Consider the following 54,453-nt stretch of genomic DNA (forward strand, 5'->3'; position numbering starts at 1 on the left):
GGCGAGCCTGAGCGCGCCCGCCGAGCGCTCGCGATGCGCCGGCTGGGCCGCGTCTTCCAGCTTCTCCGCCCGCTGGTTGAGCTGCTTGGTCTTGACGGTTAGCAGGTCGCTGCCCGAATTGATGCCGATGTTGTTGAGCTTGGCCGCCTGGCGGCGGAGTTGCTGGGCGACCTTCATGTCGCGCTCGAACTTGCGCGCCGTCGAGGCATCGACCTCATCGAGCGCCTCGCGCGCCCGCGAATAGGGCAGCGGGAACACCCGCGACTGCTCCGGGCGCAGGAACAGCGTGCGGTTGGTGGTGGCATCGAGGAAGGCGCGGTCGTGGCTGGCAATCACCACCGGCACCTCGCGCGGCAGTCCGATGAGCCAGTTTTCCAGCTGGCCGATTTTCGCCAGGTCGAGATGGTTGGTCGGCTCGTCGAGCAGAAGCACGTCCGGATCGGTGACCCAGACGCGGGCGATCAGCGCCAGCCTTTGCCAGCCGCCGCTGAGCGCGCGCATCGGCCGGCCGCGCATCTCTTCCGGCACGTCGAGGGAATCAAGAACGATGTCTACCCGCCACAACTCGCTATCGGCCTGCTCGGGCGACAAGGCATCGGCCACCACCTGATGGAAGCTGCGGTCGAGAAGCGTGTCGGGGACGGATTGCTCGACATGGCCGACACGCAGGCCGCGCGTGCGGGTGATGTCGCCGGAGGTGGCCTCCATTTCGCCGGTCAGGCATTTGAGCAAAGTGGATTTGCCGCGGCCGTTGGCGGCGACGATGCCGAGCCGGTCGCCCGCGCCGATGCTGAGGTCGAGGTTGGAGAAGAGCGGCGCACTCATGGTGACGCCGAGCGATTTGAGGCTGATCAGGGCCATGTCGATTTCTCTGGTCTTGCCGGTGTCCGGCTGATGCACTTTGACGGTGCGCGGACCGGCCATCAGGCCAAGCTCAGCGGCACCACGAAGGGCAGACCAAAAATCGAAGCGGGAAGTTCCCGGACCGTCCTGGTCAGCCCTGCAAGCAAGCTCGCAGGGCAGAAATCGGGCCACGCTGACGATGGTGATCGATAAACACGCAGCCCTCCTTTCGAGACGTTTGAGTGACGTGGAGCGATTACACCAAGGTGGGGATGGTAGCAAGGGAGTGCCTTTTGCACGATATCCTTGCCTTGGCGCACAACCGCAATGAAAGGAGAACTGTGATGGACTTGATCCGCACCAATGGGTCAGACGCGTTGCGCTAGCAACCTCCAGGGATATCGCTTCTTGGATATTTTCCCTTTTGACACTATTGCTTCCTCACTCCAAGCTGGGTGCGATCTACGGAGGGCATACAGGTGGGCATGGTGCGAATCCTTTTTCTTGCGACAACTTTGCTGACTTCGCAATTCGCCAACGCTGCGGAGCAGTTGCCTTTTCCAGATTTGGACACGGAAGGCTTGCACGGCCTTAGTGTCGAAAATGCTCGACAAGACGGAGCAGCAGGTGGAGAAGGACAAGTGCCTCGTGTTTGAAAAAACAATGAGAGCCACAATTCAACCCTATTGGCACCTCGTTGAACGACGCGAAAGCGATCTATTGAAGAAGTATATAACAGTGGTGCAATTTCAAACATATGGTACAGTTAGCTCTTTTGTGGCCTCCGCCTTGGGGAAGGCCTGCCTCGACGGTCGCGTATTTTGCAGCCCCGGCGAGCCAACTGTGGATGCCGCCTTTTCAGCCCTCAAAAGTGACTATTACTGCTATTTGAAAAATCGAGATGTGAAATCGGAGAACCTTCGCAATTGTCTTAAAGAGGAAAAAATACGAAAGTCGCAATTGGCGAAGTACTGGGCAAACTTACCGAAGGGGAAAACAGATTGGTGTATTGGCAACGCTTTCGGTCGGAATTTCCCTCCCTTCCAAGTGTTGTCTAGCTGCGTTGCCGACGACATCGGGATCCAATGCTTCAAGCACGCGCGTCAATGTCGGGCTGGTTAGCGTGAAGTCGACAACATAAATCGATGCGGCCTCTCCCCGTTTGCGAGGAGAGCCGCCGCCAGACGGGTTAGGGGCGGCGCTGATGCCATGCCACTCGGCCTACCGTCCCGGCCGCCCAGTCTTGCTCGGTCTCCGATTCTGGCGGCGCTCGTCGCCCGGATCTTCGTAGGAGCCGATGCCGGCGCGCTGGCGAACGATTGGTTTAGGGGAATCGTCGCGTTCCTTCGCGCCCCCCTCTGTCCTGCCGGACATCTCCTCCACATGGGGGGAGATTGGCTTTGGTTTCGCCGGCACTTTTCCTTCGACGGGCTTTTCGGTCCGCCGCACTGTCATCTCGTCGAGCGAGTTCTTCTTGAACAGAGGTTTGGTGGGCTCGCCGGGGATGCCGAAATCGGAGCCATGCGCTTCCTGCGCCGACTGCTTCTTGAACAGCGAGCGAGACACCGCGCCGGCCGGTGTCGGCATGTCGGTGCCGGGACCCATGTCGTCGATCGACGGCTTGGCGAAGAGCGGCTTCTTCACCGGTACGGCGCCGTCGGCGCCCATCTCGTCGAGATGCGGCTTGCGGAACATGTTGGGGCGGGCAGCCTTGGCCGCCTCTTCGGCGGCACGTGTTTCGTCGAGCCTGCGGAAACGTTCCTGTTCCTCCGCGGTACGATGTTTCGCCACGCCCTTGTTGTGCTTGCCCTTTTCGCGGCCCGAGGCCGGGCTCTGGCTTTCCACCTCGCGCGCCAGAGGATCGTCGGAGATGGCAAGCTCCATCTCGCGCAGCCGCTTGATCTCGTCGCGGACGCGAGCGGCCTTCTCGAAATCGAGATTGGCGGCGGCGTCGCGCATCTGCTTGTCGAGCGCCTCGAGATGGGTTTTCAGGTTGTTGCCCATCATCGCACCGGCATCGTCGGTGAACTGCGAGATGTCAGCGCGGACGTGGTCCTTCTCGTAGACGGAGTCGAGGATGTCGGCGATGCGCGACTTGACCGATTCCGGCGTGATGCCGTTGGCCGCGTTCCACTCCATCTGCTTCTCGCGGCGACGGTTGGTCTCGGCCATCGCCCGCTCCATCGAGCCGGTGATCTGGTCGGCGTAGAGGATGACCTTGCCGTCGACGTTGCGGGCGGCGCGGCCGATGGTCTGGATCAGCGAGGTTTCCGAACGGAGGAACCCTTCCTTGTCGGCATCGAGGATGGCGACGAAGCCGCATTCGGGAATGTCGAGACCCTCGCGCAGAAGGTTGATGCCAACCAGCACGTCGAAGGCCCCGAGGCGCAGGTCGCGCAGGATCTCGATGCGCTCCAGCGTGTCGATGTCGGAATGCATGTAGCGGACGCGAATGCCGTTCTCGTGCAGATATTCGGTCAAGTCCTCTGCCATGCGCTTGGTGAGCACGGTGACCAGCGTGCGGTAGCCGGCCTTGGTCGTCTCGCGGATCTCGCCGACGACGTCGTCGACCTGACTCTTGGCCGGGCGCACCTCGACCGGCGGGTCGATCAGGCCGGTCGGTCGGATGACCTGCTCGGCGAAGACGCCGCCGGATTGCTCGAGCTCCCAGCCGCCGGGCGTTGCCGAAACGGCGACGGAAAGGGGACGCATGGCGTCCCATTCCTCGAAGCGCAGCGGTCGGTTATCCATGCAGGACGGCAGGCGGAAGCCGTACTCCGCCAGCGTCGCCTTGCGGCGGAAGTCGCCGCGATACATGCCGCCGATCTGCGGCACGGTGACGTGGCTTTCGTCGATGAAGATCAGCGCATTGTCGGGCACATATTCGAACAGCGTCGGCGGTGGATCGCCCGGCTGGCGGCCGGTCAGATAGCGCGAATAGTTCTCTATGCCGGCGCAGGAGCCGGTCGCCTCCAGCATCTCCAGGTCGAAGCGGGTGCGCTGTTCCAGGCGCTGCGCCTCCAGCAGACGGCCAGCCTTTTCAAGCTCTTGCAGGCGATGCTTGAGCTCTTCCTTGATCGACTTGATGGCCTGATTCAAGGTCGGGCGCGGCGTCACATAGTGCGAGTTGGCGTAGATCTTGACGCTTTTCAGCTCGCCGGTCTTCTGGCCGGTGAGCGGGTCGAATTCGGTGATCTGCTCGATCTCGTCGCCGAACATGGAGATGCGCCAGGCGCGATCTTCCAAGTGAGCCGGGAAGATCTCGATGGTGTCACCGCGCACGCGAAAAGAGCCGCGGACGAAGTTGATGTCCTGGCGCTTGTACTGCTGGGCGACGAGATCGGCGAGCAAGGCGCGCTGGTCGAGCCGGTCGCCGATCTGCATCTGGAAGGTCATCGCCGTGTAGGTCTCGACCGAGCCGATACCGTAGATACAGGAGACCGAAGCGACGATGATGACGTCGTCGCGTTCCAAGAGCGAGCGCGTCGCCGAGTGGCGCATGCGGTCGATCTGCTCGTTGATCGAGGATTCCTTCTCGATATAGGTGTCGGTCCGGGGCACATAGGCCTCGGGCTGGTAGTAGTCGTAGTAGGAGACGAAATACTCGACGGCGTTTTCGGGGAAGAACTTCTTGAACTCGGCGTAGAGCTGGGCGGCCAACGTCTTGTTGGGCGCCAGGATCAGGGCAGGGCGCTGCGTCTCCTCGATCACCTTGGCCATGGTGAAGGTCTTGCCCGAACCGGTAACGCCGAGCAGCACCTGGGTGCGGTCGTTCTGGTCGACGCCTTCGACGAGGTCCTTGATGGCCGTCGGCTGGTCGCCGGCCGGCTCGAAATCCGACACCATCTTGATGGCGATGCCGCCTTCCGACTTTTCCGGCCGGGTAGGGCGGTGCGGCGTCCACAGCACGCCGTCCTTGTGCAGCGGATTGCCGGACTCGATCAGCGCCGATAGCGCGGCCACCGTGGCGGTGACGCCGCCGGACGAAATCGACTCGGCATCCTCCAGGCTGATGTCTAGGCCGGCGACCGGGTTGAGCCCCGCGGCCGTACGCTCCTTGGCCGACGCCGCGCCGCCCATCGAGGTGCCGCGCGCCGTGCGCCCGGGCGCGGACGAGCGTTCAGGGATCTTCTTGGGTGCTTTCGCCTTCGGCTGCTTTTCCGCCTCGCGCTCGATCTGCCCGGCCCAATCGGAAATCGAGCCGGTCAGCGGCGTGCCAGTAAAGTCGGCCTGCGGCGCTTCGGCAAAGCCGCCGGGCTCGAGCGACTCGGCGGCGTCGAGGAATTCGGTCAGCGGGCGCCGCTTCGGCGCGCCACGGTCGTCCAGCGCCGGTGGCGGCGTCTTCTTGTCGGGGTGTTTGGCCATGGCCCGAATATGGGAGGACTCGCCCGAAATGGAAAGAGCGGAGTGACTGGGCACGCACCCGCCACCGATGCTGCTGACAGAAGGCTGTCAGGAGCGATGGCGGGCCGCCCTCAATTGAACCATAGCGCGAAGGTCAGGAATCCGGCGCCGCCGAACTCGCGCTGGATCTGGTCGAAGTCGTCGCTGGTCAGGATTCTGCCGCTCTCGAAATAGGGCGCAATCGCCGGGCCGGTGATCGACAGCACCAGATCGAACGTCTTCGGCTCGTCGAAGAAGCGCTTCATGTTGATGCCCTTGCCGGTGATGCGGAAATGCGGCAGCAGCACGCGGCCCTCGAGCAGGTCCTCGGCCATATCGAGCGTGGCGAGCCAGGCCGTGACCTGTTCCTCGCCGACTTCGAGGCCGGTGAGCGGGTTCGGGCCCATCTGCTTTGGACCGGGCAGCCATTCGCGGTCGTTGTCGGTCTCGGCGCGGATCGCCTTCCAGTCCTCGCGCGACAGCCGGATCATCTCCAGCAGATGGCGGCGCGCGGCCTGTCGGCGTTCCGGCTCGACCACCGGCCAGTTGACCAGATGCACCAGCGAGATGAAGTCGGCGAAGCGCCATTCGGAAGCGAAGATCGAGCCGCTCATGCCGCCGTCCGGCGGCACGAGCACGTCCTGCAGCGGCAGTTTGGCGCGCGGGAACAGCATGTGGAACGAGCCGTCGAACATGGTCTTGAAATCATGCGCCAGCCAGAAGTCGGCCTGCGCCATCAGGAACTCGGCATAGCCTTGCAGCCAGTAACCGTCGGCGTGGTCGAAGCGGAAGGTCAGCGCCGGCGCCGGCCCGTCCGGCGCGCCGCCGCGCGACAGCGCGGCCATGATCGCGGCGGCGCTCTCGTCCGGGGCGATGTTGCCGTCCTCGTTGAGATCGATGCCGAGACGGGTGAGGTCGATGGCCATGCCGATATCGGCTTCGGCCGGCACGGAACCCAGCATGGCGGCGGATTTCTGCAGCCGGTCGCGGAAGGCGACCAGTATGGCCCTGAACTCCTCGTAGGTGAGCGGCTCGGGATTGGGATTGTCCGGCACCGGCAGCCGCATCAAGGGCAGCATGAAGGATTGCGGGCTTTCGAAACCGTGGCGATGCAGGCCGCCGCCCAGGATCTCCAGGGCGGTGAAGAATTCGCCGGCGCCGGCCGCGTAGGCCGATGCTGGATCGCCGGGCGCGGCTGTCTCCAGCGCGGCCAGCGCGCTGTCGCGGTCGGCGACGGTTCTGGCCTCGAACAGGGCTGCGGGATCCGGGGCAGCGGCGCCAGGAGAGACAAGCGGCAGGAGCAAAAACAGGGCTGATGCGGCAAGGCCCGACAATCGCTTCATGGTGGATCCTCCCGTCCGGTCCGGCGACAATACACGGATTTGCGGCGCTGCGCCTGCTGCTTCCTCCTGCCGGGCAGACGGTTTACACAGGGCAAACGAATGGGCATTGCGTGTCGAACTATCCGCTCACCTACAAATTGTCCTGGCTGCCCCGTTTCCTGCGGCCATCGCTTGGCGGCGATGCGCGGGGTTTTGCGCCACAGGCCGCGACCCTGATCGAGCCGCCGGCGCGGAAGGTGAGGCTGGCCTTCATCGGCGACATCTCGGCTGTCGCCAATCGCAGGGCACCGGAGTGCGATCCGGCCATCGCTGCACTGCTCGCTTCCGCCGACATGGTGGTCGGCAATTGCGAAAGCCCCGTCGTCGAGCGGCCGCGCGCGGTCGTGGGCACAAGGCTCGGCACGCATCATGCGATGACGGAGCGTTTTCTTGCCGACGCCCTGGCGGCGGTCGGCATTGCGCGCGAAAAACTCGTCCTGTCGTTGGCCAACAACCATATGCTCGACCAGGGCGTTACGGGTTTCGAGGAGACCGTTCGGGCGATGGAGCGGCTTGGCATCCGCACGATCGGCACGGCCGCGAAGGGGCCGGTCGAGCGGTTCGCGGCGGGACCGTTGACCATAGGCCTGTTCGCCTTCACGCAGTGGCGCAATGCCGATGCGGGGGTGTTCGCGAGCCGCGTGTCGATGCAAAGCGATCTTGGGCCGCGCGATGCGGCCAGGGGCGTCGATCTCATCTGCGCAGTGCCGCATTGGGGTTGGGAGTTCCGGCACTTTCCAAGACCGGAGACGCGGTTGCTGGCCAGACAACTGGCCGGGCAGGGCGTCGGGCTGATCGCCGGGCATCATGCCCATGTCGTGCAGCCGGTGGAGCGGATCGGCAAGACGCTTGTCGCCTACGGGCTCGGCGATTTTCTCGGCACGGCCTTTTCCCGCCAGCCATGGCCGGGCCGCATCGGCTCCATCCTCGTCGTCGACGTCGGCGTCGACCTCGGCATGCGCGGCGCCGTGGCGGCCTACCGGCAGCATCCCTTCATGCGGCAGCGCGTCGGCGACCATGAGCGGCTGGTCCCCGTGGAGGCGCTCGGGAGCGGGATTCGCGGCAAGGTCGAGAGCCGGCTGAAGGCGATTTTCGGCACCCCGGCCGAGGTCTGACGACTTTTGCGCAAAAGCCGCTATCATGGCCGCACGATGCACAGTCTCTGCGGCGGGGGTGGCGATGGAAGCGGCGGATTTCATGCCGAGCGAGGCGGTGATCGCCGGCATCAGGAAAGACATCGAGGCCTATGAGGCGAAACGGGCTTCAACCTACCGGCAGGTCCGCTGGCGGGTGCCGCTGTTCGTCGGCCTGGTGCTGTTGTTCGTGGCGCTTGTCGCCTGGCTGTTCAACGCGGCCGCCGACCCCAACGAGCAATGGTTCTCGACGCCGCACGTCTTCCTCTATGTCGGCGGCTTCGGGGCGGCGGTGCTGCTTTATTTCCAGGCGGTGAGACCGGCGACCAGGCTGCAGCAATCGTTCCGCGATACGGTTCTGCCGATGATCTTCGGCTTCGTCCGCGATGTGCGCTACCAGCATGGCGTGCGGCCGAATTCCTTCGACCGGCTGCCGCGGGAGACGATCGGGGCGTTCAACCGGCAGAGCTTCGACGACATCATATCTGGCCGCTACGAGGATTTTCCCTTCGAACTCTACGAGGCGAAGCTGACGGAGGGCTCCGGCAAGAGCCAGCAGACGGTCTTCAAGGGCGTCATCGTCGCCTTCGAGACCATCGAGCCGTTCCCCGGCATGTTGGTTGCGGCGCGCAAGGCCGGCAAGGTGGTCGGCTTCTTCCGCGGCATTTTCTCCAGCAAGCTGCAGGAACTGGCCTGCGGCGTGCCGGAACTCGACGCCAGCTACGAGTTCCGCACCGACAATGTCGAGGCGGCGAGGCCGCTGGTCACCGGACGCCTGGCAAGCGCGCTGACCTGGCTCGGCGAGACATGGCCATATGACCAGGCCCGCATCGCGCTCAACGGCAGTGACGGCTTCCTGCTCATGCCGCGCAGCAAGAATTTTTTCGAGCTGCCGGACATCTCCGTGCTGATCGACTACCAGACCCATATCGCGCCGATGATCGCAGATCTCGGCGCCATGCTGGCGACGGCGGCGCTGGTGCGCAAGATCGGTGCCGCGGACGACGCGGCGGGTTAGCTCTCAGCAGTCGAAGCCGTAATTGCTGCGCAAATCATCCGCATCCTGCTCGGACATCTTCTTCAGCATCACGCAGACGGTGTAGCTGCCGACCTGATGGCCGTCTCTGATGTAACCCCAGTCGGAAATGTCGTCGCGGGAGAATTCGATATACTGGCCGTAGACGACATTTTGGACGATCTCGGGCTCGTTGGCCAAAATGCCGGCAAAGCCCGAGGCGGTGCGCTTGAAGGGGATGACCCAGAAATGCTCCGTCGCATCGCCATCGACGATCATCACCTTCAGTTTGAATTTGTCGGTCCCCGGCGGCGGCGCCTCGGACAAGGCCAGGAAGTCATCCAGGCTGGCTCGCGCCTGTTCTATCGCCGTCGTCATCTCCGGATCGTCCGACCGCACCATGACGGTCTTGTCGTCGCCTTGGGCGTGAACATGCACGGGCGCAAGCGCCAGCATCAGGGACAGCACCGCGCGGGCTAAGAACTTCATGCAACGACCCCTCCACCCGGAAGGCGGGATCATCGTGCATCAGGTGCTGATTTTCAACCGAAGCGCAGCTTCATGCCGAGGATGGCGATCACGAACAGGAAGGTGACGCCATTGGCGAGGATGACCGGCCAGGAGCCGATCAGCAGGCCGTAAAGCGTCCACAGGAAGACGCCGGTGGCGATGGAGCCGGTGGCGAACAGCGAGATGTCGCCGGCGCGGCGCTCGCGCGCCACCTTGGCGACCTGCGGAATCCAGCCAAGCGTGGTGATGAGCGCGGCAAACGCGCCGATGATTTCAATTGCGGGATGCAAGGGCGGGGACTTTCGAACAGGCGCCTGATGTGCGGTGCGTCCTATGCCAGATCGATCGGGCCCTGGGAAGCGGGCAGCGCGGCTGGACCAATCAAACAAAAGCGGGTCGCCCCGCTTTGTTGCTTAAAGTCCGCTCGGCACGATCCCGGCCAGCCAGTCCGCCGACCGTTTCGCCATGCCGACCGTCGCGGACGCGGCGCGGCTGAGATCGGTCTTGACCACGGCGTAGCCGGCCTTGGTGCGGTAGAGCACCGCGCTGCCGCCATTGACCGCCGCTTCATAGGCGACCGGCTTCGCGGCTTCGGTTTCCGCCACCGTGGCCGGCGAGCCGACGGGGACGCTGGGCCGGTGGCTGAGCTCGGGCGGCAGCGGATCGACCGTGGCCTGCCTGGGCGTCAGGTCAGGCTTCGAGGCTATCGCGGCGAGCTCGGAGGAAGACGCCGAACCCTTGGCGCGGCAGATGCCTGAAACCAGCGGATAGTTGAAGTTGCGCTCGTGCAGCATCTGGCTTTTCATCGCCGCTTCGCAATCGGCGATCGTCGCCCACTTGGCCGGCGTTTCGCCGATATACTCGCAAAGCTTGGCGTCGCAGTCGCAGCCGACGATGGTCATGGCGACAAGGGCGGTCTTGATCACGGTCTTGTCCTCGGATTCGTTCCCAAATGACCAGTCGCCGGGGAACAAGGCGGGATTTGGCCACGATTATGATTTGTGCGTGACGGAATGTTTCCGAGGCTCCGGCTGTGACTGAAAAGCCTCAACCGTCGTAGACGTGCTTGAGCCTGGCGCCGGCCTTGATCAGCGCCGGCAGCGCCGTATGCAGCTTGCGCACGGCGACGGTCAGGCCGGTCCGGCGTGTGTCCGGGTCGGCCGGGAGCGGATAGCGTTAGCCGATTCCGGCGCCCGTTGCAGCCATGCGTGTGGGGTGAAAGCCACGTGGGCAAGTCCATGGCCGACGAAAGACGCCCACGGTTGGACGGCAAGGCGACCGGAGACGGGAGGCCGCGAAGAAGAGAGAGCCCAAAAACAGTCGGCGCTGGGATTTCTCCCAGCGCCTCCCTGTCAGATCAGGACACGGTCGCGGCAGCAACTCCCGAAAGATGTCGCGCCAAGCCGGCCTTGATTTTGACGGTCCTGCCAGTCGCCACCCGAGGGCAGCGCCCGTTCCAGACCACGCCGGTCACCACCCTTGCGGGCTTCGCCCAGCGTGCCATCGAAGGTTTTCACCGGCCTTCATGGCAGCATCGGTCCGCCGTCGGCGTTCGCACGCTTTCCGCGGCCCCGCCGGCATCCGTCCCTCCAACAGGCAAGCCTGCTCTCGTTCCGGACCGTGCGGGCCTCAGGAAATCCGCCTTTCCGCTTTGCCTTTCGGCTGGGCGATCGGTAGCCGCCTGAGATGGGTTTAACGTACGCCGGGTAAGGGCTTTGGGGAACCGCCACCAGCCTGTGGATAGCGGGATTATCGGGGACCAAGCCAGGCGGCGCAGGATTTTTTCGGGCAGCCGACGAAAGAGGCGCGAAACGCGGCGGCGATCTGCGATGATCCGGTATTGGCGGACATTCGGCGCTTGCCCCGCAAGGCGGCGCGGGCTTCAATACCGGCAAAGGATTCCAGGCGCAAGCGCTCCTGACATTCCTAGATCCGGATGACGTTTCGTTGAATCGCCGTCCTGATCCAATTCTTTGTTGGAGCATGATCTTTCCGAAAACCGGTTCCCACTTTTTGCTACGCTGACCTATCGGTTCGGGATCATGCTCTTGGGGAGGTTGCTTGAAGGTCGGGGTGGTTCTCAATCCGATTGCCGGTGGCGGCCGGCTGAAGCGGCACTGGCCGGAGGTCAGCGCTTCGCTGAAGGAGCATTTTGGTGGCTATGAGCTGCGCGAGACGCAGGCCGAAGGCGATGCCGAAAGGCTGGCGCTCGACCTCGCCGCCAGCGGCTTCGACCTGGTCATCGCAGCGGGCGGCGATGGAACGGCCAGCGAAACGGCGGACGGGCTGCTGCAGGCATTCGACGAAACCGGCCGGGTATGCGAGCTCGGCCTCTTGCCCTGCGGCACCGGCATCGACTTTGCCCGCGGGCTCGGCCTGCCGCGCGACATCGATGCCACGCTGAAGCACATCGCCGAAGCCAAGCCGCGCAAGATCGATGCCGGGCGCATCTGTTACATCGACGATCATGGCGCGCTGGCCAGCCGCCATTTTATCAACATTGCCAGCCTTGGGCTTTCAGGGGCGACCGACCGCGCGGTCAATGCCGACAAGCGCAAGGGCAAGGTCTCTGCCAAGGCGCTGTTCTTCTGGCGCACCGTGGTGGAGTTCATGCGCTACCGCTTCCAGGACGTCAGGATCACTGTCGATGACGGCCGGCCGGTCGAAGCGCGGATGGCGCTGGTGGCGGTGGCCAACGGAAAGTTCTTCGGCGGCGGCATGATGATCGCGCCCGACGCGGAACTCGGCGACGGCGCCTTCGACATCGTAATCCTGCGTGCGGCGAGCAAGCTGAGGCTGATCTGGGACATCCGGCTGCTCTATGGCGGACGGCACCGCAACCATCCGGCGATCACCATCCTGCGCGGCAAGAAAGTGGTTGTCGAACCGCTCGGCGATGTGGAAAAGAACGGCGCGCTGGTCGACATAGATGGTGAGTCGCCGGGCCGGATACCGGCGACGTTCGAGATCCTGCCCGAAGCGCTGACGCTCAGATACTGAATCAAGACGTTGAGAAACTGATTCAGGCGGTTGCCGGCCTTGTTCTGGCGAGCCGCCCAAATCGCTGAAATCGCTTGTAAAGTTTAGCCGCCTCAGATTTCAAGCTTGGACGGGAATCCGGGCGCGCGCAGATCGGTGCCGACTGCCTCCTCGAGCAGCTTGACGATCTGCGTCGACCAGGCGCCACCGCCATAGGCTTCCTTGCCTTGCTCGAAGATCGCGTTGACGCGGGCGGCGAGATCAAGCGGCACGCCGAAATCCTTGCCCATACGAAGCGCGAAGCCGAGGTCCTTCAGCGCCAGGTCCATGGTGAAGCCAATATCGTAGGATCCGTTGAGCACCAGCTGGCTTTCGGTCTCGTGGACGAAGCTGTTGCCGGAGGAGGCGACGATGGCGTGGTAGGCCTGGGCGAGGTCCAGCCCGCCCTGCTTGGCCAGCATCAGCGCCTCGCCGGCGGCGACAAGATGGATGAAAGCCAGCATGTTGGTGATGACCTTGATCACTGCCGCCGAGCCGATCGGACCCATCAGGAAGGATTTTGCGCACATCGCCTCGATGGCCGGCCGGTGCCGCTCGTAAAGCACGGCATCACCACCGACCAAGGCCGTGATCCTGCCTGCCGCCGCCAGATGCACGCCGCCGGTGACCGGACATTCGAGCGTCTCGATGCCCCTGGCTGAGGCCAGTGCCGCGAGCCGCACAATCTCGTCGCGGCCGTTGGTCGACATCTCGATCCAGGTGCCGTCCTTCGGCAGACCTTCGAGCAATCCGCCGGGACCGGCGAGCACTGTCTCGCTGACCTTGGGCGAGGGCAGGCAGGTGACGGCATTGCCGGCGCGGGCGGCGGCCTCGGCCGGGCTGCTCGCGGCATTGGCGCCGAGCCCAACCAGACGCTCGACGGTTGCCGGGTCGCGGTCGAAGACGGTGACGGCAAAGCCGTCGCGGACCAGGCTGGCGGCGAGGTGGCCGCCAAGATGGCCAAGGCCGATGAAGGCGTAAGCGGGCCGCGCGGTCACGGCATCAACGGCGTCTGCATCATCTGCAGATGCAGTTCCTTGCCGCTGTAGGGATGCGCGTCGCAGACCGCCTCATTGAGCTCGACGCCGAGGCCGGGCTCCTTCGACGGGATGACGTTGCCATCCTGCCACTCGATCTTCTTCTTCAGCAACGTGGCGTGAAAACCGTCCCATTGCTTCAGCGATTCCAGGATCAGGAAGTTCGACAGCGTCACGGCCAACTGGATGTTGGCGGCGCCGACGATCGGCCCGCAATAACAGTGCGGCGCGACCTGGATGTGGTAGGCCTCGGCCATGGCGGCGATCTTCTTGGTTTCCAGTATGCCGCCGGAGCGGCCAAGGTCCGGCTGCAAGATGGTCGCGGCGCGGTTCTCGATGACGCGAGCGAACTCGAACTTGGTCGTCAGCCGCTCGCCGGTGGCAATCGGGATCGACGTACCGCGCGCCACCTGCGCCATCACCTCGGGCATGTCGGGCGGCACCGGCTCCTCGAACCATAGCGGGTCATAGGGCTCGATGGCGCGGGCAAGCCGCAGCGCGCCCGAAGCGGTGAATTGGCCATGTGTGCCGAACAGGATGTCCGCCCTGTTTCCGACGGCCTCGCGGATCGCCTTCACCATACGGGCAGAGAGGTCGATGTCGATTAGGCGCGGCTGGTGGCCGTCGAAGGCGGTGTAGGGGCCGGCCGGGTCGAGCTTGACGGCGTTGAAGCCCTGCTCGACATATTCGAGCGCGCAGGCGGCGGCCATCTCCGGGTCGTTGTAGACATTCTTGCCGCGCGCGTCCTCGGAATGGACGCTGCCAGTGTGCGGGTAGAGGTAGGTGTAGGAGCGCAGCGTCTCGTGCACCTGGCCGCCGAGCAATTTGTAGACCGGCTTGTCGGCTTCCTTGCCGATGATATCCCAGCAGGCCATTTCGAGCGCCGAGAAGCAGCCCATGCCGGAAACGTCCGGGCGCTGGGTGAAGCCGGAGGAATAGATGCGGCGGAAGAGATTCTCGATGTCGTGCGGGTCGCGGCCGATGAGGTAACGCTCGGCCATGTCTTCGATCATCCTTGCGGTGACGTGGCCGGAGAAGGTGGCATTGTAGGCCTCGCCATAGCCGACCACGTCGCCATCGGTGGTGAGCTTGACGAAGATGAAATACTTGCCGCCGATGCCGGGCGGCGGGTTGCCGACAACCCAGGTCTTGACGTCGGTGATCTTCATTTCTGATCCTCCAAAACCAGTTCGGCGCCTTTCCATCCGGTGAGGATCGAGGCGGCGTTGGTGTTGCCGGTGATGTTGTCGGGAAAGATCGAAGCATCGATGACGCGCAGGCCGGCAATCCCGTGCACCATGAGGCGCGGATCGACGACGGCGCGCGAGGCGTCAGGTCCCATGCGGCAGGTTGAGACCGGATGGTAGACGGTGCCCGAGCGCTTCCTGAAATCCTCAATCAAGTCGGCGTCCGACGTGATCGACGGGCCGGGCAAAACCTCCTCCTCGATGATCTCGGCCATCGCCGGCATCGCGGCGATCTTACGCACGAACTTCACCGCCGCCAGCATCTCGTCGACATCGGCGTTGGTCGAATAGGCATGCGGCGTGATCCGGGGATAGTCGCGCGGGTTCTTGGAGCGGATCATGATCTCGCCGCGGCTCGACGGGCGGCAGTTGGAAAGGCCGATCGAGAAGCCGGGCCACGGGTCGGGGGTCAGGATCGGGCGCTCACCGCTCTTCGGAATGACGGTGGAGAAGGCCTGGAAATAGAGCTGCATGTTCGGCCGCGCCAGGGTCGGGTCGGTGCGGAAGAAACCGCCGGCATTGTTCATCGACAGCGACAGCGGCCCGGACCGGAACAGGATGTACTGCATGCCGACCATGAGCTTGCCCCACCAGGGGCGCAGGATCTGGTTCAGCGTCGGCAGCCTGCCCTTGAACGTGTAGTTGATGCCGACATGGTCCTGCAGGTTCGCGCCGACATTCTCGTTGGCGTGGATGAGCGGAATGCCGAGGTCTCCGAGCAGCGCCGACGGGCCGACACCGGAGAGCTGCAGCAGCTGCGGCGAGTTGATGGAGCCGCCGGACAGGATGACCTCACGGCCAGCGTGCGCGGTCCTGGTCTCGCCGTTCTGCTGATATTCGACACCGACGGCGCGCTTGCCCTCGAACACGATTTTCGTCGCCAGCGCGTTTGTCTCGACGCGGATATTTTTTCTCCGCATCGCCGGGCGCAGGAAGGCGCGGGCGGTCGACATGCGGCGGCCGTCCTTGGTGGTGATCTGATAGATGCCGACGCCTTCCTGGGAGGCGCCGTTGAAGTCCGGATTGAACGGCAGGCCGGCCTGTTGGGCGGCCGCCAGGTAGCGCTTCGTCAGCGGATGCACCGCGTCCGAGCAATCGGTGATGCGCAACGGGCCGCCGACACCGCGCCACTGGTTGGCGCCGGCTTCATTGTCCTCCAGCGCCTTGAAGGCGGGGAGCAGGTCGTCGTAGCTCCAACCTGGATTGCCGGCGGCTGCCCAGGCGTCGAAATCCTCGCGCGCCCCCCTGATATACACCATGGCGTTGATCGAGCTCGACCCGCCGAGCAGCTTGCCGCGCGGCCAGTGGTCGGCGTTTCCGCCAAGGCCAGGATCGGGCTCCGCTTTATAGTTCCAGTTGACGGCCGGGTCGAAGAAGGTCTTGCCGTAGCCGAGCGGCATCTGGACGTAGAAGCGGCGGTCGGTGCCGCCGGCCTCCAGCACCAGGACCGAGAAACGGCCCGATGCCGACAGTCTTTCGGCAAGCACCGAACCGGCCGAGCCGGAGCCGACGATGATGAAATCATAGGTCTGCATGACTGGTCGGTGCGGCTCCGGAAATCTGGCCGCAGCCTAGACGCGCCGGGTTCGCCGCGTCGCCGCGCCTTCCGGCATCGGTTGTGAAAAATACGACCGCCGCAATACGATGGAGTTGCGGGATAACCCGACAATCCCGCTTGATATGCACGGGGTCGAGAGCTTATGCGAAGGCATCGAGCAATCCGCGGGAGGCAGGAGATCCATATGCGTACCCTCTCCGATGCCTTCATCCCGGAACTGCCCGGTTACTACAAGGGCAAGGTCCGCGAAAACTACGACCTGCCGGACGGCAGGCGCATCATCATCGCCACCGATCGCCTCAGCGCCTTCGACATCATCCTGGCCTCGATCCCGTTCAAGGGCGAGATCCTCACCCAGACCGCCCGCTACTGGTTCGAGGAAACGGCCGACATCTGCCCGAACCATGTTCTCGAATACCCCGACCCGAACGTCGTCGTCGGCACAAGGCTCGATATCCTGCCGGTCGAGATCGTCGTGCGCGGCTATCTGGCGGGAACCACCAGCACCTCGATCCTGACCAGGTACCGGAAGGGCGAGCGGACCATGTATGGAATGAACCTGCCGGACGGCTTGCGCGACAATGAGAGATTGGCCGAGCCGGTGATCACCCCGACGAGCAAGGCCGCGGATGGCGGCCATGACGAGCCGCTGTCGAAGGCCGAGATCCTCGAACAGGGACTTCTTACGCCAGCACAGTGGGATACGGTGTCGGACTACGCCTTGCGGCTGTTCGCCCGCGGCCAGGCGCGAGCCGCCGAACGCGGCCTGATCCTGGCCGATACGAAATATGAATTCGGCACCGACAAGAGCGGGGCCATAATCCTGGCCGACGAAATCCATACGCCGGACAGCAGCCGGTACTGGATTGCGGCGAGCTACGAAGATGCCTTCGCGAGCGGTGGGCGGCCGGAGAGTTTCGACAAGGATTTCATCCGGTCATGGGTCGCGGCGCGCTGCGATCCTTACAGGGATCCGATCCCGACGATACCGGACGAGATCGTCGCACAGGCTTCGCAGGTCTATGCGCAGGCCTATGAGGCGATCACCGGCAAGGAATTCGTCCCCGACGTTTCCGGGGCTACCGTGCTCGATCGCATCCGCGCGAACCTCGAGCGCTACTTTTAGGGTCAAGCCAGCCGCTCCTTGCGACAGCATCGGCGGCGCGTTGACCTGCCGGCGCCGTGACGCTACGGGATCATGTCATCGATCTCAGGGGATTTGCGGTATGGTGCACTACGCGGACGGACGGCCGATCGGCGACCTGACACTGCGGACGCTGGCCATGCCGTCCGACGCCAACGCGGCTGGCGATATCTTCGGCGGCTGGGTGATGGCGCAGATGGACCTTGCCTGCGGCATCCGCGCCGCCGAGCGCGCCAAGGGCCGCGTGGTGACGGCGGCGGTCAAGGAGATGTCCTTCGCCAAGCCGATGAAGATCGGCGACACGCTCTGCATCTACACCCATGTCGAGCGCGTCGGCCGCACCTCGATGGCGCTCAAGGTCGAGGCCTGGGCGCAGCGCTATCTGTCCGACCTGATGGAGAAGGTCACCCATGCCGATTTCGTCATGGTGGCGCTGGACGGCGAGGGCAAGCCGAAGGCGGTTCCGGCCGAAGGCTAACCCGGCTCCGGCAGGCGAGGGCCCTGCCGGCGGGCTGCGTGAGCTCCTTCACAGTCATGCGCAAATTTCCGTGACCAAGTCCGCCGGGGCTTGGGGGAAGACAATGCGTCAACGAACGCTGAACGGTGTTCTTGCGGGAGCCGTCCTGGGCCTGTTCGGCCTGCTCGCCGCAACCGCCTATACCGAGATCAAGCAAGCCGATGCCAGGCTCTCTTGCGCTTCGCAAAATTGCGTCATCGGCAAGCCGCCGGGCGCAAGCGAAAAATGCCTGGCGATCAGTTGCGACGCCGGCCAGAAACCGCGGACGATTGCCGCGAGCAGACGGCCCGCCGGGCTGACTGCGAGACGATCCACCGGAAGCTGAAAACGGGACGGACACGCCACAGCGGCCGGCCAGAAAACGGGTCGGCACGAAGGTTCATCCTTCGCGGGCTTGCGCCAAAAATCCTTGCGGCAACAGGCTTTCAGCCGTGCAGACCGTCGAATTTCTCGCGCGCGGCCCTGACCCTGGCGGTGTTCCTGCGCGCCCATGCGCCGAGCGCGCTGACGGGGACCAACAGCTCGTGGCCAAGCTCTGTCAGCTCGTAGTCGACGCGCGGCGGGATGGTCGGGAAGACGGTGCGGATGACGAAGCCATCGCGCTCCAGACCGCGCAATGTGGTGGTCAGCATCTTCTGCGAAATGCCGCCGACGGCGGCGCGCAGTTCATTGAAGCGCAGCGGTCCGTCGCCGAGCTTGCCGACCACCAGAACGGTCCATTTGTCGCCGACGCGCTGCAGGATTTCCGACACGGCGCGACAGTCTTCGGTGATATGCGGGTGCCTCAGTAACAAAAACGTGCCTCCTTGCACTTCGCTTTTGCGGTATCTCATATAGCGCCGGTATCCAAACGATACCACAATTTCCCGCAAGGAGAGCCTCCCAAAATGTCCAAGCCCAAAATCGCCATTATCGTCGGTTCGACGCGCGCCGCACGCTTCGCCGACGTGCCGACCGAGTGGATCGCCAAGATCGCCAAGGCGCATGCAGACATCGACGTCGAAGTCGTCGACCTGCGCGACTTCCCGCTGCCGTTCTTCGACGAGGTCGCTTCCTCCGCCTGGGCGCCGTCGCAGAACGAGGTGGCGCAGCGCTGGCAGAAGAAGGTCGCCTCTTTCGACGGCTTCATCTTCACCGCCGCCGAGTACAATCACGGCCCGACGGGTGTGCTGAAGAACGCCATCGACTACGCCGCCAACGAGTGGAACAAGAAGCCGGCCGGTTTCGTCGGCTATGGCAGCGTCGGCGGCTCGCGCGCCGTCGAACAGCTCCGCCTCTACGCCGTCGAGCTGCAGATGGCGCCGGTCAAGTCGGCGGTCCATATCGCCTGGGGCGATTTCCTGGCGGTTCGCCAGGGCGAGAAGAAGCTCGAGGATCTCGAGCATCTGAACCAGGCCGCCGCGGCGCTCGTCAACGACGTCGCCTGGTGGGCCAAGGTGCTCAAGGCGGCCCGCGCGGCCGACGCGATCGCCGAGGAAGCCAAGGCGGCCTGAGCCGTCAATCCGAGACAATCCTCCCAAGGGATATGGGGCGGCGCTTGCGCCGCCCTTTTCAATTTGCCGCCTGCGCGGACTGCCTCGGCCTCATGACGCAGTCCGCCACCCGGTCGTGCTCGTCGAGCTCGTCGGCATGGTGCTGCCCCCATTCGCACAGCGCCAGAAGGATGGGCTCGGGGCTGAGCCCAAGGGGCGTCGCGAAGTATTCGACGCGCGACGGGATCTAGGCGAAGACCCTCGCGGCGAACAAGGCCGTGCTCCTCCATTTCGCGCAACTGCTGGATCAGCACCTTCTGGGTGATCGAAGGCACCAGTGCCTTCAGCGACGAGAGTCTCCGGGGACCATCGAACAGGTGGTAGAGGATGACCGTCTTCCAGCGGCTCGAGATTACTTTCAAGGCACGCTCCGCCGGCAGCATCGGCAGTTCTCTTGATCGGGCCGGCCATGGTCACTTCCTGGTGAGCAGCGGACAAATGAGTGTGTAGTCGAGACAGCGCAGATAGTGGCAATGCACGGCCGATGCCATAGCGATCGGAGTTTGCCGTGGCTTGCGCCAGCTTTTCGATTTGGCTGCCGGCGGCCTGTTGGGTGTCACGTCCGGTGGCCGCTTCCCACTCGACCAGGCCGGTGCGGCTCACCGCCTTATCAAGGAGCGCCGCTCGACAGGTAAGATCGTGCTGGTGGCGTGATTGTCGTGGTCGATTCTGGAACCCGCCTGGTCATCGCTGCTGGTCACAGCCAGCCACCCGAAAATCCGGCTCGTCGCAGGCCCGTGGCGATGGCCGGTACGCGGCGCATGAGCCGCCACAGGAAGTCCGACCGGTAGTTCTCGATCATCAGCGCGATCGGCCCCTGGTTGATGCCGACATGGTCCGGCGATACCCAGCCGCAGGCGCGGCCGTCGGCAGCGGCGATTGTCGGATTGAAGCTGGCGGTGAAGCCGTAAGGGTTGCCCTCGTGCAGGTCGATCTCGCGGAAATGGCGGAGCACCGGCAGCACGATCTCGGGCGCAAACGGCAATGAGGTAATCGCCGCCCAGGGCGACAAGGTGCCGTCATCCGGACCGAAAGGCGCGCCGCGCGCCAGATAGCCGAAGAAGCGTCGGCCGCCGATCGTCAGAGGGAGCTTTTTCAGGCCCGGGCCATCACTGGCGGTGACGCCCCAGCAATTCTCGTCATAGCCGACGAAGCCCTTCGGATTGCGGATGGCGTAGTCGCGCTGCAGGTAGGTCGCCTGGCGGCTGTTCTCGAAATAGTCGGTGCCGTGCCTGTGCATGAAGGCATCGCGGATGCCGCGGAAATCGATCCAGACATGTGAGAACTGGTGGACGAAGAGCGGCCCGGCATAGACCAGTTCCCGGCCATAGATCTTCTTCCACTTGTAAGTGGAAAGCCAGGCCGCATAGGACTCGGGCGGCAGCGGATGGGTCGGCGAGGCGAGGCCCAGCACATAGAGGATCACCGCCTCGTCATAGCCTTGCCAGCGGTAGCGCAGGAAGCCCTTCTCGGGCCGCCAGCCATGGCTGACGGTAGCGCCGCCATCCTGCGCCCAGCGCCAGTCGGCGCGGCGATAGAGCGCATCGGCAAGCCGGCGGATTTCCAGTTCGGATTCGTCGTCGGCGTCAAAATAGGCGCCGGCTGCCAGCACGCCGGCAAGCAGAAGTGCCGTGTCGACCGTGGACAGCTCGCACTTCCAGACGCGGCGGCCTGTCTTCATGTCAAGGAAATGATAGTAGAAGCCCTTGTAGCCGGTGGCGTCGGGTTCTGGCCCGTGCGGCGCGTTCCAGAAGAAGCGAAGCGTGGCGATCGTCCGTTCAACGGCAGCGTCGCGGGTCATGAACCCACGCTCGACGCCGACGGGATAGGCCGACAAGGCGAGCCCGACGGCGGCGATGCTGGCGGGCGACGCCGGCGTGTTGCGGTCGGCGATCAGGCCATTTGCCGGGTTGGCCTCCTTGAGAAAGTAATCGAAGGACAGGCGCTGGATGCTGGAGAGAAGTTCCTCGTTCAGCTTGTGGTCGCTCGATGCATCCATGGCTACCGATATAGAGGCCTTCGCGGCGCTTCCCAACTTTTTGGCCGATCAATCATAGTGAGGCAGGCGAGGGCCGATAGCGAGAGGCGCATCAACCGCGCCGATTGGACCGCCATATCGACGGCGCTGCCATCTGGTCCCGCCGATTGCCCTGAGATATCCGCAGCCAGATGAGTGAAGCCGTGAAGACATCCAGCCTGACAGGCGTCGTTTCCCCGATGATTCCGGTGCTCGTATGCGCGCTCGCCATCTTCCTGCTTTCCGGGATGGATGCGGCGATGAAGACGCTGGTTATCGCCGTGGGCGTCTACAATACGGTGCTGTGGCGCGGCTTGCTCGCGACTGCAGTCGCGGGCGCAGCTTGGTCAGCGGGATCGTGCTCGCTGCCAACCATTGCGGTGCTGAGGCTACATGCCCTGCGGGCCATGGTTGTCGGCATCGTCCTGATATCATTCTTCTGGGGGCTTGGCAGGCTGCCACTCGCGGAGGCCGTCGGGCTCAGCTTCGTTGCGCCGTTGATCGCTCTCTTCCTCGCCGCGTTGTTGCTGGGCGAGCGAGTCCGGCGGGAGGCAATCTGGGCATCGATCGCCGGCATCGTTGGCGTGGCGATCATCGTGTCGCGCCAGTTCGGGCAGGCAAGCTATTCGCAAGACGCCCTGCTGGGCACGGCGGCGGTGCTCGTATCGACGGTGTTCTACGGCTACAACCTGATCCTCGCCCGGCAACAGGCGCTGGTGGCCAAACCAGTCGAGATCATGTTCTTCCAGAGCTTGGCCGTTGCAATCATCCTCGGCCTCGCCGCGCCGTGGCTCGCCGTCGCCCTGCCAGCCAATCTTTGGCTTCCCTTGGCCGGAGTGACAGCGCTGTCGCTTGCCGGCCAATTCCTGATGAGCTGGTCCTACGCCCGCGCCGAAGCGCAATATCTCATTCCAACGGAATATTCGGCCTTCATCTGGGCGATCGCGTTTGGCTGGTTCTTCTTCGACGAGGCGGTCACCTGGACGACGCTCGCGGGAGCATGCCTGATCGTCGCCGGCTGCCTGATCGCCGCGCGGGCAAACCCGAAACTTGCCGAGCCGATCGAGGCAGCCGTTTGACCGTCGCGGTCAGCGCTTTTCGGAATCGCGAAAGACCCCGGTCTCCACCTCGTGCATGAAGTGAGCGATGTGCGCCGCGCATTGGCGATGGTGCGTCTCAAGCAGCATGTGGCCGCTTTCAAAGACATGGATTTCGATGGCGTGGAGGTCGCGATTGTAGGCCATGACCTCATCCACCGCGAAGAAGGCATCATGGCGGCCCCACAGCACAAGGCAAGCTGGCCGGTGGTTGCGCAAGTAGGCCTGGATGGCGGGGAAGCGCGCGATGTGTGAGCCATAATCTGTGAAGAGTTCGAACTGAATGTCAGTGTTTCCGGGCCTCTCCAGGCGCTCGGTGTCGAGATGCCAACTCTCGGGCGGAAACAAGACCTTCAGACGTTCTGGAAGACCGCCGATATACTGGTTGCGGGTGCCCTCGAAATTCATCCAGTCCGGCAGCTTGGCGCGGTTGTCGTCCGTCGGTTCGGCGAAGAACACCTTGGGTGCGTCCCAAGCCGGTCCCAGCCCCTCCTCATGGGCATTGCCGTCCTGGACGATCAGGCCGAGGATACGATCCGGCCGTCGTGTCGCGAGATGGTAACCGACGGGCGCGCCGAAGTCGGTGATATAGAGAAAGAACCGCTCGAGACCAAGGGCCTCAATGAATGCCTCGATCGTGTTGGCGAGGTTCTCGAACGTGTAGTCATAGGCGTCGGTGGAAGGGGCGGACGAGAAGCCGAAACCGGGCATATCCGGTGCCACCACATAGGCTGTCTCGGCCAGTGGCTCGATGATGTTGCGATAGACATGTGAGGAAGTCGGATATCCGTGCAGCAGCAGGATTGCCGGACGGTCCGGGTCGCCGGCATGACGATAGAAAATGTCGAGGCCGTCGGCACGGATGGTTTCGTGCCGTGTCTTGTAAGGATCGGTTCGCATCGTCTGTCTCCCATGGCCCCGTGCTGCTGGCGACGCTCTGGCTTTGAAACCACATATCTGTATGATTACGGTTACATCGTAACTGCATAATGCGGTTAATAGGGTTATGTTCCATGGCGCAGACACACACCGAATGGGTGCCGGAGCACTTCATAGGCGGGCATTCCGCCCTGGACCTGTCGAACGCCGTGTTCGACCGGCGCGTGCCGGCGCCCGACAATGAACTGTTCAAGTCGACCCAGGATGTTGCCAACTGGTTCATGGCTTCAGGGCTTGCCGACCATCACCAGGCGCAGGCCGTTTCCGAGATCGAAGATGGGCGCTTCGTGGAACGGGTTCGCGAAGTCCGTGAAGCGTCTTTTCAGATTTTTGAGCCGATCGCCGCGGGCAAACCGTCCGCGACCGAGGCGCTCAGCGTCCTGTTCTCATGCGCGGCGAGCCCGCTAGCCACCGGGTCGGTCGACTTGCACGACACCAGACCGCAGCCAAGCCAGTGGCGGGACCCGGATGCCGTCACCGCGTTCCTTGCTTTGCTGTCGGTCGAAGCCTTCTTCAGCTTGCCGCGGGACAGGCTGCATTCCTGTCCTCGCTGCGGCTGGCTTTTCCTCGATACGTCGCGCGGCGGCAAACGCCGCTGGTGCAGCATGCGCACCTGCGGCAACCGCGAGAAGGTCTCGCGCCATAGGGGGCTTAGCGCCGCCTAATGTCAGCGCGCGATCTGCCGGTGACTGTCCGGCAGGCGCGTTGCGATCAGCTTGTCGATGCGGCGGCCGTCGAGGTCTACGACCTCGAAGCGCCAGCCCTGCGCATCGACGCATTCGCCGGTCGCCGGCAGGTGATGCAGATGCGACAGCACGTAGCCGGCGACGGTCTCGTAGTCGCGGTTTTCGGGCAGGTCGATGCCGAGCACCTCGGCCATCTCGTCGGCCTGCATGTAGCCGGCGAGCAGCCACGAGCCGTCTTCGCGCTTGACGGCGTTTTCCTCCTCGCCGGCATCGAGGTCCGAGCGGAAGACGCCGGTTATCGCTTCCAGAATGTCGGCCGGCGTGACGATGCCTTCGAAATGGCCGTATTCGTCATGGACCAGCGCCATCGGCACGTCCGATTCCTTCAGCTTCTGCAGCACGTCCAGCGCATCGGCCTGGTCGTGCACGATGGGCGCGGCGCGCACATGCTGGCGTGGCTCCAGCACCTTGCCGCCGAGGATCGCGGCCAGCACGTCGCGTGTCTGGACGACGCCGACCATGGCGTCGACATTGCCGTCCCCCGCGGGCAGGCGCGAATGCTGGGTCTCGATCAGCAGCCTCTTGATGGCCGCCTCGTCTGACTGCAGGTTGATCCAGTCGACCTCGGTGCGCGGCGTCATCACAGCGCGCACGGCGCGGTCGCCGAGCCGCATGACGCCGGCGATCATGCGGCGCTCGTCTGATTCGATGGTGCCGTGATGCTCGGCTTCGGCGACCAGCATCTTGATCTCCTCGTCGGTGACCTTCTCTTCGCTCTCGCCGCGCTGGCCGAGCAGCCAGAGGACGGCGCGACCGGAAATGTCGAGCAGGAAGACGAGCGGCGCCGAGACGGTGGCGAGGACGGTCATCGCGGGCGCCGCCCGGACGGCAACCCGCTCGGGATCGCGCAGCGCGATCTGCTTCGGCACGAGCTCGCCGACGATCAGCGAAGCGTAGGTGATGATCGCGACGACGATGCCGACGCCAAGCGGATCGGCAATGGTTTCGCGCACGCCGTTCGATGCCAGCAATGCCGCCAGCCGCTCGCCCAGCGTGGCGCCGGAAAAGGCACCGGAGAGAACGCCGACCAGGGTGATGCCGATCTGCACCGATGACAGGAACTTGCCGGGGTTGGAGCCGAGCGCCAGCGCGCGGCCAGCGCCCTTAACGTTGCGGTCGATCATTGCCTTGAGGCGGGCAGGGCGTGACGAAACGATGGCAAGTTCGGACATTGCCAGAAGACCGTTCACGCATATGAGGACGGTCACGATGGCGATTTCAAGATAAAGCATGAAGGGTCAATAGCATTGCCGCAGTGCATTCGAAAATAGCGGGGCCGCTATTTTTCGAGGTCACTGCTCCAGGGGTGGTCCCAGGGCGGCGATGAGAAGTGCTCGACCAGCGCATCGACGACGACACGCACCTTGGGCGCGAGATTGCGCGTCACCGGCCAGATCGCATGGACGACGATGTTTTCTATGAGACAATCCGACAGGACAGTTTCGAGCTCGCCGCTGCTGAGGCTGTCGGCGGTCAGCCATGTCGGCAGGAAAGTGATGCCGCAGCCGGCGAGGGCGGCATCCAGCATCGGTTCGCCGTGGCCGAGGATCAGCCGCGCCTGCGGCCGGAATTTGCCGATATGGCCATCGGCATGCCTCACCATCCAAGGATGGACGATGCCGTTGCGGCCATAGGCGATGATGCTGTGGCCGGCGAGGTCCTCGATCGACTGCGGCCGGCCATGCTGCTCGAGATAGGCCGGAGCCGCGCAGATAGCCGAGCGCTGCGTGTAGATGCGCCTTGCCGCCAGCGACAGGCTGTCGTCGAGATCGCCCATGCGGATGGCGAGGTCAATGCCCTCCTCGATCAGGTCGACACGCCGATCGCTGAACGAGATTTCCATCGTCAGATCCGGGTGGCGACTGGCGATGCCGAACAGGACGGGCGCGACGCATCTGCGCCCAAAGGCGAGCGGCACGTCGACGCGCAGCTTGCCTGACGGCACCTGCCGGCGCGAAGCGAGCAACGATTGCGCGGCGTCGATCTCGGCAAGCGCCCTGACGCAGGCCTCGTAGTAGCTAAGGCCTTCGCTGGTCGGGCTGAGGCTTCGGGTCGTGCGATTGAGCAAGCGGACCGCCAGCCGCCGCTCCAGTTGCGCGATCGACTTGCCGACTGCCGATTTCGTAACGTTCAGGCGCTCGCCGGCGCCGGTAAAGCTGCCAGCCTCGACCGCATGCACGAAAGCGAGGATGCCTTGCAGGCTGGCCGCCTCCACGGCGCTCTCCTATTGTAGAATTTTATCTTCAATCAGTATCCAAATATACCGCATAGAGGCACTATTTTCCATAGTTTGATCGCTTAATTATTCCGCATCCCGATCAAAACGCGGAGGCGGACCGAGATGAGCATCAACATCAACAGATCCTGGCAGATGAGCGGGTTCGGCCTGTCAAAGCTGCAACTGGTGGACGGCAGGATACCCGAACCCGGCCCGCGCGATCTTTTGGTGCGCACCAAGGCGGTGTCGCTGAACTACAAGGACCGGATGATCGTGGACGGCGTGCTGATCCCCGACCTGGGCTTTCCCTTCGTGCCGACGTCCGACGCCGTTGGCGAAGTGGTGGCCGTGGGCAGCGATGTCCTCCGCTTTCAGGTCGGACAGCGCGTGCTCGGCCAGGTGCTCGCCGACTGGCCGGATGGCGATGCGCCGCCGGTGCTGCACAAGCACACGCTGGGTTCCTCGCTGCCGGGCACGCTGTCCGAATACGTGATCCTCGGCGAGGATGCCGCGGTGCTGGCGCCGCCGTCGCTGAGCGACGCCGAGGCTGCGACGCTGCCGATCGCGGCGCTGACGGCATGGTTCGCGCTGGCCGAGGCGACAAAGCCGGTGGCGGGCGAAACCGTGCTCATCCAGGGCACTGGCGGGGTGTCGCTGTTTGCACTGCAGTTCGCCGCTGCCTTCGGCCTGCGCGCCATCGTTACGTCAAGCAGCGACGACAAGCTCGCCAGGGCGAGCAAACTCGGAGCCTGGCAGGTGATCAACCATCGCAGCCAGCCGGCATGGGACGAGGTTGCGCGCGAGCAGACCAATGGCGCCGGTGTCAAGCACGTGCTGGAAATGATCGGCGGCGACAACGCGCGGCGTTCGATCAATGCGCTTGCCGCCGACGGCCGCTTGACGGTGATCGGCCTGCTCGGCAGCATGGAGCTGAACTTTCCAATCCTGCCCTTCTTGCGCAATCGCCTCACCGTGCAAGGCATTTCTATCGGCCATCGCCGCAGCTTCGAGCGCATGAACCAGGCGGTCGAGGCGCTCGGCATCAAGCCCGTCATCGACAAAGTCTTCGGCTTCAACGAGGTGCCGCAGGCCTTCGATTGTCTGGAAAAAGGCCCGTTCGGCAAGGTCGTCATCACCACGACCTGACCTCCACCGGTTCCGTCACGGCAGCGGTTTCAATACCCCGATCACTGCCTTGCCGTCGGTGAAATACGGATCGCCGCCGCCGTTGCGGCCCGTTTTCGTCGCACCGATTCCGGCGATTTCGCTGGTCGAGGCCAGCATGCCGGCATTGGTGAGATCGCCGATCAGGAAGTCGCGCTCGGCATCGATGTCGGGGCCGATGTGATGGGTTATCGCCCCGGTGTCGTGGCTGAGGCCGACGCCGCGGTCGAAGCTCGCCGCACCCAGCCAGAGCGGGCGTCCGTCATCGCCAACCGTGTTGGTCTGCCAGAAGCGGACATGGTGGCGCTGGTCGGCACTGTCGCCGACCGGCCTTTCGAAGGCGAGATCCTGGGCGCGGCCTTCGAACAGCAGCCTGCTCATCGGCGCATCGGGATAGGGCCGGGAAAACAGCACGCTTTCGCCGATGTCGATGGCGGTTCTCAGCGTGATGGCGTCGGCCGTGTCCCAGCCGGCGACCGCAAAGGCGTGGACGACCTCCTTTTCGGTGCCGACAAGGCCGACATTGATCGGGTCGCCCGGAATGCCTTGCGGCGTATGCGTCACCATCTCGAAATGCTGCGTGCGGTAGCCGCGCTCGCGCCAGGTCCAGAATTCCGGCGCGGCGACGTAGGCCAACCCGAGATATCCGGCGCAAAGTGCCGCCAGCCAGATCGCCGCGCGCCGCCGAAGGCTTCGCTTACTCACGAGAGGCCACTCCCAAACGCATGCATCATTTTATGCGCCGTTGCATCGGTTGGGCAAAGGGAACCGCAGGTGGTCAGCGGCAGGCGCGATAGCCGCTCCTGCGGTTCTTTATGTCGAAATGGAAATGGTTGCGGTGGTCGTAATTATAGCCAGGGCCGAGCACCGTGGTGAAATACTGGCAGCCGTCGGCGCGGACATTGTTGAGGAAGCCGCGGGTGCGGAAGGCGAACAGGCCGGGCTTGCGCACGTCGATGTCATCGCCGTTGTTGAGCTCAATGCTCATCACGTCGAGCGCGTTGCCCTTGCCATGTTCCGACAAGACACCTTCGCCCGCGATGTTGCGGCAGGAATAGCTGGATCCCTGGTGGATGGTCTTCACGCCCGAAAAATACCGCCAGCGGGCGGCCGGCACGAGCTCGTTCCTGGTCCAGGTGGCGAAGGTGGCGGCCATGTTGCAGGTCAGCGTGGCGGAGGGCTTCATCCCGACGCTGCCGATGGCCGAGACCCTGACCGGATAGTCGATGCCGCACTGGCCCTCATGGATCGGCTGCACGTCGGTGTATACGACGCCGAGGCGCCGCAATTCGTTGCGGCAATCGACTTCGCTCTGCGGCATCTGCTCGGCCGGCGACATCGGCTCGTCCATGCGCGGATAGGCGGCGGTCATATAGGGGTTGGAGGGGACGAGGCGCTGCATGCCGGTATATTGGGGCGCGGAATACTGGGGCGCGGAATATTGGGGCGCGGAATATTGGGGCGTCTCGGGCACGGCGGCGGTCTGGCTGCCGACGTCGACGGCCGGCTGCAGCGCAAACACATCGCCGGTGTTGCAGGCCGATACGGCCGCGATGGCAAGCAGCATCACCTGCCTGGCGGCAACGGAGCGCGCACGATTGTTCTGTCGCGCCATGGCAGGCATGGCGCCAAGTCTTCCGGCCATCGAAAGGTATCCTGTCCCCGGATGGCACAAGTCTAGTCGGCAAGAGTAAAGGAAAGATCAGCGCCCGCATTCACGCCTGGGGCCGAATTGCGGCGCCTGTTCTTCGCATCCACTCACTGGCAGAACGTTCCGCCATGGCGGCGCTGCTCGAGGTCGAAGTGGAAATGCAGTGCATGGTCGGCATCGGCGCCGGGACCGAGCACGGTCTTGAACGGCCCGCAGGCGGCCTTGCGCACACTGTTCAGGAATTTTGCATCCTTTTCGGGCGGCACTGGGCCGATCTCGACCTTTCGTCCGTCGGACAGCGTGAAGGAGGCGATGTCGAGCGCATTGCCGAAGGCATGCTCCGACAGCTTTCTCGTTCCGTTACGCGGGCGGCAGACAAACGCCGAGGCCTGGGTAATCGATTTGAGATCTACGCCGAATTCGGCTTTCGCCGCCGGCTGGATCACATCGACGGTGAAGCGGGCGGCAGCCTCGGCCATCTGGCAATTGAGTTCGGTGCCGGAGCCGATGCCGACAGATTTGCCGAGCGTTTTCAAAATGATAGGGTAGGGGATCGAACAACCGATTTCCGGATTGCTTTCCGCCTTATGCTCCTCGAATTCGACGCCGAGCGCCTTCAGCCGCTCGCGGCAGGCCACTTCGTCCTGAGGCATCTTGTCGGCAGGACGATCGGCCGATCGCGGATCGGGCAGCATTTTGTTGTTGTCGGCATCAGCCGGTTTTTCAGGTGGCTTCGGTGCGACAGCGGGCGGTTCGGCCACCGGCTCCGCGGTGTCGGGTCTTTGTGTCGGAATCGGCACCACGGTCGGCGGCTCAGGCTCGCTTTCGATATCGGGTGACGGCTCCGGCCCCGAAGGCTCGGGACGTGCCTGCTTTCCCTGACGAGACTTTTCTTGATTGAGCCGGTCGGCTGCGCCAGCGGGCTTTGGACCTGCAGCCTTCTGCTCTTCCGTCGTTGTCGCGTCGGCCTTTGGCGCTTCCGCTGGACGCGGCTCTGGCACCGGAACATCGGCGGGCGAGGTCGGCTGGTCCTGCCTTTGCCATTGCGTCTGCTTTGGTGCGATATGCCGCTTGCCCCGCGATCTCTGGCGGTGCTTGGCCCTCGGCCGTAGTGGCTGATCGGCCCGCTGCGTCAACGGCTGCTCCATACGCGGTGTCAGCGGCTGCCTGTGACGATGCCTGGCGTCGGCCGGCGTCGCTAGCAAGGTTGCCGCCAGCAAGGGCAGCGTCAGTCTGCAAAATCCGGAAAAGCTCAGCGTTGCCATCGGCCGGAAACGGCGCCGGCACGGCAAAGTTGCCCTGGAGGGGCGGCGTCGCGATCACAATCGGTTACCAACGCGTTACGCGCCGATCGCTTCCAGCCCTTCCTCCAGCCAGTCGGCGAGCAGCGGCATGCCGAGCAGGTATTTGGCCGTGCGCTTGTTGGCGCGCTCGCGCGCGGCGGCCAGCGCGTCCGCCCACTCCGAGGCGTCGTAGTCGCCGCGGCCGACCCAGGCCAGCGCGATGAGTTCGGCCGCCTCGTCGACATTGAGGTCGTCGATCAGTTCGCGCAGTTCTTCCTCGGTGAGGTTTTCCGAGCTTTCCTCGACGAGACCGTCATGATGGTGGCTGTCATGCGTGTCGCCGTCGAACTCGATCTCGTGCTCGGCGCCGTCGGCATAATCCTCATTGACGGCCGCGCTCAGCGCCTTCGCCTTGAGAATGAACAGGCGCACGGTGTCGGGACCGATCGAAAGCTCCCATTCCCGTTCGAGGCGCTGCTGCACTGGCCTTCTCCGCATCCTCCGTTGGCCGTTTGCCAGGATGATAGCCGATTTGTAGCGCGCGTCACGTGGGGTTCGGTCGTTTCCGGGCAAAATGCTGGAGGTCGGGGCTGAGGCGCAGGTTTTCAACGCCCCTCGTTTTTCCGGGATGAAACCGCTGACGGTCGGCGTTAGTATCGCATTGTCACGCTCCAGGAGGCTTCCATGCGCAGACGTTTGCTGATTCAAGTCATGGCCATCGCGGCTCTGCCGCTCTTTGTAGCGCCTGCCTTCACGGCCGGCGAAGGCGGTGGTGGCGGCGACCAGACTCCGAAGTGCAAGAAGGGCGAGGTCTGGGACAAGAAGAAGCAGAAATGCGTGACGCCTAAGTACGGCATGCTGGACGACGACAATATCTACGAAGCGGGCCACGACCTGGCGATGGCCGGACGCTATGACGAGGCGATCGCCGTGCTCAGCCTTGCGGCCAACAAGCAGGATCCGCGCATCCTCAACTATCTCGGCTATTCGCATCGCCATTCCGGCCGCATCACCGTCGGCCTCGGTTATTACGAGGAAGCCTTGCGCATCAATCCAGACTATACGCTGGTACGCGAATATCTCGGCGAAGCGCATCTCCAGATCGGCGACCTTGCCGGCGCCCGCGAACAGCTCAGCGAAATCGAGAAGCGCACCGGCAAGGGCTCGCGCGAATACGGCATGCTGGCCGAGCAGATCGACCATTTCCTGAGAAGCTGATTCGACCTCGACACCTTTCCGGCCGGCCGCGAGCGATCACGGCCGGCCTTTTGTTGCCGCGCCGGCAAATGATTGCTTTCGCGGCGATCGCCCTTGCGAAAGCAGCGGATGATTTTTCAAGACCGGATTTTTTGGCGTGAAAAACGCGCAAACATTGCTATATTCAGGCAAATTGCGGTGAAACGGTTCCGTTAGCCCAAGGCTGCCGGACCGTTTTCTTTTTGTACCCATCGACAAGGGCCATCCCCGAAAAGCGGGGGTGGCGGCAGGAAAGGTCAGGCATATGAACAAGGTCCCGATGACAGGCGAGGGGTTCGCGTCATTGAAGGAAGAACTGCGCTGGCGCCAGCAGGAAGAGCGGCCGCGCATCATCGAGGCGATCTCCGAGGCGCGTTCGCATGGCGACCTTTCCGAAAACGCCGAATACCACGCGGCCAAAGAGGCGCAGAGCCACAATGAAGGCCGCGTCAACGAGCTCGAGGACCTGATCGCGCGGGCCGAGGTGATCGACGTCACCAAGCTCAGCGGCGACAAGGTCAAGTTCGGCGCCACCGTGGTGCTGGTCGACGAGGACACCGAGGAGAAGAAGACCTACCAGATCGTCGGCGACCAGGAAGCGGACGTGAAGTCAGGCCGCATCTCGATCTCCTCGCCGATCGCGCGCGCCCTCATCGGCAAGGAAGTCGGCGACGCCATCGAGGTCAACGCGCCCGGCGGCGCGCGGGGGTATGAGATCGTCCAGGTGCAATTCATCTGAGGGGCTTTTGATAATTCCACTCTGGTGGCCGACTAGCGCGGTTTTCTGTGCTTCCGGTGCCCACGTACTTTAAGTACGCTCCGCGCCGGTTCTCGAAAACCACGCTATTCGACTCACCAGAGCGAATTCTGAAAAGCCCTAAACCGCCTCTGATCTGAGCCTAAGCAACCGCTCGGCTTCCCCGATCACCTCGGCCGGACTTATCGGGTTTCCGGGTTTCGCCAGCAAGGTCGATGAAAACGGCCCGCGCGGGCCGGTGAGGCCGGGTTCGGTGGCCAGGAAGACGGCGACTGTCGGCAGGCCGAAGGCGCTGGCGAGATGGGTGAGGCCGGTGTCGGCGCCGACGACCAGCGCCGAACGGCCGATGGCCGCGGCGATTACCGCCAGCGGCGATTTGGGCACCAGCGCCGCCTGCGGCACTGCCTTGGTGATCGCCTCGGCCACGGCCTTTTCAGGCCCGTTCGACCAGGTGACGACAGGCGTCATTCCCTTCTCAAGCAATAACCCGGCGATCTCGATCCAGTCCTTGACCGGCCATTTCTTGTCCTCGCGGCTGGTGCCGTGCAGCAGGAAAGCGGTCTTGCCGCTGGTGCCGGCCAGACCATCCGCCGGCGGCACGATGCCGGACTGGAGCCCGGAGAGATCCGGCTGGTAGCCGAGCGCCAGACCGAACAGCCGCCGCGTCCGCTCGATGGCGTGCAGGTCGCGCGGCACTGCGTAGCGGTGGTCGTAGAACAGCGTCGCCGACGGTTCGCGCGCGCTTGCCCGGTCGAAGCCGGCGACCGGCGCTGCCGCCTGCTTCGCCACCACAGCGGACTTCAGCAGCCCTTGCGCATCGATGACGAGGTCGTAGCTCGCGGCGCGCAGGGCACAGCGCAGTTTTGCCGCCTCATGCCAAGTGTCGCTGTTGAAAAGCCGCTTGCGCCAGCGCCGGATTGCCACCGTGTGGATGATGCCGATCGCCGGGTGCAGGGCGACGATGCCGGCAAAGGCTTCCTCCACGCACCAGTCGAAGGAGACGTCCGGGCGGTGGCGGCGCGCATCCTCGACAGCCGGGAAGGTATGGATGACATCACCCATCGAGGATGTCTTGACGATCAGGACCTTCATGCGGCGGCCGGCATTGCCAGCAGCCGGTCCACTGCCGCCGCGACCCGCGCGACGTCGAGCGTCTTCAGGCAGTTGAGATGGCCGAGCGGACAGGTCTTCTGGTGGCAGGGCGAGCAGGACAGGCCGAGCCACACCAGCTCGGCGTGCTCGGAGAGCGGCGGCGTGTTCTCAGGGGAGGTCGAGCCGTAGACGGCGACGATCGGCGTGCGGACGGCGGCGGCGACATGCATCAGCCCGCTGTCGTTCGACACCGCCAGCCGTGCCGCGGCGATGAGGTCGATGGCGTCCTCCAGCCGCGTCTTGCCGGCTAGGTCGACGGCGCCTGGCGCGAGCGCGGCGATCTCGGCCGTCACCTCGGCGTCGTTCCTGGATCCGAGCAGCGCGACCTTGAGGCCTCTTGCCATCATCGCGCGCGCCAGGTCGGCGTAGCTTTCGCTCGGCCAGCGTTTCGCTGGGCCGAATTCGGCGCCGGGCATCAGCGCCACAAAGTTCTTCGCGCTTAGGCCCGAGCGGTCGAGCAGGGCAGCCTGGCTGACGGCATCGATGGTGAGCTTCGGGGCCTGGAAGGTGCCGCCGCGGGCAAGGCCGAAATAGGCGCGCGCCGTGCGCCGCTTCACCGCGTCGGGCAGCGGCACGATGTCGGTGAGCAGGCCGTAGCGCATTTCCCTGAGGTTGCCGACGCGGCGCGGAATGCGGGCAAAGAACGGGATCAGCGCCGACTTCCAGCTTCCCGGCAGAATATAGGCCATGTCGTAACGGCCGCGCAGCAGGCGGCCGAACCGCCTGCGGATGCGGAATTCGAGCGCGCCGGGCTTCATCGGGAAATCGATCTGCTGGCGTATCTCCGGCATGCGCTTGACGAGCGGTGCCGCCCAGGCCGGCGCCAGCACGTCGATCGCGGCGTTCGGATACTGCTCCTTCAGCGCCGAGAACAGGCACTGCGCCATGACCATGTCGCCCACCCAACGTGGGCCGATCACGAGGATCGCTGGGCTTTCAGCCATTCGACATAGTCTCTGACACCGGTTTCGACAGTCCGGAATTGGCCATTGTAACCGGCCGCGCGCAAGCGGGACATATCAGCTTGGGTAAAACTCTGGTAGCTGCCCTTGAGGTGGTCGGGGAAGTCGATGAATTCGAGCCTGCCCCTGCCGAGCGTATCGATGACGGTCTCGGCGACGGCGCGGAATGGCTGGGCGCGGCCGGTGCCGCAGTTGAAGATGCCGCTCGAGCCGCGCTTCCACAGCCAGAGATTGACGTCGGCGACGTCGCCGACATGAATGAAGTCGCGGCTTTGCTCGCCGGGTCCGAACCCGTCATAGGCGCCGAACAGCTTCGGGTTTTCGCCGCGCTCGACCTGGTTGAACAGATGGAAGGCGACCGAGGCCATGGCGCCCTTGTGCGCCTCGCGCGGTCCGTAGACGTTGAAATAGCGAAGCCCGGCCACCTGCGAATGATCGGTGTCGAAGACGGTGCGGCGGACATAGTCGTCGAACAGTTTCTTGGAATAGGCATAGACGTTGAGCGGCCGCTCGAACTGCTGTTCCTCGCGGAACTCGCTGCCGCCGCCATAGACCGATGCCGAGGAGGCGTAGAGGAAGGGCACGCGCAAGGCCAGGCAGGCATGCAGCAGCCGCTTCGAATAGGCGTAGTTGACGTCCATCATGTACTTGCCGTTCCACTCGGTGGTGGTCGAGCAGGCGCCCTGGTGGAAGACGGCCTCGACGCGGCCGAGCCCGCCATTCTCCAGGCGTGCGAGGAAATCGTCCTTGTCGAGATAGTCGGCGATTTGGAGGTCGGCGAGATTGGCGATCTTGTGGCCGTCGGTGAGGTCGTCGACGACGAGGTTGTCGCTGTGCCCTCGGCGTTGAGCGCGGCGACGATGTTGGAGCCGATCATACCGGCGCCGCCCGTGACGATGATCATGAAGGCCTCTGGTTGCTTCCGATTCCGGTCCTTATAAGGGAGGCAGTATGGGCTGTCGATAAAGCCGGCAGCGGTTGGTCTAATCGCAGCAGGACTGGTGAATGGCAGGAGATCCTTCAGCTATGCCAACCGATAGACATGGCGTGGCGGTGTTTGTCGGTTCCTACGTTCGGATGGTGTCCCTGCCGGACGAGAATCGTGGAAAACCGATCGAAAAGGTGCGCAGGTCATCGATCGGACGCATTTGCCGAATTGTTGAGCCGTACGAAGGGACATCGACGAATGGCATCCAAATCAGCAGTGGCGAATTTCGGCTCCACTACGCTCCCCTTTCTCTCGATGGTATCCAAGGAATCTCGTTTTACGCAGCTCCGACGGACATAGAGCTCGTCGCGGCTACAGAGGAAATGCTGCTGCTCTATAGCGAAGACATCTGGCAACTTGTCCGGCCTTTCGGTGAAAAGCAGGACACCCCGACTTTCGAGCGGCTGGTGGCAGCGTTCGGTTTCTCAGAAGTTTGAACATCATCATTCACAGGAGCAAGGCAATGCCGTCGAGCGAACTGCTCATCGCGTTTTTCGCCACCACGGCGATCTTCGCCTACATTCCCGGTCCTGCCATGCTCTACGCGGCGGCGCAGACGATGGCGCGCGGGCGCTGGTCAGGTTTGACGGCGGCGCTCGGCATCCATCTCGGCGGCTATGTGCATGTCCTTGCGGCGGCAGCGGGTCTTTCGGTGCTGTTCCATGCCGTTCCGCCGCTCTACATGGCGGTCAAGCTCATCGGCGCGCTCTATCTGATTTGGCTCGGCGTCTCGCTTTTCCGCGCCAGGACGCAAGGCGGCGACTCGGCGCTGCCCGCCATCGAGCGGAAATCGGCCCGCCGCGCCTTTTTCGAGAGCATCACCGTCGAAGTGCTCAATCCCAAGACGGCGATCTTCTTCATGGCGTTCCTGCCGCAATTCATCGATGCCTCGGCGGCATTTCCGGTCTGGCTGCAGTTCGTCATCCTTGGCACCCTCGTCAACCTGATGTTCTCCTCCGCCGACATAGCGTGCGTCTTCCTGGCCGGGGCGATGATCGCCGGGCTGCGGCGTTCGAGCCGCGCGCAGCGGCTGATGCAGCGCGCGGGCTGCGCGGTGCTGGTTGGTCTCGGCGTCCATGTCGCCCTGCAGAAGAGCTGAACGGCCGGCCGGGGTTCTGCGGCGACCCGTCCCCCGGCCGCCGTTGCGCTGGCTCGAATTGCGGTATATCGGCTTCGCCATGAACGACCGTCCAGCCATTTGAACCCCGAACCATCCTCAGAAACGGCTTTTTCCGCGCGTTGCCAGTGACATGATCAATCATCATCTGCCTTCCCCGGAACCTTTGCACCGCGCCATCGCGCGCTTTGGCGGCGTCACCGTGCTGGTGGTCGGCGACTTCATCCTCGACCGTTTCGTCAGCGGCGTGATCGAGCGGATCTCGCCGGAGGCGCCCATTCCGGTGCTGCACGGACGTGGCGAGATGCTGGCGATGGGCGGTGCCGGCAACGTCGTCTCCAACATCGTCTCGCTGGGCGCCGCCGCAATTCCTGTTTCGGTGATCGGCGCCGACAAGGCGGGCGACGATCTGATGCGGATGCTTGGCGAGCTTGGCGCCGAGACATTCGGCCTGTCGCAGCAGCGCGACCGCATGACCTCGTCGAAGAGCCGCTTCAGCGCGCTCAATCAGCAGGTGTTGCGTTTCGACGAGGAGGAGGTGAAGTCGCTCAACGCCGCCGAGCGATCGACGCTGGTCGAGCATTTCCGCACGGCCCTTGCGCGCGCCGACATCGTCATCCTGTCCGATTACGGCAAGGGCATGCTGCTCGACGGCGTCGCCGGCGAGCTGATCTCGATCTGCCGCGAGGCGGGAAAGCCGGTGCTGGTCGATCCCAAGGGCCGCGACTATGCCCGCTATGCAGGCGCGACGGCGGTCACGCCCAACCGCAAGGAACTCGGCGAGGCCGTGGGGCGCGCGGTGTTTGCCGATGACGAGATCGTGGCGGCGACGCGGGAACTGATCTCGGCGCATGGCTTCGACTTCGTCGTCGCGACGCGCAGCGAAAAGGGCATGAGCGTCGTCGAGCCCGACGATGCGCGCCACATCGCCACGCAGGCGCGGGAGGTGTTCGACGTCTCCGGCGCCGGCGATACTGTCATCGCCACCTTCGCGCTCGCACTCGCGGCGGGCGCCGACCGTGTGCAGGCCGCTACAATCGCCAATGCCGCCGGCGGCGTCGTGGTGGGCAAGCGCGGCACGGCGCGGCTGACGGTCGAGGAACTGACGGGGGCGCTGTTCCGCTCGCATGGGCCGGTCGCGCACAAGGATGCCATCCTCGACGCCGCCGCGGCAGCCAGGATGGTGGCCGCGTGGAAAGAGGAAGGGCTGACAGTCGGCTTCACCAATGGCTGCTTCGACATCCTGCATGCCGGCCATGTCAGCCTGCTGCACGCGGCGCGCAGCCAGTGCGACCGGCTGGTGCTCGGCCTCAACAGCGATGCTTCGGTGCGCCGGCTGAAGGGCCCGGGACGTCCGGTCAACGACCAGCACGACCGCGCCTGCGTGCTGGCGGCCCTAGCCTCGGTCGACGCCGTCGTCGTCTTCGAGGAAGACACGCCGCTGGCGCTGATCGAAGCCTTGTTGCCCGACATTCTGGTCAAGGGCGCCGACTATACGATCGACAAGGTGGTCGGCGCCGACGTGGTGCAGAAGGCCGGCGGGCGCGTGGTGCTGGTCGACCTCGTCGCCGGCAAGAGCACGACCGGCACCATCGGCAGGATGCGCGCTACCAATTGAGGGTTTCATGTCCGCACTGAACGACTATCTGGTTCGCTCGGCGGCCGCGCTTACGGCGACGGTCGAACGCGACCTTACCGCCGAGATGGAACGCGCCGTGAGCACGGTCGTCACCGCGCTGTCGCAAGGCAAGGCGCTGCTGATCTGCGGCAATGGCGGCTCGGCTAGCGATGCCATCCATATCGCCGGCGAGCTGGTCGGCCGCTTCCTCAAGGAGCGCAAGGCCTACAATGTCATCGCGCTGCCGGCCAATGCGGCGGTGCTGACCGCCTGGGGTAACGACTACGGTTTCGACACGGTTTTCTCGCGCCAGGTCGAGGCCCATGGCTCGCAAGGCGCCGTGCTGCTCGCCATCTCGACCAGCGGCAATTCGCCGAGCATCCTGGCTGCCGCCGAACAGGCTCGCATGATGAGCATGACGGTGATCAGCCTGACCGGCGACACCGGCGGCAAGCTCAAGCCGCTGACCGACATCCTGCTCAACGTGCCGTCGATCTCGACGCCGATCATCCAGCAGGGGCATCTGTGCCTCTACCATTATCTGTGCGAGGCGGTCGAAGCGCGTCTCAGCAATGGCTGATAGCAAGCCGCCGTATCCGCTCGATGAGCCCGGTCTTTGGGTTGAGCGGACTCGCGACAGGACCTTTGCGACTGGCCTGCCAGCGATCTTTCTCGACCGCGACGGTACCATCAATGTCGACACCGGCTATCCGAGCGATCCCGCTGATATCGTGCTGCGGCCGGAAATGCTACCGGTTATCCGAACGGCCAATCTTGTCGGTCTTCCCGCAATTATCATCTCGAACCAATCAGGTATTGCGCGCGGTTATTTCGGCTGGGCTGAATTCGCCGCCGTGAATGCCAAGCTGCTGGCACTTCTCGAAGTCGAGCAATGCCGGATCGATATGGTGTTCGCCTGTGCGTACCATTCGAGTGGCACGGGTGAGCTGGCGATGGGCGATCATCCGATGCGCAAGCCCAATCCCGGCATGCTTTTGCGTGCTCGTGATTTGTTGGGTGTGGACATTGGTCGATCGATCATCGTTGGCGACAAGGCCGACGACATGGAAGCCGGTCGAAGGGCCGGGCTGGCGGAAGGCTGGCTGGTCGGCGGCAGGTTCAACAAAAAGGCCGCGGACGGCAGTTTTGCGATACGCAAGCTAATGACGGGCAATGATTATCGCAGATTGTGCGACCTAATTGCCGGGTGGGCGCGGTTTAGAACGCCACCAGGCCCTCATCCTTGACGCGACGGATGGTGAGCGCGGTGCGCACGGTATCGACATTCGGCGCCGAGGCCAGTTCCTCGATGACGAAGGTCTGGAAGGTGCCGAGGTCGCTCGCCACGCAGTGCAGCAGGAAGTCGGATTCACCGGATACCATCCAGGCGTCGCGCACGATCGGCCAGCCGCGCGTGCGCTCGGCGAAGGTCTTCAGCTCGGCGTCGGCCTGATGATGCAGGCCGATGAGGCAGAAGGCGACGACATCCATGCCGAGCGCCGGCGCGTTGAGCAGGGCGCGGTAGCCGCGGATGATGCCGGCCTCCTCCAGCCGCCGGACGCGGCGCAGGCAAGGCGGCGCCGAAATGCCGACGCGGTTGGACAACTCGACATTGGTCATGCGCCCGTCATCCTGCAGCTCGCGCAGGATCTTCCAGTCGATGGCGTCGAGATCAGCTTTGAGCGGCATGGTCGGCTTTCGTGCGCGCAAGAATCTTTCGTGATTTTGTAATTAGACTTTCCGATGCATGCCATCCCTCCGTCCGACGATTTTTGACCGGAGGGTGAGAGATATTGCCGGCTATGCCGGCGCAGCTTTCCGGGGACGAATCCCAACCCGCCTTGCTGGCGCCGCGGGCAGCACTTACATTACGCGCGACAATCGGGCGGGATTTCCTTTAATCAAAATCCTTGGCTGCCCTCAGCAGAGAGCTTTCATGACCACCAAGCACGCGCCAGTCCTCATCATCGGCTCCGGCCCAGCCGGCTATACGGCGGCGATCTATGCCGCCCGCGCCATGCTGAAACCCATGCTGGTCGCCGGCCTGCAGCAGGGCGGCCAGTTGATGATCACCACCGACGTCGAAAACTATCCGGGCTTTGCCGATCCTATCCAGGGTCCATGGCTGATGGAGCAGATGCTGAAGCAGGCCGAGCATGTCGGCACCGACATCGTCAACGACATCATCACCGAGGTCGACCTCAACGTGCGGCCGTTCCGGGCCAAGGGCGATTCCGGCACCACCTACACCGCCGACGCGCTGATCATCGCCACCGGCGCGCAGGCGAAATGGCTGGGCATTCCCTCCGAGCAGACCTTCATGGGCTTCGGCGTCTCGGCCTGCGCAACCTGCGACGGCTTCTTCTATCGCGGCAAGGATGTCGCGGTGGTCGGCGGCGGCAATTCGGCGGTGGAGGAGGCGCTCTATCTCTCGAACCTCGCCAAGAGCGTCACCGTCATTCACCGGCGCGGCGACTTCCGCGCCGAGCGCATCCTGCGCGAGCGGCTGTTCAAGAAGGAGAATGTGCGCGTCATCTGGGACACGGTCGTCGACGAAATCACCGGGCAGCCCGGCAAGGCGCCGCTGCCGCCTTCGGTGGAAGGGCTGACGCTGCGCAATGTCGTGACCGGCGAGGTGACGCGGCTCAAGGTCGATGGCGTGTTCGTGGCGATCGGCCATGCGCCGGCGGTCGAGCTGTTCGTCGGCAAGCTGAAGCAGAAGCCGAACGGCTATCTGTGGACAGCGCCGGACTCGACCCGCACCGACGTGCCCGGTGTGTTCGCCGCCGGCGACGTCACCGACGACATCTACCGGCAGGCGGTGACGGCGGCCGGACTCGGCTGCATGGCCGCGCTCGAGGCTGAAAAATATCTCGCCGGGATCGAGGTGCACCGCGAGGCGGCGGAATAACAAAACGGCTGAGAAAAGCCGTTTAAAAGCCTGATTTTTCATTCAGACGCCAGAAAACGATACGAGGGGAAACCATGGCGCTGGACTGGGACAAGCTTCGCGTGTTTCACGCTGCGGCGGAGGCTGGGTCGTTCACCCATGCCGCCGAGACGTTGCACCTGTCGCAGTCGGCGATCTCGCGTCAGGTCAGTGCGCTGGAGCATGATGTCGGCGTGGCGCTGTTCCACCGCCACGCGCGCGGCCTGGTGCTGACCGAGCAGGGCGAAATGCTGTTCCGCACGGCGCACGACGTGCTGATGAAGCTGGAGACGATCAAATCGCGGCTGACCGAGGCCAAGGATCGGCCGTCCGGCGTGCTGAGGGTGACGACCACGGTCGGTCTTGGTGCCGGCTGGCTGACCGAACGCGTGCAGGAATTCATCGAACTCTATCCCGAGATCAGCCTGCAGCTGATTCTCGCCAACGAAGAGCTCGACCTCACCATGCGCCAGGCCGACTGCGCCATCCGGCTGCGTCAGCCGCAGCAGCCGGATCTCATCCAGCGCCGCCTGTTCACCGTGCATTTCCATCTCTACGCGGCGCCCTCCTACATCAGCAGATACGGCAAACCGGCCTCGATCGCCGAGCTTCGGAACCATCGCATCGTCACCTTCGGCGTGCCGGTGCCGTCGCACCTGTCGGAGCTAAACTGGCTGGAGACGGTCGGCGATTTCGAAAATGGGCAAAGAGTGCCGACGCTGCAGATCAACGACATCCTGTCGATCAAGCGCGCGGTGCAGGGTGGCGCCGGCATCGCCATGCTGCCCGACTACGTGATCAACAAGGATTCGGGCCTGATCCAGCTCCTGCCGGAGACGGAGGTGCCGTCCTTCGATACCTATTTCGCCTATCCGGACGCGATGAAGAACCAGGCCAAGCTGCATGTCTTTCGCGATTTCATCATCGCCAAGGCGCGCAGCTGGTCCTTCTAGGGTGCGTCGAAATCCAGGCGAGACCGGCCTGACCTGAACCTCCGGTTTGTCGGATCACCCGCGCCATGGCGTCAGCCGCGGCAGCCAGCCGGGGACGGCGCGACGGTAGGCCTCGTACTCGGCGCCGTAGCGACGGGCGAGCGTCGGCTCTTCGTAGAGCCTGACGAACGAGACCATGGCGGCGCCGACCACGGCGCCGTAGGCGACGAGCGTCCAGCTCGAGAACAACAGCGCCTGGCCGAGGATGATCGACAGCACGGCGACGTACATCGGATTGCGCACGTAACGGTAGATGCCGCTGACAACCAGCCGTTCGGTCGGCGCCACCGGGGCCGGCGTGCCAAGGCCCTCGAGCGCGAAGCGGGTGAAGGCGTGCAGCAGCATGGCTGTCGCTCCCACAACCAGCACCCAGCCGACAGGAACGAAGGCCGGCACCGTCGACAGCGGCAGCTGGTAGCGGTTCGTCAAAAGAAAAGGCGCCAGCCCGGCAACGACGCCGGGGGCCACGACAAGGAACAGCGCGCTGCCGGCGATTGCTGAAAATGTACGCATCAGGCGCCCTTGCCGCAAAAATGGACTGGGGCTGCTCGAATCCACATCATTTGGCGGCGTTCGCATTTTCCGATTGGAAACGACCCTGATGAAGGTTTCGGCAGCGACTTTGACCCTGAGTCGCGCTTGATTCCACCGATTTTCCTGGTCCTATTGAGCCCGGTAGTGGGTTGGACCACAGCCTGCGCCTTTTTGCATGCGTGTGTTGCAAAATAGATGCTTGTTTCTTGGGCATGATGAGCACATATATAGATCATCTCCTGGGCGCGTTCTCCTCCCATTAGCGCCCTCGAGTGTTCCCCTCTGGAGGTTAGCCTCAACAGGCACTTCCAATCAAACTCAGCCGGATCTTTATTGATCCGGCTTTTTTGTTGCCCGCAGTCCACGGATGCGGCGGAAAATCGATCGGCACTGCCACGTAACAGTGACATGTAACCTCTGGTAACATGGCGAAGACGCACTCTATCGAATAAGCAGATCATAGGACGCGGTTTGGTCGGTCCGGGAGATGGGGGCATCACTCGGACGGACCGGGCTCAGGCGGCTACCGCGTCCGAACCATTTCCCGCTGCGGCGGACCTGCCGTTTGCCTCCCAGGAAGACGGTCCGCAATAAGAACGGCGTCCGGATAGTCCGGGCGCCGTTTGCGTGTCTGCCACAACAAGTCCCGTTCAGGCAGCCTTGCCGCTGGCGTTCATCGCTTCGTCGGCCAGCCGGCCGGTAAGCTCGGCCATGTGGTCAAAGGCTGCCCGATAGCTGGCGACGCCGGCGGTTGCCGAGCGCAACTCGATGATCAGATCGCCGATCTCGGCCTGCGGCATGGTCGCCTCGACGACATCCCATCCCGGCCAATCAGGCCGCGCGTCATAACCGAGGATCTGGCCGCGCCGCTGCGGGATCAACGCGATGATCTTCGATGTCGCGTCGGACGGTGTGACGATCTCGACCTTCATCACCGGCTCGAGCAGCACCGGCGAGCAGGCAGCCATGCCCTCCTTCATCGCCAGCTTGGCCGCCATCTGGAAGGCCATGTCGGAGGAGTCGACGGCATGGTACGAGCCGTCCGAGAGATTGACTGCGACATCGACCACGGGGAAGCCGAGCGGTCCCGATTTCAGATAGTCGCGTATGCCTGTCTCCACCGACTGAATGTAGGTCTTCGGCACCACGCCGCCGGTGATGGTGTCGGTGAACTGGAAGCCAGTGCCGCGCGGCAGAGGCTTGATCTCGATCACCACGTCGCCGAACTGGCCGTGGCCGCCGGACTGCTTCTTGTGGCGGCCGCGCTGCTGCGCCGGTTTGCGGATCGTCTCGCGATAGGGCACGGCCGGAGCGTGGCCCTCGACCGGGATCTGGTTCTTGCCCTCGAGCCGCTCGCGCACGACCCGCAGGTGCATTTCGCCATGTCCCGACAGCACAGTCTCGGCGGAGTCCTGGTTGTGGCGCAGGCTGAGCGAGGGATCCTCCTCGGCCAGGCGCTGGATGGCGGCCGACATCTTGACCTCGTCCTTGCGCTCCTTCGGCCGCAGCGCGAAGGCGAACACCGGCTGCGGTGGCTCCAGCGTGACCAGCGGCTTGCTGCCGCCCTTGACCGAACTCAGCGTCTGGCCGGTCTTGACGTTGTCGAGCTTGCCCAGCGCGACGGTGTCGCCGGTCTTGGCGGAGGCGAGCTTCAGCTGATCCTTGCCAAGCATCTTGTAGATGCCGGAGACCTTGGCGCTTTCGCCGTTCGAGAGGTAAAGCTCGGCCGCGTCGGCGAGCTGCCCGGACAGCACCCGCGAGACCGACAGCTTGCCGCCATGGGCGGTGTGGATGGTCTTCATCACCTGGACAACGGTCTGGTTGCCGTCGGGCGCGCCAAGGCGCTTGCGGGTCGCCTCGATGTCGGGCGCGTCATGGCGGATCGCCTTCAGGAGACGCAGCACGCCATTGCCCTTCTCGGCGGTGCCAATCAGCACCGGCGTCACCGCGCCGGCGCGAAGATCGGCGGCGAGATCGTCGAAGATGGCATCCTTCGGCGGTTCGATCTCCTCGAGCAGCTGCTCCATCAACTGGTCGTCATGGTCGGCGAGCGTCTCCAGCATGGAGAAGCGGGCTTCCAGCTCACGAGCCTTGTCGTCGCTTGGGATGTCAGCGACCTGGCTTTCGGCATATTCGCGGTAGATGTAGGCCCGCTCCAGCGCGAGATCGATCGAACCGATGACGACACCGTCCTTGCGCAGCGGAATCTGGCGCAGCAGCAGCGGCACCGAACTTGCCGGCTGCAGCATCTTCAGCGTGTCGCGCACTCCGGCGATCGCCTTGTCGACCTTGTTCAGGAACAGGATGCGCGGCACGCCAAGATCGTCGAGCTTGCGCATGATGAGCTGCAGCGCGGGGATCTTCTTCTCGTCGGCTTCGGCCACGACAACGGCGGCATCGCAGGCGGCAAGCACCGGTTCGGCCTCGAAGGCGAACTCGATCGAGCCGGGACAATCGACGAAGGTGAGCTGCTCGCCCATGAATTCCGTGGTGGCGAAGGTCGCCTCGACGCTCATGGCGTGGGCGCGGGCCTCGGCCGAATGATCGGAAACTGTGCTGCCTGATGAAACGGGATTCTGGCGGGGAATGGCGCCCGTCCGGGCGAGGATTGCTTCGAGAAGTGTCGTCTTACCGCTTGCGAAGGGACCGACTATGGCTATGCATTTCGGTCCCGTGCGTCGTCCTCCGGCGCGAGTACCCATGGCTGACCTCCACTCAGGCGTTTCCCTGTGAGCGGCGGCCGGCCTGTTCGGCCGTCGCGGGCGGGGCTTCTTTTCAATCGCCACCTGCCCAACGCCATCGTCCCACGGGTTCGCGGGGAGGGCAAGGAAAATAGGAAATTTTGCCGGCTTTGTGCCCTCAGGCGATCAGGGCCAGCGCTGCGGCATCGGCGGCGGGGAGAGCGCCGGCCTTTTGGCGCGGTGCCGGCCTGCCGAAGAAATAGCCCTGGAAGCGGTTGCAGCCGGCTGCCCTGGCGAGGGTGAACTCCTCTTCCGTCTCGACGCCTTCGGCGACGATGGTGACATGCTGGATGCGTGCGATCTGCGCCAGCGCCGAGACGAAGATCTGGGCCACCTGATCGTGGGCGAGGCTGCTGATATAGGAGCGGTCGATCTTGATACTGTCGATGGGCAAGGTCTTGAGATAGTTGATGCCGCAATGGCCGGTGCCGAAATCGTCGAGCGCGATGTGGAAGCCGAGCCCGCGCAGGGCTTCCAGGCGCTTCAGGATTTCGGGCGTGGCCGCGGTCGCCACCGTCTCGGTGATCTCGATTATGAACTCAGCCGCCAACCTGCCGGTTTCGCGGAGCACGCGGTCGCACATGGTGACGATCTCGTCGCGCTTCAGCTGCTCGCCGGAAACGTTGATGCTGATGCGGAGCCCGGGAAAATGTGCGATGTCGGCGCAAGCGCGCCTGAATACCCATTCGCCGAGCATGTCGATCAAGGTCGAACGCTCGGCGATCGGTATGAAGTCGGCCGGTGATATCAGGCCACGCACCGGATGGCGCCAGCGGACGAGCCCTTCAAGCGCAAAGGTCGATCGGTCGGTATCGACGATCGGTTGATAGTGGAGGTCAAGCTCGCCGAGGTAGATGGCCGCTCGAAGCTCGCGCTCGACCAGGCGACGGTAGCGCTTGTCCGACAGCATCTCCTCGTCGAACACGGTGACGCGGCCACGGCCGCCGGCCTTGCTCTCATAGAGGGCGAGGTCGGCAAGCAACATCAGCTCCGTCGTGTTCGAGGCGTGCGCGGGAGCTAGTGCCACGCCGATCGAGATTGATAGCGGGACGATCTTGCCTTCATGCGATTTGCCTGCCCGCATCACATCGAGCAGCCGGCGCGCATCCTTGTTGATCACTGCCAGATTGCCGTGCGGAACGATGACGGCGAATTCGTCGCCACCCAGCCGCCCGACTACGCCGTCGGCGAAGATACGCTCTGCGGCCTTGACCAGATGCGCCAGGGCGAGGTCGCCGAATTGATGGCCGAACGTGTCGTTGAGCTGTTTGAAGTGATCGAGATCAATCAACAGCAGGCTCGCCTCGCGCCGGCTGCGCAAGGTGCCCAGCCGCTCGTCGAGCGCTTCGAGGACATAGCGGCGGGTCATGGCGCCGGTCATCGCGTCGACGGCCAGAAAATGATGCTTCTCCGCTTCGGCGGCCGCCGCCGAGCGCAGGCGCTGGACCACGCTGCTGCGCATGTACATCAGCACCAGCAGCGCCAGGCCAGTCGCCACCATCGAAACGATGAGGGCGCTCGTGAAGGAGGAGTCCCTGACCAGGCCGGCCGCGCCGAGCGCGGTCGCGGCGATGCTCAGTACAAGCAGGAACTGGATACCGCGGTAGATTCTGCCGCTGTGATCCTTGATCGTGGCCAGTATGCTCATGTCACCGTCCCCGCAACACAAGCCACGGCTAGCGCCCAGCTGTTAAGAAGACATTGAGCCTGCCGACGATCGGCCGCTCATGGTTAAGAAGAAAATCGTCGGCGTTACGTGACGTCAACCGGTCCGGCGCAGGGCCGGCAGGGCAGTATCCGCATCATGCGTCGCGACAGCCTCAGCAAAGCGCGACAGCATCGGATTGAACAGGTCCGGACGCTCCCAGAAAGGGGCATGTCCGGCGCCAGGGACGACGTGGCATTGCTCCCACAGCGTGCCGCAATCCAGCGTGTCGAAGTAGTTGAGCCGGATGAACGGGTCGTCCTCGCCGTTGATGATCGCGACGGGGAAGGCGGCCTGCTCGACAACCTGTTTCTGGTCGGCGCCCTTGCCGGCCATCATGGAACGGGTCACCATGACGCGCAGCCGGCCATCCGTGCGCAGGATGGCGTCGCGGAATGACGGATCCGCGCTGTCGCCGAAGCACAGCGTTTCGAAGCGTTCGGCATCGCGTTCGGAATAGACCTTCTTGGAAGCGAGCAGCATGTCCCAGTTGGCGTGGAAGCCGCGCAGCATGCCGAAGAAGCCCTTCGATACGGGCGGCGCACCGGTCAGCATCAATCCGTGGACGGCCGGATGGAAGCTTGCGAGCTCTATGGCGACATGGCCGCCGAGCGACCAGCCGTAGACGACGGCGTGGCCGATGCCCAGACCGTCGAGGAGCTCGGCCGCCGATCGCGCCAGGCCGGTGAGCGTATAGTCCGTCGCCGGGTCGGCGGCATCCGAGGACTCGCCATGGCCGGGCAGGTCGAAAGCGATCAGCCGGTGGGCATCGGCAAGCGGGCTGTCGAACTGGCGGGCGAACACGGCGCGCGAGGCGCCGGACCCGTGGATCATCACGATGGGCATGCCGGGGCCCGCCGATTCGCTGACGCGCAAATCGGCCTGCGGGGTGCGGATCGTACGCTCAACGACGGCCATGATGCATTGAACCTTAGGATTGCGTAGCGGCCAATATCGCATTCCCGGGTCTACGCGGGCTTTAGGTTTCTGGTTAAGAAAGGACTAATCTGCGCCGACCGTCTATAGTGGCTCCCGAATCTTCGATGGCGGGCATGGAATGTTGACGATGGAACGTGGGCTCGACCTTCTTGTCTCGATCATCGGCATCGCCACGGTCGGCCAGTATCTGTGGTCGATGCGCGCTCATTTCCAATCGTCGGGCATGTCCTCGGGCGCGAAGATAATCTCGGTCGTCGTGGCCGCGACGGCGCTGTTTTTCCTGGCGATCATCTGGATCCTGCCGCAGCCGCTACTGGCCAAGATCGTCGGGCTGGTGATCCAGCTGGCGAGTTCCGCGCTGTTCTGGTGGGCGATTGCGAGGTCGCGCAAGGCGCGGCTGCGCTTTGTCTTCGACGCCGACAATCCGCATGGCCTGGTGACCGACGGACCCTTCTCCTACATCCGCCACCCGTTCTACACGTCCTACATCATCTTCTGGGCCGGTTGGGGTATCGCCACATGGTCGATCTGGGCGGTGGTGCCTGTCGCCGGGATTTTCGTGCTCTATCTGATCGCGGCGCTGGACGAAGAGAAGAAATTCTCGCGCACGGATCTGGCCGGCGCCTATGAGGCCCATCGAAAGCAAGCCGGCTTGTTCTGGCCGCGGCTGCGATGGTGACGCCGCCGACGATGCGCGGCTGACGCGTGTCCGGCGTGCCATCCGGCTGTCCGGGAAGCGGTTGCGTCCGGACAGGCATCGGAGGAAAGTGTCGCCGCAAGGGCGGACCGTAGCGGTGCGGTCGCCACCGCCGATGTGACCCCAGTTCGAGGATTGAAACGATGAAGATCATTGCTTGCGGCAGCGTGCCGACCATCATGGCGCCGGAAAAGTATTTCACCGGCCGGGTGCTGCAGACACCGATCATCGAGAAGGAGGCGCCGGCGCGGCTGAGGGCCACCCTGGTCAGCTTCGAGCCTGGCGCGCGGACCAACTGGCATACGCATCCGCTTGGCCAGACGCTCTATGTCACCTCGGGCGCGGGCCGTGCCCAGACGTGGGGCGGGTCGATCCAGGAGATCAAGGCCGGCGACGTCATCTCGTTCGCGCCCGACGAGAAGCACTGGCACGGCGCCGGCGCGAGCACGGCGATGACGCACATCGCCATGCAGGAAGCGATTGACGGCGTCCACGCCGACTGGCTGGAGAAGGTCAGCGACGAGCAGTATGGCGGCTAACCACCCGAAAAAAACCGGCCTGGAGCCGGGCTTTTTTCGTCATCAGGTCAGTGAAGCGGTGAAGCGCTGGATGCGCGTGCAAGCCTCTTCCAGCAGCGTCTCCGACGTGGCGTAGGAGATGCGGAAGTTCGGGCCAAGGCCGAAGGCCGAGCCGAACACCACCGCCACACCCTCGGCCTCGAGCAACTCCGCGCAGAAGGTCTCGTCACTATCGATCACCTTGCCGGTCTTCGTCTCCCTGCCGATCAGCCCGGCGCAGGACGGGTAGACGTAGAAAGCGCCCTCCGGCGAGGGGCAGGAGATGCCGCGCGCCTGGTTGAGCATCGACACGACAAGGTCGCGGCGCCCCTGGAAGATCGCCTTGTTCTTGGCGATGAAGTCCTGCGGGCCGTTCAGCGCCTCGACCGAGGCCCATTGCGCGATGGTGCAGGCGCCGGAGGTCTGCTGGCCCTGGATCATGTCCATGGCCTTGATCAGCGGCACCGGGCCGGCGGCGTAGCCGATGCGCCAACCGGTCATGGCATAGGCCTTCGACACGCCGTTCATGGTCAGGGTGCGCTCGTAGAGTTTCGGCTCGACTTCTGCGATCGTCCTGAAGACGAAATCGCCGTAGGTGAGGTGCTCATACATGTCGTCGGTCAGTGTCCAGACATGCGGGTGCTTGAGCAGCACGTCGGCCAAAGATCGAAGCTCGGCTTCCGTGTAGGCGGCGCCCGACGGGTTGGACGGCGAGTTCATCAATAGCCATTTGGTGCGCGGCGTGATCGCCTTTTCAAGCACTTCCGCCGTCAGCTTGAAGCCGTTGTCGATCGATGTGTCTGTAAACACCGATGTGCCGCCGCAGATCGCCACCATCTCGGGATAGCTCACCCAGTAGGGGCGCGGGATGATCACCTCGTCGCCGGGGTTCAGCGTCGCCATGAAGGCGTTGAACAGGATCTGCTTGCCGCCGGTGCCGACGATGGTCTGCTCCGGCCGGTAGTCGAGATTGTTCTCGCGCTTGAATTTTTTCGCGATCGCCTCACGCAGCTGCGTGATGCCTGACACTGGCGGATACTTGGTCTCGCCACGACGGATCGCGTCGATCGCCGCGTTCTTGATGTTGTCGGGCGTATCAAAGTCCGGCTCGCCGGCGCCAAGGCCGATGATGTCACGGCCGGCGTTTTTCAGCTCGCGCGCCTTCTGCGTCACCGCGATGGTCGCGGAAGGCTTCACGCGGGAAAGGGCGTCGGCAAGAAAGGCCATGACCTGATATCTCCAAGGGTCGGCGGGCCAGGAGCGGCCGCGGGCCTCTCATGTCGCATCATCCGGCCAAGCGCAAGCATTGTCGAATGAGCCAGGGGTCAAGCAGCCGTGACCGGCATCGCTCGGCAACAATAAATTCATCAACGGCCGCTAAAACCCCTGTTGGCAGGATCGCAAGCCATTTCCGCCAAGTCTTGCCGAGCGAGGATCCCTTGTCGCGTAGTATCGGGCTCGCCCACATCATCCGTCGTGATGACGGCACCTCCAGTGGTGTCTGGGGCGTCTATACGCTGCAGAGCGCATTCCAGCCGATCTTCGCCTTCAGGGAAGGCAAGCTGTCGATCGTCGCATTCGAGGGGCTGATCCGGCCGTTTCGTGACGGCGAGCCGCAGTCGCCGATGAGTTTCTTCAACACCTGCCCGGCGGGCGACCGCCTGCACATCGAGGCGCTGACGCGGACGCTACACCTGCTCAACGCCGGCGCCTGCCTGCCGGAAGAGGCGTCGATCTTCGTCAACTTCGACCCGTCTGTGTTCACCGACCGCGCCATCGCAGACAACGCGCTGCGCGACATGCGGCTGGTGCTGCACGAGGCCGGCATCGACCCGCGCAGGATGGTTTGCGAGGTGACCGAACAGAAATCGGCCTCGCAGGAAACGCTCTACAGCTTCGTCGAGGCGCTGAGAGCCAACGGCTTCCGCATCGCTGTCGACGACTACGGCGCCGACGAATCCGACATCAACCGGATCAAGGAGCTCAAGCCCGACATCGTCAAGTTCGATGCGCACTGGATCACGCAACTGATGGAGTCCGGCGCCGGCTTTGCCCTGTTGACCACCATGGTGAAGAGCTTCGAGCAGCAAGGCATTCGCACCGTGTTCGAGGGCCTCGAGGAAGGCTGGCAGCTCGAGCTTGCCGAGAAATCGGGAACCTCGATGGTGCAAGGCTTCGTGCTGGCGCGGCCGGAACTGGCGCCGACCAGCTTTCGCGTCTTCGGCAAGGGCGTTGAGGCGTCCGCGGCAGCGACGGGCATCGGCGATGCGCCGGTCAGTTCGGGCGCGGCGCCGACGACGCGCCCGGCGCGGGTGTTCGGGCGCAGGAACGCCTCGTGAGCGTTTGGCCGGACAGGCGGCGCAATGCCGCCGAGGCGATCTTTGCCGACGAGATCGGCATCGAGTACGGCGTCTATGGCGACTTCCGGCTGAAGAGCGCCTATCAACCGATCTTCGCGCCGCGCGGCCGCTCGTTGGCGCCGGTCGCCGTCGAGGCGTTGATCGAGGCGCAGCGCGACGCGAGGCCGGTCGCGCCGCCGGTGTTCTTCGGCAGCCTGCCTGCCGCGGACCGCCTGTTCGTCGAGACGATGTGCCGGATGCTGCATCTGAGGAACTTCCGCAACATCGGCGTCGAGGGGCTCGACCTGTTCTTCAACTACAATCCGCTGATCAACGACCATCTCGGGCGGGCGCTGGCCGAGATCCGGCTGATGACCAGGCATCTCGGCGAACTGGATCTCTATCCAGGCATGCTGGTCTGCGAGATCACCGAGCAGGCGGCCAACGACAAGGTTCTGATCAGCCTCGTTCGCGAGATGCGGCGCGACGGCATTCGTATCGCCATCGACGATTTCGGCACCGGACATTCGACTGAGGAGCGCATCGCGCTGCTTGCGCCCGACATCGTCAAGATCGACGGCGCCTGGTTTGCCGAGTTCTGCCGGCATGCCGCCGCCGAGCGCTTCTTCCGGCCGCTGGTCTCGATGCTGCATGATCGGGGCGCCAAGGTGCTGGTTGAAGGGATCGAGCAGGCCGTGCATCTTCGCGTCGCGCTCGATGGCGGCGTCGACCTTGTGCAGGGCTACCATCTCGCCCGCCCGGCGCTGGCGGGCACGATCTTCAACGAGGAGCCACTCTCCACCGAGGCACTGCTCGGCATGGACAGCAAGGTGGTGCCGTTGCATCAGCGGCGCTGATGTTCAGGCCAAAACAAATCACTGGATGAGGCGGCTTCCGCCGCGCGATATTGGCGCGAGCCGGAAGGAGACCTGATGATACTCTACAGCATGATCGACAGCGGCAATTGCTACAAGCCGCGCCTGTTGATGGCCAAGCTCGGCATTGCCTTCACCAATGACGAGGTGAGCTCGCATACCGGCGACACCCGCAAGGCCGATTTCGTCGCCAAGAATCCCAACGCCATGGTGCCGCTGCTGGAACTCGACGACGGCAGACGGATCGCCGAATCCAACGCCATCCTGCTCTATCTCGCCGAGGGCACGCGCTTCCTGCCGGCCGACCGGTACCAGCGGGCGCTCGCCTATCAGTGGCTGTTCTTCGAGCAGTACAGCCACGAGCCCTACATCGCCGTGCGCAAGGCGCTGCTCACCTTTCCCGAGCGCGCCAGGGACGCGACGCCGGAACGGCTGGCATCGACGCTGGAGCGCGGCAACAAGGCGCTCGGCGTGATGAACAGGCATCTGGAAGCCAATGCCTTCTTCGCCGGCGATGCATACAGCGTCGCCGACATCGCGCTGTATGCCTACACGCATACCGCCGAGAAGGGCGGCTTCCAGCTCGACGCCTATCCGGCGGTGGCCGCCTGGCTCGGCCGCGTGGAGGCGGATCCCGGGCATGTGCCGATCGAGTGGCTGCCTTAGTCTTGTCCTCACGCCGTCGCCGCTTCGCGGCTCCGCCAAGGAAGCCAATTCCGCAGCGTCGCGCCGCCCCTCATCGCCCTGCCGGGCACTTCTCCCCGTGAACGGGGAGAAGAAGGCAGCTTCGGCGGTTTCGCCAATGTCTGAACCGCAGGCAAATAAAAAGGCGGGATAAATCCCGCCTTCCCATTCCGGTAGCCTGATCGGGAGCGTCTGACCGGGCTGGCAGCTATCTGCTGTTCCAGCTTGTCGGGTCTTTCCACTCCGGCGCGCTTCTCGCGCGACCGTCAGTACATCCGTGACTTGCCGCGCGCCCCGAACCTTCGTCCGGCGCGCGCTGTTGCTAAATCAGGCTGCCTTGCTCAGAGACCCAGCAGCGGACTTGCCGGTGCGGCGGTCCTGCTCGATCTCGAAGTTGATCTTCTGGCCCTCGACCAGGGTCGACAGGCCAGCGCGCTCGACAGCGGAGATGTGGACGAAAACGTCCGCGCCGCCCGCGTCAGGCTGGATGAAGCCGAAGCCCTTGGTGGCGTTGAACCACTTGACCGTACCAGTTGCCATTCGAAGTATCCTTCACATTTGCTTTAGTTTAACCGGACCAGGGGTCCGGCCGGTGGTATCGAAATTTTGGAGATAGACGTCAGCAAACGCGAAGATCGCGAGGCCCGATCGATCGGCCGAAATATCAATGCGATGCATATAGGCGGGTTTTGCGCTGAAAACAAGACTGTGTGAGAAAGCGGGACCAGCACCGCCGCCCAACGGCCGCCCCAATCGCGTGGAAAATTTGCGGCCGGCGGGCGCCGCGAGGGAGGAACGGCCAGGTCTCGGGCGCCGGGTTTGGGAGAGGATCATGAAGACCGTTGTGCTTGCCGCCTTGATGACGCTGGTGGCCGCCGAGGCGCAGGCGATCTCGCGCTACGACCCGACCCGCATGAGCTGCGACAGGGTGCAGGCGACGATCGCGCGCCAGGGCGCGGTCATCCTGCGCTACCAGTCGACGCGTGTCCCGGGGCTGCCGCTCTATGACCGCTACGTCAGGGACGAGCGCTTCTGCGACCTGGGCGAGGTGAGGAAGCGCGCCTACGTGCCCAGCGCCGATGCGAAATCCTGCCCGGTCTTCGTCTGCAAGCGGCCGGACTTCGATCGGCGGTTCCGTCGCCGTTTCCTGCAGAACTGAGATTCGCCATCCGCCACGTTTCGCCGGGGTCTTATCGC

At 64.1% G+C, this 54,453-nt stretch carries 57 protein-coding genes and 3 pseudogenes (1 of these 60 only partly in view); 28 read left to right on the forward strand and 32 right to left on the reverse strand.

The genetic code is table 11. The features are described from left to right. On the reverse strand, window positions 1–861 hold the 5' portion of the coding sequence (locus EJ073_RS29420) for an ABC-F family ATP-binding cassette domain-containing protein (RefSeq protein WP_126059385.1). The gene continues 666 nt to the left of window position 1, outside the view; the window shows 861 of its 1,527 coding nt (coding positions 1–861); it begins with the start codon at window positions 859–861; its stop codon lies off the left edge, out of view. A gap of 585 nt (window positions 862–1,446) precedes the next feature. Between EJ073_RS29420 and EJ073_RS29425 the strand changes: the two genes are divergently transcribed. Further along, window positions 1,447–1,965: a hypothetical protein gene (locus EJ073_RS29425; protein ID WP_126058707.1), complete on the forward strand. Its 519-nt coding sequence runs from the start codon at window positions 1,447–1,449 to the stop codon at window positions 1,963–1,965. A 99-nt stretch (window positions 1,966–2,064) separates the two neighbouring features. Here EJ073_RS29425 and uvrB read toward each other — a convergent pair whose 3' ends face one another. Then, complete coding sequence (uvrB, locus tag EJ073_RS29430; RefSeq protein WP_126058708.1) at window positions 2,065–5,208, reverse strand: excinuclease ABC subunit UvrB; 3,144 nt, start codon at window positions 5,206–5,208, stop codon at window positions 2,065–2,067. 110 nt (window positions 5,209–5,318) lie between these two features. Then, complete coding sequence (locus EJ073_RS29435; protein ID WP_126058709.1) at window positions 5,319–6,569, reverse strand: hypothetical protein; 1,251 nt, start codon at window positions 6,567–6,569, stop codon at window positions 5,319–5,321. A 110-nt stretch (window positions 6,570–6,679) separates the two neighbouring features. Here EJ073_RS29435 and EJ073_RS29440 point away from each other — a divergent pair, with 110 nt between their 5' ends. Continuing rightward, complete coding sequence (locus EJ073_RS29440; RefSeq protein WP_126058710.1) at window positions 6,680–7,723, forward strand: CapA family protein; 1,044 nt, start codon at window positions 6,680–6,682, stop codon at window positions 7,721–7,723. A gap of 64 nt (window positions 7,724–7,787) precedes the next feature. After that, window positions 7,788–8,759: a DUF3137 domain-containing protein gene (locus EJ073_RS29445; RefSeq protein ID WP_126058711.1), complete on the forward strand. Its 972-nt coding sequence runs from the start codon at window positions 7,788–7,790 to the stop codon at window positions 8,757–8,759. Window positions 8,760–8,762: 3 nt separating this feature from the next. Here the strand turns inward: EJ073_RS29445 and EJ073_RS29450 are convergent, their stop codons facing one another. The 5 genes from EJ073_RS29450 to EJ073_RS31800 form a co-directional block, all read right to left on the reverse strand. After that, on the reverse strand, window positions 8,763–9,245 hold the full coding sequence (locus EJ073_RS29450; protein WP_126058712.1) for a DUF2314 domain-containing protein: 483 nt from the start codon (window positions 9,243–9,245) through the stop codon (window positions 8,763–8,765). A gap of 53 nt (window positions 9,246–9,298) precedes the next feature. Further along, a complete protein-coding gene (locus EJ073_RS29455) occupies window positions 9,299–9,556 on the reverse strand; it encodes a SemiSWEET transporter (protein WP_126058713.1) in 258 nt (85 codons plus the stop codon). A gap of 123 nt (window positions 9,557–9,679) precedes the next feature. Beyond that, window positions 9,680–10,192, reverse strand: a complete 513-nt coding sequence (locus tag EJ073_RS29460; RefSeq protein WP_126058714.1) for a hypothetical protein — start codon at window positions 10,190–10,192, stop codon at window positions 9,680–9,682. A 426-nt stretch (window positions 10,193–10,618) separates the two neighbouring features. Next, on the reverse strand, window positions 10,619–10,783 hold the full coding sequence (locus tag EJ073_RS31795; RefSeq protein ID WP_189347796.1) for a hypothetical protein: 165 nt from the start codon (window positions 10,781–10,783) through the stop codon (window positions 10,619–10,621). A 232-nt stretch (window positions 10,784–11,015) separates the two neighbouring features. Beyond that, window positions 11,016–11,177, reverse strand: coding sequence for a hypothetical protein (locus EJ073_RS31800; protein ID WP_189347798.1), 162 nt, complete (start codon window positions 11,175–11,177; stop codon window positions 11,016–11,018). Between the two features lie 150 nt (window positions 11,178–11,327). Here EJ073_RS31800 and EJ073_RS29465 point away from each other — a divergent pair, with 150 nt between their 5' ends. Then, window positions 11,328–12,266: a diacylglycerol kinase family protein gene (locus tag EJ073_RS29465; protein WP_126058715.1), complete on the forward strand. Its 939-nt coding sequence runs from the start codon at window positions 11,328–11,330 to the stop codon at window positions 12,264–12,266. 92 nt (window positions 12,267–12,358) lie between these two features. Here the strand turns inward: EJ073_RS29465 and EJ073_RS29470 are convergent, their stop codons facing one another. Genes EJ073_RS29470 through EJ073_RS29480 form a run of 3 tightly spaced genes read right to left on the reverse strand, consistent with a single transcriptional unit; the run spans window position 12,359 to window position 16,103 of the window. Next, window positions 12,359–13,282, reverse strand: a complete 924-nt coding sequence (locus EJ073_RS29470) for an NAD(P)-dependent oxidoreductase (protein ID WP_126058716.1) — start codon at window positions 13,280–13,282, stop codon at window positions 12,359–12,361. Continuing rightward, window positions 13,279–14,490, reverse strand: coding sequence for a mandelate racemase/muconate lactonizing enzyme family protein (locus EJ073_RS29475; RefSeq protein ID WP_126058717.1), 1,212 nt, complete (start codon window positions 14,488–14,490; stop codon window positions 13,279–13,281). Before EJ073_RS29475 ends, EJ073_RS29470 begins: the two co-directional genes overlap by 4 nt. Then, window positions 14,487–16,103 (reverse strand): GMC family oxidoreductase N-terminal domain-containing protein, encoded by a 1,617-nt coding sequence (locus EJ073_RS29480; protein WP_126058718.1) that lies wholly within the window; start codon window positions 16,101–16,103, stop codon window positions 14,487–14,489. The genes EJ073_RS29475 and EJ073_RS29480 overlap by 4 nt, the downstream gene beginning before the upstream one ends. Window positions 16,104–16,310: 207 nt before the next feature. On the opposite strand from EJ073_RS29480, the gene EJ073_RS29485 reads away from it, so the two are divergent. The 3 genes from EJ073_RS29485 (at window position 16,311) to EJ073_RS29495 (ending at window position 18,112) form a co-directional block, all read left to right on the forward strand. After that, a complete protein-coding gene (locus EJ073_RS29485) occupies window positions 16,311–17,252 on the forward strand; it encodes a phosphoribosylaminoimidazolesuccinocarboxamide synthase (protein ID WP_126058719.1) in 942 nt (313 codons plus the stop codon). A 100-nt stretch (window positions 17,253–17,352) separates the two neighbouring features. Next, a complete protein-coding gene (locus EJ073_RS29490; RefSeq protein ID WP_126058720.1) occupies window positions 17,353–17,748 on the forward strand; it encodes an acyl-CoA thioesterase in 396 nt (131 codons plus the stop codon). Between the two features lie 70 nt (window positions 17,749–17,818). Next, the gene (locus tag EJ073_RS29495; protein WP_126058721.1) at window positions 17,819–18,112 is read left to right on the forward strand and encodes a hypothetical protein; all 294 of its coding nucleotides are present in this window, start codon (window positions 17,819–17,821) and stop codon (window positions 18,110–18,112) included. Window positions 18,113–18,212: 100 nt separating this feature from the next. On the opposite strand, the gene EJ073_RS29500 is transcribed toward EJ073_RS29495, so the two are convergent. Beyond that, on the reverse strand, window positions 18,213–18,581 hold the full coding sequence (locus EJ073_RS29500) for a helix-turn-helix domain-containing protein (protein WP_187331432.1): 369 nt from the start codon (window positions 18,579–18,581) through the stop codon (window positions 18,213–18,215). Window positions 18,582–18,674: 93 nt separating this feature from the next. Between EJ073_RS29500 and EJ073_RS29505 the strand changes: the two genes are divergently transcribed. Continuing rightward, window positions 18,675–19,280: an NADPH-dependent FMN reductase gene (locus EJ073_RS29505; RefSeq protein WP_126058723.1), complete on the forward strand. Its 606-nt coding sequence runs from the start codon at window positions 18,675–18,677 to the stop codon at window positions 19,278–19,280. A 58-nt stretch (window positions 19,281–19,338) separates the two neighbouring features. On the opposite strand, the pseudogene EJ073_RS29510 reads toward EJ073_RS29505, so the two are convergent. Beyond that, window positions 19,339–19,702: pseudogene (locus EJ073_RS29510) on the reverse strand (helix-turn-helix domain-containing protein). Between EJ073_RS29510 and EJ073_RS33015 the strand changes: the two are divergent. Beyond that, window positions 19,647–19,769, forward strand: coding sequence for a hypothetical protein (locus EJ073_RS33015; protein WP_348627278.1), 123 nt, complete (start codon window positions 19,647–19,649; stop codon window positions 19,767–19,769). The pseudogene EJ073_RS29510 and the gene EJ073_RS33015 overlap by 56 nt on opposite strands. 63 nt (window positions 19,770–19,832) lie before the next feature. After that, a complete protein-coding gene (locus tag EJ073_RS29515; protein ID WP_245455415.1) occupies window positions 19,833–19,973 on the forward strand; it encodes a zinc-binding dehydrogenase in 141 nt (46 codons plus the stop codon). Between the two features lie 43 nt (window positions 19,974–20,016). On the opposite strand, the gene EJ073_RS29520 is transcribed toward EJ073_RS29515, so the two are convergent. Then, entirely contained in the window at window positions 20,017–21,318 is a 1,302-nt protein-coding gene (locus EJ073_RS29520) for a glucoamylase family protein (protein ID WP_126058725.1), read from the reverse strand. A 170-nt stretch (window positions 21,319–21,488) separates the two neighbouring features. Between EJ073_RS29520 and EJ073_RS29525 the strand changes: the two genes are divergently transcribed. Next, entirely contained in the window at window positions 21,489–22,415 is a 927-nt protein-coding gene (locus tag EJ073_RS29525; RefSeq protein ID WP_126058726.1) for a DMT family transporter, read from the forward strand. A gap of 9 nt (window positions 22,416–22,424) precedes the next feature. Here the strand turns inward: EJ073_RS29525 and EJ073_RS29530 are convergent, their stop codons facing one another. After that, window positions 22,425–23,333, reverse strand: a complete 909-nt coding sequence (locus tag EJ073_RS29530) for an alpha/beta hydrolase (protein ID WP_126058727.1) — start codon at window positions 23,331–23,333, stop codon at window positions 22,425–22,427. A gap of 137 nt (window positions 23,334–23,470) precedes the next feature. Here EJ073_RS29530 and EJ073_RS29535 point away from each other — a divergent pair, with 137 nt between their 5' ends. After that, window positions 23,471–24,037, forward strand: coding sequence for a CGNR zinc finger domain-containing protein (locus EJ073_RS29535; RefSeq protein ID WP_245455416.1), 567 nt, complete (start codon window positions 23,471–23,473; stop codon window positions 24,035–24,037). Window positions 24,038–24,039: 2 nt separating this feature from the next. Here EJ073_RS29535 and EJ073_RS29540 read toward each other — a convergent pair whose 3' ends face one another. Continuing rightward, window positions 24,040–25,350, reverse strand: a complete 1,311-nt coding sequence (locus EJ073_RS29540) for a hemolysin family protein (RefSeq protein WP_126058728.1) — start codon at window positions 25,348–25,350, stop codon at window positions 24,040–24,042. Window positions 25,351–25,397: 47 nt separating this feature from the next. Continuing rightward, entirely contained in the window at window positions 25,398–26,333 is a 936-nt protein-coding gene (locus EJ073_RS29545) for a LysR family transcriptional regulator (RefSeq protein WP_126058729.1), read from the reverse strand. A 126-nt stretch (window positions 26,334–26,459) separates the two neighbouring features. Here EJ073_RS29545 and EJ073_RS29550 point away from each other — a divergent pair, with 126 nt between their 5' ends. After that, a complete protein-coding gene (locus tag EJ073_RS29550; RefSeq protein WP_126058730.1) occupies window positions 26,460–27,482 on the forward strand; it encodes an NAD(P)-dependent alcohol dehydrogenase in 1,023 nt (340 codons plus the stop codon). A 15-nt stretch (window positions 27,483–27,497) separates the two neighbouring features. On the opposite strand, the gene EJ073_RS29555 is transcribed toward EJ073_RS29550, so the two are convergent. The 4 genes from EJ073_RS29555 to EJ073_RS29570 form a co-directional block, all read right to left on the reverse strand. Then, a complete protein-coding gene (locus EJ073_RS29555) occupies window positions 27,498–28,205 on the reverse strand; it encodes an LssY C-terminal domain-containing protein (RefSeq protein WP_126058731.1) in 708 nt (235 codons plus the stop codon). A gap of 73 nt (window positions 28,206–28,278) precedes the next feature. After that, on the reverse strand, window positions 28,279–29,145 hold the full coding sequence (locus EJ073_RS29560) for an extensin family protein (RefSeq protein ID WP_126058732.1): 867 nt from the start codon (window positions 29,143–29,145) through the stop codon (window positions 28,279–28,281). 113 nt (window positions 29,146–29,258) lie between these two features. Next, a complete protein-coding gene (locus EJ073_RS29565; RefSeq protein WP_126059387.1) occupies window positions 29,259–30,299 on the reverse strand; it encodes an extensin family protein in 1,041 nt (346 codons plus the stop codon). A gap of 192 nt (window positions 30,300–30,491) precedes the next feature. After that, window positions 30,492–30,917: a DUF3775 domain-containing protein gene (locus tag EJ073_RS29570; protein WP_126058733.1), complete on the reverse strand. Its 426-nt coding sequence runs from the start codon at window positions 30,915–30,917 to the stop codon at window positions 30,492–30,494. A 201-nt stretch (window positions 30,918–31,118) separates the two neighbouring features. Between EJ073_RS29570 and EJ073_RS29575 the strand changes: the two genes are divergently transcribed. After that, entirely contained in the window at window positions 31,119–31,652 is a 534-nt protein-coding gene (locus EJ073_RS29575) for a tetratricopeptide repeat protein (RefSeq protein ID WP_126058734.1), read from the forward strand. Between the two features lie 283 nt (window positions 31,653–31,935). Continuing rightward, window positions 31,936–32,409, forward strand: coding sequence for a transcription elongation factor GreA (gene greA, locus EJ073_RS29580; RefSeq protein WP_126058735.1), 474 nt, complete (start codon window positions 31,936–31,938; stop codon window positions 32,407–32,409). Window positions 32,410–32,547: 138 nt separating this feature from the next. On the opposite strand, the gene waaC is transcribed toward greA, so the two are convergent. The 4 genes and pseudogenes from waaC to EJ073_RS33020 all read right to left on the reverse strand — a co-directional run. Then, on the reverse strand, window positions 32,548–33,519 hold the full coding sequence (waaC, locus tag EJ073_RS29585; protein WP_126058736.1) for a lipopolysaccharide heptosyltransferase I: 972 nt from the start codon (window positions 33,517–33,519) through the stop codon (window positions 32,548–32,550). Further along, window positions 33,516–34,523 carry a lipopolysaccharide heptosyltransferase II gene (gene waaF, locus EJ073_RS29590; protein ID WP_126058737.1) on the reverse strand — a complete coding sequence of 336 codons (1,008 nt, stop codon included), beginning with the start codon at window positions 34,521–34,523 and terminating at the stop codon, window positions 33,516–33,518. Before waaF ends, waaC begins: the two co-directional genes overlap by 4 nt. Beyond that, window positions 34,496–35,338, reverse strand: a pseudogene (gene rfaD / locus EJ073_RS29595) (ADP-glyceromanno-heptose 6-epimerase); the annotation flags it as partial. The pseudogene rfaD and the gene waaF, both read right to left, overlap by 28 nt. Window positions 35,339–35,385: 47 nt before the next feature. Continuing rightward, window positions 35,386–35,445 (reverse strand): annotated as a pseudogene (locus EJ073_RS33020) (hypothetical protein); the annotation flags it as partial. A gap of 101 nt (window positions 35,446–35,546) precedes the next feature. On the opposite strand from EJ073_RS33020, the gene EJ073_RS29600 reads away from it, so the two are divergent. The 5 genes from EJ073_RS29600 to EJ073_RS29620 all read left to right on the forward strand — a co-directional run bounded on the left by EJ073_RS29600 (window position 35,547) and on the right by EJ073_RS29620 (window position 39,511). Beyond that, a complete protein-coding gene (locus EJ073_RS29600; protein ID WP_126058738.1) occupies window positions 35,547–35,966 on the forward strand; it encodes a hypothetical protein in 420 nt (139 codons plus the stop codon). A gap of 26 nt (window positions 35,967–35,992) precedes the next feature. After that, window positions 35,993–36,628, forward strand: coding sequence for a LysE family translocator (locus EJ073_RS29605; protein WP_126058739.1), 636 nt, complete (start codon window positions 35,993–35,995; stop codon window positions 36,626–36,628). 151 nt (window positions 36,629–36,779) lie between these two features. Next, window positions 36,780–38,264, forward strand: coding sequence for a D-glycero-beta-D-manno-heptose-7-phosphate kinase (rfaE1, locus tag EJ073_RS29610; RefSeq protein ID WP_126058740.1), 1,485 nt, complete (start codon window positions 36,780–36,782; stop codon window positions 38,262–38,264). Between the two features lie 7 nt (window positions 38,265–38,271). Beyond that, the gene (locus EJ073_RS29615) at window positions 38,272–38,844 is read left to right on the forward strand and encodes an SIS domain-containing protein (protein WP_126058741.1); all 573 of its coding nucleotides are present in this window, start codon (window positions 38,272–38,274) and stop codon (window positions 38,842–38,844) included. Then, window positions 38,837–39,511: an HAD-IIIA family hydrolase gene (locus tag EJ073_RS29620; RefSeq protein ID WP_126058742.1), complete on the forward strand. Its 675-nt coding sequence runs from the start codon at window positions 38,837–38,839 to the stop codon at window positions 39,509–39,511. Before EJ073_RS29615 ends, EJ073_RS29620 begins: the two co-directional genes overlap by 8 nt. On the opposite strand, the gene EJ073_RS29625 is transcribed toward EJ073_RS29620, so the two are convergent. Beyond that, a complete protein-coding gene (locus EJ073_RS29625) occupies window positions 39,483–39,953 on the reverse strand; it encodes an Lrp/AsnC family transcriptional regulator (RefSeq protein ID WP_126058743.1) in 471 nt (156 codons plus the stop codon). The genes EJ073_RS29620 and EJ073_RS29625 overlap by 29 nt on opposite strands. A 247-nt stretch (window positions 39,954–40,200) precedes the next feature. Between EJ073_RS29625 and trxB the strand changes: the two genes are divergently transcribed. Beyond that, on the forward strand, window positions 40,201–41,175 hold the full coding sequence (gene trxB, locus EJ073_RS29630; RefSeq protein WP_126058744.1) for a thioredoxin-disulfide reductase: 975 nt from the start codon (window positions 40,201–40,203) through the stop codon (window positions 41,173–41,175). Between the two features lie 74 nt (window positions 41,176–41,249). Then, window positions 41,250–42,146 carry a LysR family transcriptional regulator gene (locus EJ073_RS29635; protein WP_126058745.1) on the forward strand — a complete coding sequence of 299 codons (897 nt, stop codon included), beginning with the start codon at window positions 41,250–41,252 and terminating at the stop codon, window positions 42,144–42,146. Between the two features lie 54 nt (window positions 42,147–42,200). Here EJ073_RS29635 and EJ073_RS29640 read toward each other — a convergent pair whose 3' ends face one another. From EJ073_RS29640 to EJ073_RS29655, 4 genes are all read right to left on the reverse strand, one after another. Then, the gene (locus tag EJ073_RS29640; protein ID WP_126058746.1) at window positions 42,201–42,698 is read right to left on the reverse strand and encodes an isoprenylcysteine carboxylmethyltransferase family protein; all 498 of its coding nucleotides are present in this window, start codon (window positions 42,696–42,698) and stop codon (window positions 42,201–42,203) included. A 671-nt stretch (window positions 42,699–43,369) separates the two neighbouring features. Continuing rightward, complete coding sequence (locus EJ073_RS29645; RefSeq protein WP_126058747.1) at window positions 43,370–45,421, reverse strand: elongation factor G; 2,052 nt, start codon at window positions 45,419–45,421, stop codon at window positions 43,370–43,372. 157 nt (window positions 45,422–45,578) lie between these two features. Next, window positions 45,579–47,108, reverse strand: a complete 1,530-nt coding sequence (locus EJ073_RS29650; RefSeq protein WP_126058748.1) for an EAL domain-containing protein — start codon at window positions 47,106–47,108, stop codon at window positions 45,579–45,581. 114 nt (window positions 47,109–47,222) lie between these two features. Next, complete coding sequence (locus EJ073_RS29655; protein ID WP_126058749.1) at window positions 47,223–48,083, reverse strand: alpha/beta hydrolase; 861 nt, start codon at window positions 48,081–48,083, stop codon at window positions 47,223–47,225. A 148-nt stretch (window positions 48,084–48,231) separates the two neighbouring features. Between EJ073_RS29655 and EJ073_RS29660 the strand changes: the two genes are divergently transcribed. Beyond that, window positions 48,232–48,783, forward strand: a complete 552-nt coding sequence (locus EJ073_RS29660) for an isoprenylcysteine carboxylmethyltransferase family protein (RefSeq protein ID WP_126058750.1) — start codon at window positions 48,232–48,234, stop codon at window positions 48,781–48,783. Window positions 48,784–48,944: 161 nt separating this feature from the next. Further along, window positions 48,945–49,340, forward strand: coding sequence for a cupin domain-containing protein (locus tag EJ073_RS29665; protein ID WP_126058751.1), 396 nt, complete (start codon window positions 48,945–48,947; stop codon window positions 49,338–49,340). A gap of 42 nt (window positions 49,341–49,382) precedes the next feature. Here the strand turns inward: EJ073_RS29665 and EJ073_RS29670 are convergent, their stop codons facing one another. Then, window positions 49,383–50,585 carry a pyridoxal phosphate-dependent aminotransferase gene (locus EJ073_RS29670; protein WP_126058752.1) on the reverse strand — a complete coding sequence of 401 codons (1,203 nt, stop codon included), beginning with the start codon at window positions 50,583–50,585 and terminating at the stop codon, window positions 49,383–49,385. A 212-nt stretch (window positions 50,586–50,797) separates the two neighbouring features. Here EJ073_RS29670 and EJ073_RS29675 point away from each other — a divergent pair, with 212 nt between their 5' ends. From EJ073_RS29675 to EJ073_RS29685, 3 genes are all read left to right on the forward strand, one after another. Then, window positions 50,798–51,697, forward strand: a complete 900-nt coding sequence (locus EJ073_RS29675; protein ID WP_126058753.1) for an EAL domain-containing protein — start codon at window positions 50,798–50,800, stop codon at window positions 51,695–51,697. Continuing rightward, the gene (locus EJ073_RS29680; RefSeq protein WP_126058754.1) at window positions 51,694–52,554 is read left to right on the forward strand and encodes an EAL domain-containing protein; all 861 of its coding nucleotides are present in this window, start codon (window positions 51,694–51,696) and stop codon (window positions 52,552–52,554) included. The genes EJ073_RS29675 and EJ073_RS29680 overlap by 4 nt, the downstream gene beginning before the upstream one ends. Window positions 52,555–52,629: 75 nt before the next feature. Then, the gene (locus EJ073_RS29685; RefSeq protein ID WP_126058755.1) at window positions 52,630–53,238 is read left to right on the forward strand and encodes a glutathione S-transferase family protein; all 609 of its coding nucleotides are present in this window, start codon (window positions 52,630–52,632) and stop codon (window positions 53,236–53,238) included. A 345-nt stretch (window positions 53,239–53,583) separates the two neighbouring features. On the opposite strand, the gene EJ073_RS29690 is transcribed toward EJ073_RS29685, so the two are convergent. Beyond that, complete coding sequence (locus tag EJ073_RS29690) at window positions 53,584–53,796, reverse strand: cold-shock protein (RefSeq protein ID WP_006202464.1); 213 nt, start codon at window positions 53,794–53,796, stop codon at window positions 53,584–53,586. A 292-nt stretch (window positions 53,797–54,088) separates the two neighbouring features. Here EJ073_RS29690 and EJ073_RS29695 point away from each other — a divergent pair, with 292 nt between their 5' ends. Continuing rightward, complete coding sequence (locus EJ073_RS29695) at window positions 54,089–54,415, forward strand: hypothetical protein (RefSeq protein WP_126058756.1); 327 nt, start codon at window positions 54,089–54,091, stop codon at window positions 54,413–54,415. The last annotated feature ends 38 nt before the right edge of the window (window positions 54,416–54,453 follow it).

This window comes from Mesorhizobium sp. M4B.F.Ca.ET.058.02.1.1 (assembly GCF_003952505.1).
Taxonomy (GTDB): Bacteria; Pseudomonadota; Alphaproteobacteria; order Rhizobiales; family Rhizobiaceae; genus Mesorhizobium.

Excerpts from the sequence above, each read along its gene's own strand:
- EJ073_RS29615 (WP_126058741.1), top strand. The coding sequence starts at position 38,272 with ATGTCCGCACTGAACGACTATCTGGTTCGCTCGGCGGCCGCGCTTACG.
- EJ073_RS29490 (WP_126058720.1), top strand. The coding sequence starts at position 17,353 with ATGGTGCACTACGCGGACGGACGGCCGATCGGCGACCTGACACTGCGG.
- rfaE1 (WP_126058740.1), top strand. The coding sequence starts at position 36,780 with ATGATCAATCATCATCTGCCTTCCCCGGAACCTTTGCACCGCGCCATC.
- EJ073_RS29620 (WP_126058742.1), top strand. The coding sequence starts at position 38,837 with ATGGCTGATAGCAAGCCGCCGTATCCGCTCGATGAGCCCGGTCTTTGG.
- EJ073_RS29520 (WP_126058725.1), bottom strand. The coding sequence starts at position 21,318 with ATGGATGCATCGAGCGACCACAAGCTGAACGAGGAACTTCTCTCCAGC.
- greA (WP_126058735.1), top strand. The coding sequence starts at position 31,936 with ATGAACAAGGTCCCGATGACAGGCGAGGGGTTCGCGTCATTGAAGGAA.
- EJ073_RS29540 (WP_126058728.1), bottom strand. The coding sequence starts at position 25,350 with ATGCTTTATCTTGAAATCGCCATCGTGACCGTCCTCATATGCGTGAAC.
- EJ073_RS29425 (WP_126058707.1), top strand. The coding sequence starts at position 1,447 with ATGCTCGACAAGACGGAGCAGCAGGTGGAGAAGGACAAGTGCCTCGTG.
- waaF (WP_126058737.1), bottom strand. The coding sequence starts at position 34,523 with ATGGCTGAAAGCCCAGCGATCCTCGTGATCGGCCCACGTTGGGTGGGC.
- EJ073_RS29485 (WP_126058719.1), top strand. The coding sequence starts at position 16,311 with ATGCGTACCCTCTCCGATGCCTTCATCCCGGAACTGCCCGGTTACTAC.
- EJ073_RS29695 (WP_126058756.1), top strand. The coding sequence starts at position 54,089 with ATGAAGACCGTTGTGCTTGCCGCCTTGATGACGCTGGTGGCCGCCGAG.
- EJ073_RS29605 (WP_126058739.1), top strand. The coding sequence starts at position 35,993 with ATGCCGTCGAGCGAACTGCTCATCGCGTTTTTCGCCACCACGGCGATC.
- EJ073_RS29550 (WP_126058730.1), top strand. The coding sequence starts at position 26,460 with ATGAGCATCAACATCAACAGATCCTGGCAGATGAGCGGGTTCGGCCTG.
- EJ073_RS29445 (WP_126058711.1), top strand. The coding sequence starts at position 7,788 with ATGGAAGCGGCGGATTTCATGCCGAGCGAGGCGGTGATCGCCGGCATC.
- EJ073_RS29660 (WP_126058750.1), top strand. The coding sequence starts at position 48,232 with ATGGAACGTGGGCTCGACCTTCTTGTCTCGATCATCGGCATCGCCACG.
- EJ073_RS29600 (WP_126058738.1), top strand. The coding sequence starts at position 35,547 with ATGGCAGGAGATCCTTCAGCTATGCCAACCGATAGACATGGCGTGGCG.
- trxB (WP_126058744.1), top strand. The coding sequence starts at position 40,201 with ATGACCACCAAGCACGCGCCAGTCCTCATCATCGGCTCCGGCCCAGCC.
- EJ073_RS29565 (WP_126059387.1), bottom strand. The coding sequence starts at position 30,299 with ATGGAGCAGCCGTTGACGCAGCGGGCCGATCAGCCACTACGGCCGAGG.
- EJ073_RS29650 (WP_126058748.1), bottom strand. The coding sequence starts at position 47,108 with ATGAGCATACTGGCCACGATCAAGGATCACAGCGGCAGAATCTACCGC.
- EJ073_RS29670 (WP_126058752.1), bottom strand. The coding sequence starts at position 50,585 with ATGGCCTTTCTTGCCGACGCCCTTTCCCGCGTGAAGCCTTCCGCGACC.
- EJ073_RS29635 (WP_126058745.1), top strand. The coding sequence starts at position 41,250 with ATGGCGCTGGACTGGGACAAGCTTCGCGTGTTTCACGCTGCGGCGGAG.
- uvrB (WP_126058708.1), bottom strand. The coding sequence starts at position 5,208 with ATGGCCAAACACCCCGACAAGAAGACGCCGCCACCGGCGCTGGACGAC.
- EJ073_RS29480 (WP_126058718.1), bottom strand. The coding sequence starts at position 16,103 with ATGCAGACCTATGATTTCATCATCGTCGGCTCCGGCTCGGCCGGTTCG.
- EJ073_RS29575 (WP_126058734.1), top strand. The coding sequence starts at position 31,119 with ATGCGCAGACGTTTGCTGATTCAAGTCATGGCCATCGCGGCTCTGCCG.
- EJ073_RS29530 (WP_126058727.1), bottom strand. The coding sequence starts at position 23,333 with ATGCGAACCGATCCTTACAAGACACGGCACGAAACCATCCGTGCCGAC.
- EJ073_RS29450 (WP_126058712.1), bottom strand. The coding sequence starts at position 9,245 with ATGAAGTTCTTAGCCCGCGCGGTGCTGTCCCTGATGCTGGCGCTTGCG.
- EJ073_RS29640 (WP_126058746.1), bottom strand. The coding sequence starts at position 42,698 with ATGCGTACATTTTCAGCAATCGCCGGCAGCGCGCTGTTCCTTGTCGTG.
- EJ073_RS29655 (WP_126058749.1), bottom strand. The coding sequence starts at position 48,083 with ATGGCCGTCGTTGAGCGTACGATCCGCACCCCGCAGGCCGATTTGCGC.
- EJ073_RS33015 (WP_348627278.1), top strand. The coding sequence starts at position 19,647 with ATGACCGTCTTCCAGCGGCTCGAGATTACTTTCAAGGCACGCTCCGCC.
- EJ073_RS29690 (WP_006202464.1), bottom strand. The coding sequence starts at position 53,796 with ATGGCAACTGGTACGGTCAAGTGGTTCAACGCCACCAAGGGCTTCGGC.
- EJ073_RS29645 (WP_126058747.1), bottom strand. The coding sequence starts at position 45,421 with ATGGGTACTCGCGCCGGAGGACGACGCACGGGACCGAAATGCATAGCC.
- EJ073_RS29685 (WP_126058755.1), top strand. The coding sequence starts at position 52,630 with ATGATACTCTACAGCATGATCGACAGCGGCAATTGCTACAAGCCGCGC.
- EJ073_RS29560 (WP_126058732.1), bottom strand. The coding sequence starts at position 29,145 with ATGGCCGGAAGACTTGGCGCCATGCCTGCCATGGCGCGACAGAACAAT.
- EJ073_RS29505 (WP_126058723.1), top strand. The coding sequence starts at position 18,675 with ATGTCCAAGCCCAAAATCGCCATTATCGTCGGTTCGACGCGCGCCGCA.
- EJ073_RS29435 (WP_126058709.1), bottom strand. The coding sequence starts at position 6,569 with ATGAAGCGATTGTCGGGCCTTGCCGCATCAGCCCTGTTTTTGCTCCTG.
- EJ073_RS29625 (WP_126058743.1), bottom strand. The coding sequence starts at position 39,953 with ATGCCGCTCAAAGCTGATCTCGACGCCATCGACTGGAAGATCCTGCGC.
- EJ073_RS29475 (WP_126058717.1), bottom strand. The coding sequence starts at position 14,490 with ATGAAGATCACCGACGTCAAGACCTGGGTTGTCGGCAACCCGCCGCCC.
- waaC (WP_126058736.1), bottom strand. The coding sequence starts at position 33,519 with ATGAAGGTCCTGATCGTCAAGACATCCTCGATGGGTGATGTCATCCAT.
- EJ073_RS29665 (WP_126058751.1), top strand. The coding sequence starts at position 48,945 with ATGAAGATCATTGCTTGCGGCAGCGTGCCGACCATCATGGCGCCGGAA.
- EJ073_RS29525 (WP_126058726.1), top strand. The coding sequence starts at position 21,489 with ATGAGTGAAGCCGTGAAGACATCCAGCCTGACAGGCGTCGTTTCCCCG.